The sequence below is a fragment of the Methanothermobacter sp. genome, assembly GCF_030055435.1.
In the GTDB taxonomy this organism is placed as follows: Archaea; Methanobacteriota; Methanobacteria; order Methanobacteriales; family Methanothermobacteraceae; genus Methanothermobacter.
The window spans coordinates 1-53,501 of sequence record NZ_JASFYG010000005.1 but is presented as its reverse complement, the minus strand read 5'-3'; the positions used below and the strand labels follow the sequence as shown (position 1 = coordinate 53,501).

Annotated in this window: 77 protein-coding genes, 2 tRNA genes and 2 rRNA genes (1 of these 81 running past the window's edge); 12 read left to right on the top strand and 69 right to left on the bottom strand. The window is 47.7% G+C overall.

Going from position 1 to position 53,501, the window contains the following annotated elements; all coding sequences use genetic code 11:
* The 49 genes from QFX30_RS06775 to QFX30_RS06535 all read right to left on the bottom strand — a co-directional run.
* On the bottom strand, window positions 1-376 hold the beginning of the coding sequence (locus QFX30_RS06775; RefSeq protein ID WP_300489984.1) for an isopentenyl phosphate kinase. 419 nt of this gene lie to the left of the window's left edge; the window shows 376 of its 795 coding nt (coding positions 1-376); its start codon is at window positions 374-376; the stop codon falls past the left edge of the window.
* A gap of 27 nt (window positions 377-403) precedes the next feature.
* A complete protein-coding gene (mvk, locus tag QFX30_RS06770; protein WP_300489981.1) occupies window positions 404-1,321 on the bottom strand; it encodes a mevalonate kinase in 918 nt (305 codons plus the stop codon).
* A 10-nt stretch (window positions 1,322-1,331) separates the two neighbouring features.
* Window positions 1,332-2,174, bottom strand: a complete 843-nt coding sequence (locus QFX30_RS06765) for an MEMO1 family protein (protein WP_300489979.1) — start codon at window positions 2,172-2,174, stop codon at window positions 1,332-1,334.
* Between the two features lie 9 nt (window positions 2,175-2,183).
* Entirely contained in the window at window positions 2,184-2,780 is a 597-nt protein-coding gene (gene rpsB / locus QFX30_RS06760) for a 30S ribosomal protein S2 (RefSeq protein ID WP_013295352.1), read from the bottom strand.
* Between the two features lie 24 nt (window positions 2,781-2,804).
* Window positions 2,805-4,055, bottom strand: a complete 1,251-nt coding sequence (eno, locus tag QFX30_RS06755; protein WP_300489977.1) for a phosphopyruvate hydratase — start codon at window positions 4,053-4,055, stop codon at window positions 2,805-2,807.
* A 51-nt stretch (window positions 4,056-4,106) separates the two neighbouring features.
* Window positions 4,107-4,286: a DNA-directed RNA polymerase subunit K gene (locus tag QFX30_RS06750; protein WP_300489974.1), complete on the bottom strand. Its 180-nt coding sequence runs from the start codon at window positions 4,284-4,286 to the stop codon at window positions 4,107-4,109.
* Window positions 4,287-4,336: 50 nt separating this feature from the next.
* Window positions 4,337-4,459: transfer RNA gene (locus tag QFX30_RS06745), tRNA-Pro, on the bottom strand.
* Window positions 4,460-4,627: a DNA-directed RNA polymerase subunit N gene (locus tag QFX30_RS06740; RefSeq protein WP_300489971.1), complete on the bottom strand. Its 168-nt coding sequence runs from the start codon at window positions 4,625-4,627 to the stop codon at window positions 4,460-4,462.
* A gap of 58 nt (window positions 4,628-4,685) precedes the next feature.
* Window positions 4,686-5,087, bottom strand: coding sequence for a 30S ribosomal protein S9 (locus tag QFX30_RS06735; protein WP_300489968.1), 402 nt, complete (start codon window positions 5,085-5,087; stop codon window positions 4,686-4,688).
* Between the two features lie 16 nt (window positions 5,088-5,103).
* A complete protein-coding gene (locus tag QFX30_RS06730; RefSeq protein ID WP_300489966.1) occupies window positions 5,104-5,526 on the bottom strand; it encodes a 50S ribosomal protein L13 in 423 nt (140 codons plus the stop codon).
* A 10-nt stretch (window positions 5,527-5,536) separates the two neighbouring features.
* A complete protein-coding gene (locus QFX30_RS06725; RefSeq protein ID WP_300489964.1) occupies window positions 5,537-5,902 on the bottom strand; it encodes a 50S ribosomal protein L18e in 366 nt (121 codons plus the stop codon).
* 3 nt (window positions 5,903-5,905) lie between these two features.
* A complete protein-coding gene (locus QFX30_RS06720) occupies window positions 5,906-6,700 on the bottom strand; it encodes a DNA-directed RNA polymerase subunit D (RefSeq protein WP_300489961.1) in 795 nt (264 codons plus the stop codon).
* Window position 6,701: 1 nt separating this feature from the next.
* Window positions 6,702-7,094: a 30S ribosomal protein S11 gene (locus QFX30_RS06715; protein ID WP_300489958.1), complete on the bottom strand. Its 393-nt coding sequence runs from the start codon at window positions 7,092-7,094 to the stop codon at window positions 6,702-6,704.
* Between the two features lie 18 nt (window positions 7,095-7,112).
* Window positions 7,113-7,628, bottom strand: coding sequence for a 30S ribosomal protein S4 (gene rpsD, locus QFX30_RS06710; RefSeq protein ID WP_300489955.1), 516 nt, complete (start codon window positions 7,626-7,628; stop codon window positions 7,113-7,115).
* 16 nt (window positions 7,629-7,644) lie between these two features.
* Window positions 7,645-8,094: a 30S ribosomal protein S13 gene (locus QFX30_RS06705; protein ID WP_300489952.1), complete on the bottom strand. Its 450-nt coding sequence runs from the start codon at window positions 8,092-8,094 to the stop codon at window positions 7,645-7,647.
* Window positions 8,095-8,182: 88 nt separating this feature from the next.
* Window positions 8,183-8,267 (bottom strand) — tRNA-Ser (locus QFX30_RS06700).
* A 109-nt stretch (window positions 8,268-8,376) separates the two neighbouring features.
* Window positions 8,377-9,345: an RNA-guided pseudouridylation complex pseudouridine synthase subunit Cbf5 gene (locus QFX30_RS06695; protein ID WP_300489949.1), complete on the bottom strand. Its 969-nt coding sequence runs from the start codon at window positions 9,343-9,345 to the stop codon at window positions 8,377-8,379.
* Window positions 9,346-9,375: 30 nt separating this feature from the next.
* Window positions 9,376-9,603 (bottom strand): 50S ribosomal protein L14e, encoded by a 228-nt coding sequence (locus tag QFX30_RS06690; protein WP_300489946.1) that lies wholly within the window; start codon window positions 9,601-9,603, stop codon window positions 9,376-9,378.
* On the bottom strand, window positions 9,603-10,121 hold the full coding sequence (cmk, locus tag QFX30_RS06685) for a (d)CMP kinase (RefSeq protein ID WP_300489943.1): 519 nt from the start codon (window positions 10,119-10,121) through the stop codon (window positions 9,603-9,605). The genes QFX30_RS06690 and cmk overlap by 1 nt, the downstream gene beginning before the upstream one ends.
* Window positions 10,121-10,387 carry a 50S ribosomal protein L34e gene (locus tag QFX30_RS06680; RefSeq protein WP_013295338.1) on the bottom strand — a complete coding sequence of 89 codons (267 nt, stop codon included), beginning with the start codon at window positions 10,385-10,387 and terminating at the stop codon, window positions 10,121-10,123. The genes cmk and QFX30_RS06680 overlap by 1 nt, the downstream gene beginning before the upstream one ends.
* An 18-nt stretch (window positions 10,388-10,405) precedes the next feature.
* Window positions 10,406-10,972, bottom strand: a complete 567-nt coding sequence (locus tag QFX30_RS06675) for an EMC3/TMCO1 family protein (RefSeq protein WP_300489940.1) — start codon at window positions 10,970-10,972, stop codon at window positions 10,406-10,408.
* A gap of 18 nt (window positions 10,973-10,990) precedes the next feature.
* The gene (locus QFX30_RS06670) at window positions 10,991-11,548 is read right to left on the bottom strand and encodes an adenylate kinase (protein ID WP_013295336.1); all 558 of its coding nucleotides are present in this window, start codon (window positions 11,546-11,548) and stop codon (window positions 10,991-10,993) included.
* Between the two features lie 28 nt (window positions 11,549-11,576).
* Entirely contained in the window at window positions 11,577-12,947 is a 1,371-nt protein-coding gene (gene secY / locus QFX30_RS06665; protein WP_300489938.1) for a preprotein translocase subunit SecY, read from the bottom strand.
* A 16-nt stretch (window positions 12,948-12,963) separates the two neighbouring features.
* The gene (locus QFX30_RS06660) at window positions 12,964-13,404 is read right to left on the bottom strand and encodes an uL15m family ribosomal protein (RefSeq protein WP_300489935.1); all 441 of its coding nucleotides are present in this window, start codon (window positions 13,402-13,404) and stop codon (window positions 12,964-12,966) included.
* Between the two features lie 15 nt (window positions 13,405-13,419).
* A complete protein-coding gene (gene rpmD / locus QFX30_RS06655) occupies window positions 13,420-13,878 on the bottom strand; it encodes a 50S ribosomal protein L30 (protein WP_300489933.1) in 459 nt (152 codons plus the stop codon).
* Between the two features lie 12 nt (window positions 13,879-13,890).
* Window positions 13,891-14,535: a 30S ribosomal protein S5 gene (rpsE, locus tag QFX30_RS06650; RefSeq protein WP_300489930.1), complete on the bottom strand. Its 645-nt coding sequence runs from the start codon at window positions 14,533-14,535 to the stop codon at window positions 13,891-13,893.
* Between the two features lie 2 nt (window positions 14,536-14,537).
* Window positions 14,538-15,116, bottom strand: coding sequence for a 50S ribosomal protein L18 (locus QFX30_RS06645; protein ID WP_300489927.1), 579 nt, complete (start codon window positions 15,114-15,116; stop codon window positions 14,538-14,540).
* An 11-nt stretch (window positions 15,117-15,127) separates the two neighbouring features.
* On the bottom strand, window positions 15,128-15,574 hold the full coding sequence (locus QFX30_RS06640; RefSeq protein WP_300489924.1) for a 50S ribosomal protein L19e: 447 nt from the start codon (window positions 15,572-15,574) through the stop codon (window positions 15,128-15,130).
* Between the two features lie 105 nt (window positions 15,575-15,679).
* Complete coding sequence (locus QFX30_RS06635; RefSeq protein WP_300489921.1) at window positions 15,680-16,006, bottom strand: 50S ribosomal protein L32e; 327 nt, start codon at window positions 16,004-16,006, stop codon at window positions 15,680-15,682.
* A 13-nt stretch (window positions 16,007-16,019) separates the two neighbouring features.
* Window positions 16,020-16,553: a 50S ribosomal protein L6 gene (locus QFX30_RS06630; protein WP_300489918.1), complete on the bottom strand. Its 534-nt coding sequence runs from the start codon at window positions 16,551-16,553 to the stop codon at window positions 16,020-16,022.
* An 8-nt stretch (window positions 16,554-16,561) separates the two neighbouring features.
* The gene (locus QFX30_RS06625; RefSeq protein ID WP_300489915.1) at window positions 16,562-16,954 is read right to left on the bottom strand and encodes a 30S ribosomal protein S8; all 393 of its coding nucleotides are present in this window, start codon (window positions 16,952-16,954) and stop codon (window positions 16,562-16,564) included.
* Window positions 16,955-16,968: 14 nt separating this feature from the next.
* Window positions 16,969-17,121 (bottom strand): 30S ribosomal protein S14, encoded by a 153-nt coding sequence (locus QFX30_RS06620; protein WP_010875659.1) that lies wholly within the window; start codon window positions 17,119-17,121, stop codon window positions 16,969-16,971.
* A gap of 2 nt (window positions 17,122-17,123) precedes the next feature.
* Window positions 17,124-17,630 (bottom strand): 50S ribosomal protein L5, encoded by a 507-nt coding sequence (locus QFX30_RS06615; RefSeq protein WP_300489912.1) that lies wholly within the window; start codon window positions 17,628-17,630, stop codon window positions 17,124-17,126.
* Window positions 17,631-18,359: a 30S ribosomal protein S4e gene (locus tag QFX30_RS06610; RefSeq protein WP_300489909.1), complete on the bottom strand. Its 729-nt coding sequence runs from the start codon at window positions 18,357-18,359 to the stop codon at window positions 17,631-17,633. It lies immediately after the preceding gene.
* Window position 18,360: 1 nt separating this feature from the next.
* Complete coding sequence (gene rplX, locus QFX30_RS06605; RefSeq protein WP_300489906.1) at window positions 18,361-18,714, bottom strand: 50S ribosomal protein L24; 354 nt, start codon at window positions 18,712-18,714, stop codon at window positions 18,361-18,363.
* A 10-nt stretch (window positions 18,715-18,724) separates the two neighbouring features.
* Complete coding sequence (locus QFX30_RS06600; RefSeq protein WP_013295322.1) at window positions 18,725-19,123, bottom strand: 50S ribosomal protein L14; 399 nt, start codon at window positions 19,121-19,123, stop codon at window positions 18,725-18,727.
* A gap of 1 nt (window position 19,124) precedes the next feature.
* A complete protein-coding gene (locus QFX30_RS06595; RefSeq protein ID WP_300489904.1) occupies window positions 19,125-19,445 on the bottom strand; it encodes a 30S ribosomal protein S17 in 321 nt (106 codons plus the stop codon).
* A gap of 10 nt (window positions 19,446-19,455) precedes the next feature.
* On the bottom strand, window positions 19,456-19,737 hold the full coding sequence (rnp1, locus tag QFX30_RS06590) for a ribonuclease P protein component 1 (RefSeq protein ID WP_300489901.1): 282 nt from the start codon (window positions 19,735-19,737) through the stop codon (window positions 19,456-19,458).
* A gap of 9 nt (window positions 19,738-19,746) precedes the next feature.
* A complete protein-coding gene (yciH, locus tag QFX30_RS06585; protein WP_300489899.1) occupies window positions 19,747-20,052 on the bottom strand; it encodes a stress response translation initiation inhibitor YciH in 306 nt (101 codons plus the stop codon).
* 12 nt (window positions 20,053-20,064) lie between these two features.
* Complete coding sequence (rpmC, locus tag QFX30_RS06580; RefSeq protein WP_300489896.1) at window positions 20,065-20,259, bottom strand: 50S ribosomal protein L29; 195 nt, start codon at window positions 20,257-20,259, stop codon at window positions 20,065-20,067.
* Between the two features lie 42 nt (window positions 20,260-20,301).
* The gene (locus QFX30_RS06575) at window positions 20,302-21,093 is read right to left on the bottom strand and encodes a 30S ribosomal protein S3 (protein WP_300489893.1); all 792 of its coding nucleotides are present in this window, start codon (window positions 21,091-21,093) and stop codon (window positions 20,302-20,304) included.
* A gap of 3 nt (window positions 21,094-21,096) precedes the next feature.
* Entirely contained in the window at window positions 21,097-21,558 is a 462-nt protein-coding gene (rplV, locus tag QFX30_RS06570) for a 50S ribosomal protein L22 (protein ID WP_300489890.1), read from the bottom strand.
* Window positions 21,559-21,570: 12 nt separating this feature from the next.
* Entirely contained in the window at window positions 21,571-21,981 is a 411-nt protein-coding gene (rpsS, locus tag QFX30_RS06565) for a 30S ribosomal protein S19 (RefSeq protein ID WP_300489887.1), read from the bottom strand.
* 17 nt (window positions 21,982-21,998) lie between these two features.
* Window positions 21,999-22,724 (bottom strand): 50S ribosomal protein L2, encoded by a 726-nt coding sequence (locus QFX30_RS06560; RefSeq protein WP_300489884.1) that lies wholly within the window; start codon window positions 22,722-22,724, stop codon window positions 21,999-22,001.
* Window positions 22,725-22,745: 21 nt separating this feature from the next.
* The gene (locus QFX30_RS06555) at window positions 22,746-23,006 is read right to left on the bottom strand and encodes a 50S ribosomal protein L23 (RefSeq protein ID WP_048060727.1); all 261 of its coding nucleotides are present in this window, start codon (window positions 23,004-23,006) and stop codon (window positions 22,746-22,748) included.
* Window positions 23,007-23,028: 22 nt separating this feature from the next.
* Entirely contained in the window at window positions 23,029-23,793 is a 765-nt protein-coding gene (gene rpl4p, locus QFX30_RS06550) for a 50S ribosomal protein L4 (protein WP_300489878.1), read from the bottom strand.
* A gap of 12 nt (window positions 23,794-23,805) precedes the next feature.
* Window positions 23,806-24,819, bottom strand: coding sequence for a 50S ribosomal protein L3 (gene rpl3p / locus QFX30_RS06545; RefSeq protein WP_300489875.1), 1,014 nt, complete (start codon window positions 24,817-24,819; stop codon window positions 23,806-23,808).
* Window positions 24,820-24,848: 29 nt separating this feature from the next.
* A complete protein-coding gene (locus QFX30_RS06540) occupies window positions 24,849-25,649 on the bottom strand; it encodes a putative RNA uridine N3 methyltransferase (RefSeq protein ID WP_300489873.1) in 801 nt (266 codons plus the stop codon).
* 309 nt (window positions 25,650-25,958) lie between these two features.
* Entirely contained in the window at window positions 25,959-26,591 is a 633-nt protein-coding gene (locus QFX30_RS06535) for an METTL5 family protein (RefSeq protein WP_300489871.1), read from the bottom strand.
* An 83-nt stretch (window positions 26,592-26,674) separates the two neighbouring features.
* Here QFX30_RS06535 and QFX30_RS06530 point away from each other — a divergent pair, with 83 nt between their 5' ends.
* Together QFX30_RS06530 and QFX30_RS06525 are read left to right on the top strand one after the other, a co-directional pair.
* Window positions 26,675-28,150, top strand: a complete 1,476-nt coding sequence (locus tag QFX30_RS06530; RefSeq protein ID WP_300489868.1) for an acetyl-CoA carboxylase biotin carboxylase subunit — start codon at window positions 26,675-26,677, stop codon at window positions 28,148-28,150.
* Window positions 28,151-28,154: 4 nt separating this feature from the next.
* Complete coding sequence (locus tag QFX30_RS06525) at window positions 28,155-28,940, top strand: biotin--[acetyl-CoA-carboxylase] ligase (RefSeq protein ID WP_300489865.1); 786 nt, start codon at window positions 28,155-28,157, stop codon at window positions 28,938-28,940.
* Between the two features lie 50 nt (window positions 28,941-28,990).
* Here the strand turns inward: QFX30_RS06525 and rtcA are convergent, their stop codons facing one another.
* From rtcA to QFX30_RS06495, 6 genes are all read right to left on the bottom strand, one after another.
* A complete protein-coding gene (gene rtcA / locus QFX30_RS06520) occupies window positions 28,991-29,995 on the bottom strand; it encodes an RNA 3'-terminal phosphate cyclase (protein WP_367186143.1) in 1,005 nt (334 codons plus the stop codon).
* A gap of 149 nt (window positions 29,996-30,144) precedes the next feature.
* A complete protein-coding gene (locus QFX30_RS06515; RefSeq protein ID WP_300489863.1) occupies window positions 30,145-31,284 on the bottom strand; it encodes a TIGR03576 family pyridoxal phosphate-dependent enzyme in 1,140 nt (379 codons plus the stop codon).
* A gap of 13 nt (window positions 31,285-31,297) precedes the next feature.
* The gene (locus QFX30_RS06510) at window positions 31,298-31,816 is read right to left on the bottom strand and encodes a TIGR00288 family NYN domain-containing protein (protein WP_300479310.1); all 519 of its coding nucleotides are present in this window, start codon (window positions 31,814-31,816) and stop codon (window positions 31,298-31,300) included.
* A gap of 109 nt (window positions 31,817-31,925) precedes the next feature.
* Complete coding sequence (locus QFX30_RS06505) at window positions 31,926-32,252, bottom strand: hypothetical protein (protein ID WP_048176449.1); 327 nt, start codon at window positions 32,250-32,252, stop codon at window positions 31,926-31,928.
* Window positions 32,253-32,362: 110 nt separating this feature from the next.
* A complete protein-coding gene (locus QFX30_RS06500) occupies window positions 32,363-33,181 on the bottom strand; it encodes a DUF6282 family protein (protein WP_300489858.1) in 819 nt (272 codons plus the stop codon).
* A complete protein-coding gene (locus QFX30_RS06495) occupies window positions 33,156-33,752 on the bottom strand; it encodes a FumA C-terminus/TtdB family hydratase beta subunit (protein ID WP_300489855.1) in 597 nt (198 codons plus the stop codon). The genes QFX30_RS06500 and QFX30_RS06495 overlap by 26 nt, the downstream gene beginning before the upstream one ends.
* A gap of 167 nt (window positions 33,753-33,919) precedes the next feature.
* On the opposite strand from QFX30_RS06495, the gene QFX30_RS06490 reads away from it, so the two are divergent.
* On the top strand, window positions 33,920-35,737 hold the full coding sequence (locus QFX30_RS06490; RefSeq protein ID WP_300489852.1) for a DUF2070 family protein: 1,818 nt from the start codon (window positions 33,920-33,922) through the stop codon (window positions 35,735-35,737).
* Window positions 35,738-35,749: 12 nt separating this feature from the next.
* Here QFX30_RS06490 and QFX30_RS06485 read toward each other — a convergent pair whose 3' ends face one another.
* Window positions 35,750-36,043, bottom strand: coding sequence for a hypothetical protein (locus tag QFX30_RS06485; protein WP_300489849.1), 294 nt, complete (start codon window positions 36,041-36,043; stop codon window positions 35,750-35,752).
* A gap of 133 nt (window positions 36,044-36,176) precedes the next feature.
* Between QFX30_RS06485 and rqcH the strand changes: the two genes are divergently transcribed.
* Entirely contained in the window at window positions 36,177-38,135 is a 1,959-nt protein-coding gene (rqcH, locus tag QFX30_RS06480; protein WP_300489846.1) for a ribosome rescue protein RqcH, read from the top strand.
* 1 nt (window position 38,136) lies between these two features.
* On the opposite strand, the gene QFX30_RS06475 is transcribed toward rqcH, so the two are convergent.
* The 5 genes from QFX30_RS06475 to QFX30_RS06455 are packed head-to-tail and all read right to left on the bottom strand — an operon-like array spanning window position 38,137 to window position 40,755.
* Window positions 38,137-38,424 carry a Zn-ribbon domain-containing protein gene (locus QFX30_RS06475; RefSeq protein WP_300489843.1) on the bottom strand — a complete coding sequence of 96 codons (288 nt, stop codon included), beginning with the start codon at window positions 38,422-38,424 and terminating at the stop codon, window positions 38,137-38,139.
* Window positions 38,408-38,776: a DUF2073 domain-containing protein gene (locus QFX30_RS06470; protein ID WP_013295298.1), complete on the bottom strand. Its 369-nt coding sequence runs from the start codon at window positions 38,774-38,776 to the stop codon at window positions 38,408-38,410. The genes QFX30_RS06475 and QFX30_RS06470 overlap by 17 nt, the downstream gene beginning before the upstream one ends.
* Before the next feature lie 9 nt (window positions 38,777-38,785).
* The gene (locus QFX30_RS06465; protein ID WP_300489837.1) at window positions 38,786-39,406 is read right to left on the bottom strand and encodes an Era-like GTP-binding protein; all 621 of its coding nucleotides are present in this window, start codon (window positions 39,404-39,406) and stop codon (window positions 38,786-38,788) included.
* 18 nt (window positions 39,407-39,424) lie between these two features.
* A complete protein-coding gene (locus QFX30_RS06460; RefSeq protein WP_300489834.1) occupies window positions 39,425-40,117 on the bottom strand; it encodes a metal-dependent hydrolase in 693 nt (230 codons plus the stop codon).
* Window positions 40,117-40,755, bottom strand: coding sequence for a hypothetical protein (locus tag QFX30_RS06455; RefSeq protein ID WP_300489831.1), 639 nt, complete (start codon window positions 40,753-40,755; stop codon window positions 40,117-40,119). Before QFX30_RS06455 ends, QFX30_RS06460 begins: the two co-directional genes overlap by 1 nt.
* 1 nt (window position 40,756) lies before the next feature.
* Here QFX30_RS06455 and QFX30_RS06450 point away from each other — a divergent pair, with 1 nt between their 5' ends.
* A complete protein-coding gene (locus QFX30_RS06450; protein ID WP_300489828.1) occupies window positions 40,757-41,494 on the top strand; it encodes a hypothetical protein in 738 nt (245 codons plus the stop codon).
* 196 nt (window positions 41,495-41,690) lie between these two features.
* Window positions 41,691-41,870, top strand: a complete 180-nt coding sequence (locus QFX30_RS06445; RefSeq protein ID WP_300489826.1) for a class III signal peptide-containing protein — start codon at window positions 41,691-41,693, stop codon at window positions 41,868-41,870.
* On the opposite strand, the gene QFX30_RS06440 is transcribed toward QFX30_RS06445, so the two are convergent.
* Window positions 41,871-42,419, bottom strand: coding sequence for a hypothetical protein (locus QFX30_RS06440; protein WP_300489823.1), 549 nt, complete (start codon window positions 42,417-42,419; stop codon window positions 41,871-41,873).
* Window positions 42,420-42,579: 160 nt separating this feature from the next.
* On the opposite strand from QFX30_RS06440, the gene QFX30_RS06435 reads away from it, so the two are divergent.
* From QFX30_RS06435 to QFX30_RS06425, 3 genes are all read left to right on the top strand, one after another.
* The gene (locus QFX30_RS06435; protein WP_192961038.1) at window positions 42,580-42,765 is read left to right on the top strand and encodes a class III signal peptide-containing protein; all 186 of its coding nucleotides are present in this window, start codon (window positions 42,580-42,582) and stop codon (window positions 42,763-42,765) included.
* Window positions 42,766-42,781: 16 nt separating this feature from the next.
* Complete coding sequence (locus tag QFX30_RS06430; protein ID WP_237780044.1) at window positions 42,782-42,952, top strand: class III signal peptide-containing protein; 171 nt, start codon at window positions 42,782-42,784, stop codon at window positions 42,950-42,952.
* 329 nt (window positions 42,953-43,281) lie between these two features.
* The gene (locus QFX30_RS06425; RefSeq protein WP_192961038.1) at window positions 43,282-43,467 is read left to right on the top strand and encodes a class III signal peptide-containing protein; all 186 of its coding nucleotides are present in this window, start codon (window positions 43,282-43,284) and stop codon (window positions 43,465-43,467) included.
* 102 nt (window positions 43,468-43,569) lie between these two features.
* Here QFX30_RS06425 and QFX30_RS06420 read toward each other — a convergent pair whose 3' ends face one another.
* Genes QFX30_RS06420 through QFX30_RS06405 form a run of 4 tightly spaced genes read right to left on the bottom strand, consistent with a single transcriptional unit; the run spans window position 43,570 to window position 48,752 of the window.
* Window positions 43,570-45,594, bottom strand: a complete 2,025-nt coding sequence (locus QFX30_RS06420) for an STT3 domain-containing protein (protein ID WP_300489817.1) — start codon at window positions 45,592-45,594, stop codon at window positions 43,570-43,572.
* Entirely contained in the window at window positions 45,594-47,705 is a 2,112-nt protein-coding gene (locus QFX30_RS06415) for an STT3 domain-containing protein (RefSeq protein ID WP_300489814.1), read from the bottom strand. Before QFX30_RS06415 ends, QFX30_RS06420 begins: the two co-directional genes overlap by 1 nt.
* Window positions 47,706-47,708: 3 nt before the next feature.
* Window positions 47,709-48,236: an inosine/xanthosine triphosphatase gene (gene yjjX, locus QFX30_RS06410; protein WP_300489811.1), complete on the bottom strand. Its 528-nt coding sequence runs from the start codon at window positions 48,234-48,236 to the stop codon at window positions 47,709-47,711.
* A 15-nt stretch (window positions 48,237-48,251) separates the two neighbouring features.
* Window positions 48,252-48,752 carry a phosphopantetheine adenylyltransferase gene (locus tag QFX30_RS06405; protein WP_300489807.1) on the bottom strand — a complete coding sequence of 167 codons (501 nt, stop codon included), beginning with the start codon at window positions 48,750-48,752 and terminating at the stop codon, window positions 48,252-48,254.
* A 112-nt stretch (window positions 48,753-48,864) separates the two neighbouring features.
* Between QFX30_RS06405 and QFX30_RS06400 the strand changes: the two genes are divergently transcribed.
* The 3 genes from QFX30_RS06400 to QFX30_RS06390 are packed head-to-tail and all read left to right on the top strand — an operon-like array spanning window position 48,865 to window position 52,443.
* Window positions 48,865-50,433: a radical SAM protein gene (locus QFX30_RS06400; RefSeq protein ID WP_300489804.1), complete on the top strand. Its 1,569-nt coding sequence runs from the start codon at window positions 48,865-48,867 to the stop codon at window positions 50,431-50,433.
* Window positions 50,430-51,548: a pyridoxal phosphate-dependent aminotransferase gene (locus QFX30_RS06395; protein WP_300490252.1), complete on the top strand. Its 1,119-nt coding sequence runs from the start codon at window positions 50,430-50,432 to the stop codon at window positions 51,546-51,548. Before QFX30_RS06400 ends, QFX30_RS06395 begins: the two co-directional genes overlap by 4 nt.
* Before the next feature lies 1 nt (window position 51,549).
* Window positions 51,550-52,443, top strand: a complete 894-nt coding sequence (locus QFX30_RS06390) for a cation diffusion facilitator family transporter (protein ID WP_300489801.1) — start codon at window positions 51,550-51,552, stop codon at window positions 52,441-52,443.
* A 145-nt stretch (window positions 52,444-52,588) separates the two neighbouring features.
* Here QFX30_RS06390 and QFX30_RS09070 read toward each other — a convergent pair whose 3' ends face one another.
* From QFX30_RS09070 to QFX30_RS06380, 3 genes are all read right to left on the bottom strand, one after another.
* Window positions 52,589-52,900, bottom strand: a complete 312-nt coding sequence (locus QFX30_RS09070; protein WP_367186142.1) for a DUF6790 family protein — start codon at window positions 52,898-52,900, stop codon at window positions 52,589-52,591.
* Between the two features lie 134 nt (window positions 52,901-53,034).
* Window positions 53,035-53,155: ribosomal RNA gene (rrf, locus tag QFX30_RS06385) — 5S ribosomal RNA — on the bottom strand.
* A gap of 107 nt (window positions 53,156-53,262) precedes the next feature.
* Window positions 53,263-53,501: ribosomal RNA gene (locus QFX30_RS06380) — 23S ribosomal RNA — on the bottom strand; the annotation flags it as partial.

Below are 53,501 nucleotides of genomic sequence, written 5' to 3'. Positions count from 1 at the left end.
TCATTGAAAGATCAGCACCCCTGATACGGCCATTCTCTGCCCTTATGAAAGCCGATGGCGGCATGGAGACCGCCGGTATTCCCTCATCAAGGAGTGCATCACAGATATGTGTATTGAGTTTCCTGACCCAGCTCTGTGTGACTGCGGATCCAAATCTCAGCTTTCTGAATTCCTCCTCATCCTTTATTTCAGATCCTATCCCGTATTTTCGTGCGAATGGATGGCCGAATGATCCAGCCCCATGTATTATAATGATTGATGATGGTGAAGCGTCTGCAATCTCTGAGGCTATCCTCTGAAGGTTTTCTGAATCTATTTCAGGTTCCTCAGAGTCCTTTCTGGTAATTACACTTCCACCTACTTTGAGAATGATCATAAGATGCCCCTTTAAGTGATAAGAGTTTTACCTGATCAGACCCTCTTCTGAGAACCTGGCCTTCATTGCATTCCAGTCCCTGTTAAGGGCCTCAGCAACATCTTCTGCACAGCCAGGGCAGTATGCTATTATGCTCCCTCCTCCCCCAGCACCTGTGATTTTGGAGCCGGCTGCTCCTGCCCTTCTGGCCTCATAGACCATCATTGAAAGTTCCAGTGTGGACACACCCATGGCGTCAAGGAGCCCCTGGTTTATGTTCATAAGGTCCCCTAGAGGTTCAGGGTTGTTACTCAGAAGTGCCCTGTAGGCCCTGAGGGTTATCATCTCAACCGTGTCCATGATTCCATCCACGACAGCCGGGAACCTGCTTCGAAGTTCTGCGACTCCTGCAACCATCTCTGCAGTGTCACCTGAATGGTCCATGTGTGCTATTACAAGATCATGAAGCCGTGCATCAAATTTTTCCACATTCCTCTGACTGTCAAGGTACACCAGACCGCCATATGTGCTCACTGTGGTGTCAAGGGGACTTGCAGCTCCCTGGACTTCAAGTTCAACCCTGTGGGCCCTCGCTGCGGTATCCCCGGGTTCTGATTCCCTTCCATGGTATCCGTCAAGAGCCCCTATAAGTGCAACTGTGAGTGCCGCTGATGAGCCAAGGCCTGACCCCACCGGTATCTCCATTTCGATCTGAATACTGAGTGGTGAGCCATCATGATATAGCTGGAGAGCTTTACTAACGTAGTCAAGAATACCCCCTTGAGGGTTGGATTCAGATCTGAAATCAACTCCCAGGGATGGTATGGTAACCCGATTTTCAGATGAATCCCCTAGGGTTACGGTCACCCTTCTATCTATTGCAGCTGCAATCGCCGGTTTCCCATATACAACTGCATGTTCACCAAAAAGAATGGCCTTGGCAGGTGCTGATGCCCGTGACTTCAAGGTTTCACCCTCAGCCTCTCAGGACAAGGGAGGCGTAGCCCACAACTGAACTCTGGTCCCCTGTTATATCACCACTTGTGGCATACTTCAGGAGCCTGCACTCACTGGCACCGAGCATCCTGGATGCTGTGATGTTGGCGGCCACTGGCCCGTAACCACACATGGTTGCATTTAGTTCCGTGATAACACTGTACATACCTGTATCGTCCATTTGAGTTATCCTCTCAATTATCCTGCTGTCAATGGATCTGGCAACGTCACTGGGAGTGTAATGGGTGAAGTCAGTGCTTGCAATGACCACCGCGTCCCTCTCTGTCCTCTCAATCGCTATAGCCACTGCATGTCCAATGTCTGTGGCTGTCTCCTGGTCCTGCATCCACATTGTGATGGGGACTATTCTGAATCTATCTGTGAAGTACTGGATGAATGGTACATGGACCTCACAGCTGTGCTCTCCGAGGTGGGCGGTCCCATCAATATCAATGATGCCTGATTCCCTTACAATGGCCTCTGCAAGTTCGCTGTCAATATCCACGACACCGAGGGGTGTTTCCCATGCTCCCCTCTGCATCAGTGAGACGCCTGACCCCATGCCTGTGTGGTTGGGGCAGATTATCACGAATGTTTCAGGTATACCATCTGATACCAGCTCATGGTATGCGTGGGCTGCCACAGGTCCTGAGTACATGTAACCTGCGTGGGGGGCGATCACCCCCTTTATTTTCCTGGCGGAACCCCTGACTGGGAGGCCTCCTGGCCCCAGTTCATGGTTGAAGCACCACTCAATTCGCCTTCTGAGCGCTGCAGGGTCCCGCTCATAGAAAGCTCCCGCCACTGCAGGTCTTCTTATCATAGAACCACTCTAAATTTTCAGTTCAAATTCAGTGGGAGGCACATCCAGGTCCTCATCCTCCTTGAGCACACCCTTCTCCCTGAGAAGCTGCCTTGCCAGGAGCCAGTAAACAAGGGCTATGGCCTTACGGCCCTTGTTGTTGACGGGTATTGCAATGTCAACATTTCCAAGGAGGTTCTCTGTGTCGCAGAGTGCCACAACAGGCAGGCCTATCTGTTTGGCCTCGACTATTGCCTGTGAATCTGATCTTGGATCAGTGGCAACCAGCACCTGTGGTTCAATGAACTTTGCATAGTTGGGGTTTGTCAGTGTCCCGGGGATGAACCTGCCTGGTATTGTCCTTGCACCTGTCACCTCACCGAATTTCCTGACAGGTTCCTGTCCATACTGCCTTGTGGATACGGCCAGTATATCGTCTGGTTCATACTTTGCAAGGAACTTTGAGGCCGCTATTATCCTGTCATTTGTTTTCCTTATATCAAGGACGTAGAGTCCATCTGATCTCACACGGTAGATGTATTTCTCCATATCAGCTGTCTTCTGCTGTGTTCCAATGTGCAGTCCTGCTGCAAGGTATTTGTCTAATGGTATCAGTAGTTCTGACAATATATCACCTCAGTAAGTTTGATGTTAAAATGGCAGTTCAGCCATGCTTGAATATGGAATCTCTTCCTGTATGCGTATGAGTTCATTCAGTTTGGCTATCCTCTCACCGCCTATAGCGCCTGTCTTGATGAGTGGTGCGCCGAATGCCACTGCAAGGTGGGCTATTGTATCATCTGTCGTCTCACCTGACCTGTGGGAGACCACAGGGGTGTAACGGTTCTCACGGGCAAGTTTGACTGTCAGGTAGGTGTCTGTGAGCGTACCTATCTGGTTTGGTTTAATTATTATACCATTGGCGGCACCCATCTCTATGCCCTCTCTGAGTATCTCCCTGTTGGTTACGAAGATGTCGTCACCGCAGATTATGCAGCGGTCCCCTACAAGTGATGTGAGTTCCGCAAATCCTTCGAAGTCGCCCTCATGGAATGGGTCCTCAACATAGTACATGTCGTAGGTCTCAATGATTTCCCTGACAAACTCTATCTGTTCACCGGTGTCCTTCTGGACCTTCTCCTGTTTGTAGACGTACTTCTCAATTTCAGGGTCCCAGAATTCACTTGCTGCAAGGTCCAGTGATGGTCTGACCTCAACGCCGAGTTCATCTGTGACCTCCTCACAGGCTGTTACCTGTATCTCAAGGGCATCATGGTTTGATAGGCTTGGCACCCATCCTCCCTCATCACCTTTACCTCCCGTGAAGGAGGGGTCCTTTTTCTGTATTAGTTCCCTTATCTTCTTATGGACTGCTGCATTTGCAAATACCGCCTCTGTTATGTCCTCTGCGCCCACAGGCACCACAAGGAACTCCTGTATGTCAGGTGCGTTCTCTCCAGCATGGGCTCCCCCGTTTATCATGTTGCCCAGAGGGTATGGTATGGCAGTTGCAAGGTTGCCACCCAGGAACCTGTAGAGGGGCATATTGTATGATGACGCGGCTGCCCTGGCGGTTGCCATTGAAACAGCCACCACAGTGTTTCCCCCCAGTGATGAGAGGTTCTCTGTTCCATCAATCTCCTTTAAAACGAGGTCTATGTCCTGCAGGTCCACGGCATCCATTCCTATGAGTTCTGATGAGATTATATCCTCGACCTCTGTTATGATCTCATCAACCCCACCTGATGGGAAGGCTGTGACCTCCCTGGAACCTGTACTTGCACCGCTGGGGGCTGCTGCCCTTCCAAAGCCGTTCCAGGTTATAACATCAACCTCAACCGTTGGGTTTCCCCTGCTATCAAGAATTTTTCTTACTCTAACATCTTCAATTATACTTTCCACAAAAACACCTCACAATAAACTCTACATGGAAAAATAGTGGTTTATTAGAGTTTATTTGTCTCTTCTAACATCCAGTGGCATTACCTTCTTTTCAAGTTCCTTCCTGGCTATATCAACGGGGTCCAGTGAATCCTCAATATCAACCTGGGGTCTTGCACCCATTGATATCTGGAGTGCCCTGGCACCTATCAACCTAGCCCTTTCAAAACGTGTGAGTTTTTTTGACGCCATTCCATTGCCTCCAAGAAAAACTTAAAATAGAGGTTCTTGGATTGTTTTGATGGGACCGCCGAGATTTGAACTCGGGTCTCCAGCGTTCCGGTGCTGACCATCCCCGTTCCAGTTGAAAAGCACTGAAACTTCTTCAATGGCTGGGAGGATGGACCAGGCTACCCTACGGTCCCCTACCATGTATCAACATGTGAAATTAGCATTCGTCTGCAGCAGTACCTCTTAAGACCCAGGTCATCAAGGACATCCTTTGGGTCCTCTCCATCAGCCACTCTTTTCTGATACTCATCGAAATAGGCTGATACCGGTTTTCCGCAGCTTAAACATCTTACTGGAATCATACTGAATCATTCTACTCTCTATTTTATAAAATAAAAATATATAAAGTTATCGCCTGATCTACCTGTAACTCTTCTGTCTCCTTGCACGGGCGCCGCGTCCACCGTACTTCTTGGGCTCTGAACGCCTGGGGTCCCCTACAAGCATTGTCCTGTCGTACCTGACAAACTTCTCTTTGAGGTCCATGTCACCTGTCCATTCCACAAGACCCCTGGCTATGACCATCCTTGCAGCCTCTGCCTGACCTACGACTCCTCCTCCAACGACCTTGATGTTTATGTCCACATCATTAACGATATCACCGGCCAGCTTCAGTGGTTCCATGATCTTGAGCCTTGCAAGTTCAGGTGTGTAGAGCTCCACAGGCACCTTATTGATTCTCACTCTACCCTTACCTTCACTGATGGTTCCCCTTGCAATGGCAGTCTTCCTTTTGCCACTTGTATGAACAACCTTCCTCATGATTACACTCCCTAAATTAGAATTTAGCACCCAGAAGTTCTGAGAGTTCTCCAAGCTCCATTCCCTTCTTTATGTTACCTGCCCTTGCTTCAGGTATTTCAATCATTTCTTCATCCTTGAATTCCCTTGGAACACCAACATATGCCTTAAGTCCCTTGAAAGCCTCTCTGCCCCTTGATTTCCTGTAGGGAAGCATTCCCCTCACGGTTCTTCTGAATATGTCATCGGGTCTTCTAGGGTACTTTGGACCCATTCTGCGGGGGTTTGATATGCTGGCCCTGTCAATCCTCTGCTTGTACTTTCTGTATGCCCACTGCTTTGAGCCTGTGATTATGATTTTCTCAGCATTGAGGACAACCACTTCCTCCCCTTCCAGGAGTTTCTGGCTGACCACACTTGCCAGTCTACCGAGAATATGTCCTTCTCCATTGATGATCATGAGCAACACCTTATTCTATTATCCTGATGTTCTTTATGGTAGGATTCTCTTCAACGATCTTTCCGAGTGTCAAGCACTCTCCACCAGCGCCCTCTATCTTATCCCTGGCTGTCTGTGAAAACGATAGGGCGACCACCTGAACCTTATGGTCAAGGCTACCGCTTCCAAGGACCTTTCCAGGTACGATTACAGTTTCATTTTCATCTGTGTACCTGTTTATCTTGGAAATGTTAACGGCGGCCCTGTTCCTTGTGGGTCTTTCGAGCCTCCTTGCAACGTCCTTCCAGATCGCCGCGCCCTCCTGGGATGATTTCTTTCTGAGGTTGCGTATGAGTTTTATGAGATTAGGATTTGTCTTGGTAATCTTCCTAGCCATGACTTAGCCTCCTTCACAAAATGTTATTACCCCTTCTGCCTTGTCTCTGAGGATGTCACATGCCTTAAGAAGGACATCCCTGGGGTCAACTGATCCGTCGGTCTCTATCCTGAATATGAACTTGCCTTCCTCATATCCCACAATTATTGCTCCTTTATCACATGCCCTCACACAGCTCTTGCACATTGAACAGTTTTCAACGTCAAGTACCTCAGGTTTCCCTGATTCTCCTCCAAGAACTCCCCTTGGACAAGCCTCCACACATTCCAGGCACTCATCGCATTCCTCTGTGAATGTTATCCTGGGGTAGTACTTGTATGCGCATGCTGCTGTGGGCTGCCACTTGGCATGCTCCATCCCCACCCCGAGCTGTGCCACAGCCTCCAGTTCAACCTCATCCTCATCCCCCAGCTTCACCAGGGGTATATCGGGATATACCGGTTTGACTGCAGGTGTCTCTGATAGAAGATCCCTGGAGTAGACGACACCGGGACCCTTCTTTTTGAGTGTGAATGATACACTGCATTCGGAGCAGTATTCCTCACAGTCACACTCCTCAGGCATTTGCAGGCCCTCAATGAATTCAGGGTCAGCTTTGAGGGGTACCAGTCCAAGCCTGTGGGCGAGTACCTCATCAAACATCCTGGCGTCGTTCCTGTACATGTTAACGTACTCGATCGCCAGTGTGGGGACCTCCATCATGCAGATCCTCCTTATGGCGTTTATGAATGGAACGGTTACGCCACTGACCACAAAGACCATTTCGGTATCAGTTTTTTCCTTAAGAGCAATATCCATTTTAGACCCTTCTTCCCCTCTTACCTCCAGGTCTTCCTGTGCCATCATGAGGTATGGGAGTTACATCCTCAATTTTGCCTATCTTCATTCCTGCCCTTGCAAGGGCCCTTATGGCTGCCTGTGCACCGGGTCCTGGTGTTCTCGGGCCGTTTCCACCTGGTGCCCTCACCCTAATGTGAAGACCGACGATACCCTTCTCCTTTGCATCATCAGCCGCCCTTGTTGCGGCTTCCATTGCAGCAAAGGGTGAGGACTCCTGACGGTCAGCCCTAACAACCTTACCGCCGGACCACTGTGTGATGGTCTCTGCGCCTGTTATGTCTGTAATGGTGATTATTGTGTTGTTGAATGATGAGTAAATATTTGCGATTCCCCATTTTTCCTTTTCAGCCATTTTTATCTCTCCCGGAATTTATTCAGCATCCTGGGTTGCTTCGATCTGTTTTTTCATTGGGGATGATGGGTAAAATCCTATTTTGTCCTCTTCTCCCCTTTTAACTATGTATCCTGGGGCATCTATTTTTCTGCCGTCGAGGGCTATGTGGCCGTGAACCACCATCTGTCTGGCTTCTTTCACTGTTCTCGCAAGTCCCTTTTTGTGAACCAGTGTCTGGAGTCTTCTCCTAAGCACATCTTCCACTGTGAGGTCAAGGACGTCCTCAAGGTTTGCGCCTTCGTTGAGTATCCCTGCCCTCACGAGGTGTCCCAGGAGCTGTTCCCTCTCTCTCTTTGTGTGTTCACCTGATATACCCAGGAGGTACCTTGCATCCCTCCTGTATCTCCTCACCATTGTTTCTGCTTTCCAGACTTCCTTCTTGTTCTTGAGGCCGTACTTTGCCACAAGCCTGTTTTCTTCCTTTATTCTTTCAGCGTTCCATGGGTGAGGTGGAGTATCATACTTTTTTCTTGCCTTACGTGGGTGTCCCATTTTAACCTCTCCTTATCTACCTTTTCTTCCTTCTCACACCAACTGAGGAGCCCTTCCTGAACGTGGACTTTGTCCTCTGTCCCCTGACAGGTAATCCAAGTTCGTGTCTTCTTCCCTTGTAGCTTCTTGTTTTCTTCATACGGTTGAGGTCCTCTCTGAGGCACATGTCAAGGTCTGATTCTATGAGGTGCTTGTCCTCACCGGTCTCATAATCGTTACGCCTGTTTAGCATCCATGATGGGATATTGTACTTTGCAGGGTTCTTTATGGCCTCTTCAAGCCTCTCTATTTCCTCATCTGAAAGGTAACCTATCCTCTGGTTAAGATCATATCCTGCTGACATGATTATTGCCCTTGAAAGAGCCTTTCCAACGCCCTTTATACTTGTAAGAGCATTTTCCAGGGTCTTATTACCATCAATGTCCTTTCTGGCAATACGAACCATATGTTTGAATTCTTCTTCCATTCATTAACCTCCAGTAAGAGTGAATTCGCGGGACGGGGTTGCGAATTCCAGATAACAGTCGTAGGTGCAACATTGTTGCTTTAACCGACGCCGGGACTGGGATTTGAACCCAGGAGGAGCAAAGCTCCACAAGATTTCCAGTCTTGCGCCTTACCTGGCTAGGCTATCCCGGCATATGATGTATCATTTTAAGTGTATGGATTGAAGCCTATTTAAGTATTGCTATGTGTGGAATAACACCACATCCAGAGTACTCCAGGAGACTGTACCAAATCCATATCTCTAGGGGGACCGGCGCCACATCCGGGGATAGGTTCCAGGCTTCATGAAAACCTTATGTGTTTCAATAACAAGGCCGCTCTCTGCGGCCACAATGTCAAGGGATGGCAGCAGTGCCTCACCAACAGCCACAAGTTCCCCCTTAAGGGTCATCACCGCAACTGTGTCGCCCTTCTTTATGTTATCATCCAGCCCTGCTATGCCCCCACGTGCAAGGTCAGCACCATGGCATATTGCATCAACTGCAGAGTCAAGGATGACGGCACGGGGGAGATGGGATACTGCAAATTCCATTGGTAGAATGCATTCCCTCAGGAATCTTTCATCCCCATCCTCAACCCAGAACTGGTAGGCGTCCTTGAGGTCATGGAGTGTTACCAGGCCCTCCTCTGTGAAGGGACCCACACGTGTCCGTCTGAGTTCAGCCATATGGGCCCCTGTACCAAGGGCCTCTCCCACATCATGACAGTACTTCCTTACGTAGGTCCCTGCCTCACAAGCTATCCTGAAGAGAACATCCTGGCCATCAATCTCAAGTATATTAACATCATAGATGGTCCTTACACGGAGCTCCCTTTTAACAGCTGACTTGAGGGGGGGTATCTGGAAGATCTTTCCCTGAAACTCCCCAAGTACCTCCTTTATCCTGTCCTCATCCACCTCCCTGTGAACCCTCATGAGGCATACGTATTCCTTGGGGGCCTCAAGGAGGAGCTGCATGACCCTTGTTGCCCTGTTTATGCCCAGGGGAAGAACACCTGTAACCTTGGGGTCCAGTGTGCCCCCATGCCCCACCTTCTCTGCGTGGAGAATGTCCCGGACCCATACATCCACCTGATGGGAGGTGGGACCAGATGGTTTATCAAGGTTAACAACGCCATAGGATATATGGGTTTCAATGTCCCTCTCATGGGGCGGGCACCCATATGCAGGGTCTGTACTTGACTCCTTTAACTCTATGAATTCTGCCATGAGGGATACCTGCAAAAATAAGAGGTGGGTTTATTCAAGGGCTTCAAGTTCCTTCTTTATTTCATCGATATCATCGGATTTGATCTCTATTTTTTTCTCTGTTGGTTCAAGGTGTCCTATGTTACACCTCCTGTTCTTAACATTGACACCCACAACTTCAACGAAGTTTTTGTCGATGATATCAAGTATCACGCATTTTTCACCGGCTTCTCTACCTGCGGTTTTCACACATACTCTTCCAACTTCTATTGCTGCCATTAAATCACCTCGGTAACTTTTAGTATGATTTCAGCCACGCCTTCAGCGTCAAAATGGCTGGTGTTTATCACAATGTCGTATACCTCAAGGTCATCCACATCTATACCGTGAATCTCCCTGTACCTGTGGGCTTCACTGGCCTCACGTATCCGGATCTCATTCTTGACCGTCTCCAGGTCCTTGGATTCCCGGATACTTATTCGCTGTGCCCTCACATCAAAGGGTGCCATCAGCAGGACCTTCAGATCCGCCCTTGCAAAGTGTGCAGAGAGTCTTCCCTCAAGTATGAGGTCCTCATGTTCATCTGCAAGTCTGGCCTGTCTCCTGTCGATCTCTATGTCTATCTCTGGATTCTCCTCTGCGAGTTTGCTGAACTCCAGTATGTCAAGTTTCCTCTCAGCAGCCATCTGCCTGAAGACATCACCTGCAGATACACAGGGTATCCCGGTCCTCTCAGACAGAATCCTGGCAACGGTTGTTGTGCCAGTGCCGGCCAGACCACCGATGGTTATGATCATTATGACCTTGCCTCTTTCTTAAAGACTTTGCGTGCGCAGCTTGAACAGTAGTAACCACCGTATGGTCTGTTGGGTCTCTTCTTGGATTTTGAGAGTTTTCTTATCTCGTAGGGTCTTCCTCTTGGAACACCATGGAGTGGCTTTCCGCAGCCAGCACATACATGCTTTGATGGTTTCTTTCTGCGGTAATGTATAACCGTCCTTCCTCCAGGAGTTCTCTTGAAGATTCTCTTATATGATCTGGATCTGTATCTTAACTCTGGCATTTCAATCTCTCCATAACGTTACATTCCACCTTTAAGTCCCATGAACTTTCTGAATATCTGGGACATTGCAAAGGAGCATAAGATGTACCAGCCAAGCCATCCTATGGCATAGGATGGGGCGTTTGGTGGCATGCCATAGAACATGTGCCACAGGGGGACAAGGAGGACATAGTATGCAACCTGGGGCAATATCACCAGTGTATTGACTATGTGCGGTTCCTGTCCCATCCAGTAGAAGACAAGGATTATGGGTACGAATGTGACTATCATTGGCTTGAATGACATGGTCATCATTTCGCGCTGTTTGTCCATGAACTCCATCTGTTTTTTCTGGATCTCCTCAAGCGCCTGCATGTCATTCTTCTTTCTTGCCTCCATCATCTCCTGCTGGAACTCCTGCATTTCAGCTTTAAGTTCTTCGAGCCTTTCCTGGTCCACAAGCAATTTGTTTGCCAGTGTTATGATAAAGGCCACTATTGCTGATATCAGGAATACCGTGAGGATGGGGTTCTGTGGATTCGGGTCCATTGCAATAAATGGACCGAATACAGCGTTCAGTGCCCCGTATACGACTTCAAGCACCATTTTTGTTTCCTCTTTATCTTACTCCAGAATGTTCTTCATCTCACTGACTGCAGACTCAAGCTGGTTGTTGTGGTTCTTAACAATCTTAACAGTTGCGCCTGTGAGTGTGGCGTAGGCCATTGCAGCTGCCCTGTTCATCTGCTGATGGAGGTCGATCTCCTGCAGGGATTCCATATCCCTGTTTCTGGAAGTATCACTAATCCTTCTTGTGAAGATCTCCTCTGGATCAGCCTCCACAAGCACAAACATGTCAGGTTCCAGTTCCTCAAGAACCCATACTGGAAGACCTGGCAGAAAACCAGCAGGCGTCTTTATGGTGCAGTGTGTGTCGACGATTATATTATTTTCCAGTGACCTTTCTCTTATACTTTTCGCAGCCGCCCTCTGTATCTCCTTCTGGACTCCAGGTTCAAGGGTTCTCATCTGGTCCCTGTTTTCAACAAGTCCCTTTTCACGGGCTATTTCAAGCATGACATCGCCGTAATTCACATTGAGGTAGTCAAGCTCCCTGAGGGTGTTCTCAAGGACCGTCGTGCTTCCTGAACCAGGTATACCTGCAACTACAACAACCTTCATTGTACCACTCCCATGGATTAAAATTATCCTAATCTCCCAGGAAGCTTCTGAGTATGGGGTGCATATCCATCAGCTGCTCCTGGGCAATCTCCTCATAGAGCCTGTAAACTATACCCACCGTTAGAAGGACACCTGTACCTCCACCAAGAGAACCCGTCAGGTCAGCCACAAATGCGAGGAGCCCGACAAATGCCCCTCCCAGGATCGTTATTGTGGGTATGTAGCGTTTCAGTATCTTCTCGAACTGCCCCCTGCTGCTCCTGAAACCAGGAATCTGCATACCCATCTGGTAAAGCTGTTTTGCAACATGCTTTGGACCTATGTTACTTATCTCAACCCATAGCCAGGCAAAGAGGACGCAGAGCCCTATGAATACAACCGCATAGAACAGTACCTTGAATGGGTCCAGTATGAGGGCGTCGATTGAGCGTGGAGCTGTGAGAAGATATGCGAGCCCATCAACCGCCTGCCCATTGCTTACAGTACCGAGTATGGGGTATCCAAGTTTCTGGAACACGTTTGCCATTAGCTGAACATTCAGGAGGAGCGCGCTTGTCAATATAACGGGCATGTTACTGGCGTATATGAAACGCAGGGGGTACTTTCCAACAGCACCCCTTGAGAGCCTTTTACCCCCTCCCATGGATATGGGTATTTCCACCCTCATACTCTCAGCATAGACCACGACGAGGAAAACCCCAATGAGGGCCAGTACAGGGAGGACGTAGTACTGGAAGTCAGGGCTCTGCCCTGTGAAGAGGAGGTAGAGGAAACCTGTTATTCTACCGGCGGGTACCCCTGGCTGGGTGGGTGCAGAGAGGGGGTTGAAGGCACCTACAATTATCTCCTGTGATACGCCTGCTGCAATGAAAAGTCCAACACCGCTACCAAAACCCCATTTGGATACAACCTCATCGAGGAATATTATGAGTATTCCTCCAATGGTGAGCTGCAGTATGAGTATCCAGACAAACTGGGGGGCTGAGGGTGCCAGTGACCCTGTCAGTACAAAGATCAGTGCCTCAAAGAATGTGAATACTATGGCAAGGAGCTTCTGCAGTCCCTGGAAAAAGGCCCTATCCTCATGCTTCGAGAGGTCCAGTTTCAGTATCTTACCTCCAACCAGGAGCTGAAGTATGATTGATGCTGACACAATGGGTCCTATACCCAGTGTGAGTATTGAACCAAAGTTTCCTGCAAGAACAGCCCTCAGCTGGGCAAACTGATCCACAGCCCTCGGACTTAAACCGTAGAGTGGTATCTGGGCGAGGAAGAAGTATAGGACAAGGATTATGCCTGTCCATTTGAGTTTTTCCCTGAAGGGTACCCTGTAGTCAGGTGATTTTACCTGTGGCAGGACTGAGAATATGGGCTCAAATTTTTCCTTCAACTGCTCCACTCCTTGTCAATGCTGTTTACTCTATCACTTCAGCCTTTCCCCCGGCCTCTGTGATCTTCTCAACGGCATTCTCAGAGAACTCAAGGGCCTTGATATGGACGGGTCGTGTGATCCTTCCGCTTCCAAGGACCTTTTCAAATCCAAGGTCCCTTACATCCAGCACCACCATCCCGTCCTCTTCAGATGCGATTCCCTTCTCAAGGAGGTCAGGAATCCTTTCGTCTATGTAGGCAAGGTTGACTGTTTCCAGCCTCTTTATGAGTTTCTGGGGCCTTTTGAAGCCGTACTTTCCAAAGTGTTTCGGGTCGTACTTGACGATCCATGTCCAGTGGTGTTTGTGTCCACCTGCCTGTCCTCTGCCTCCGCGGTGACCTGCTCCCCTTCTCTTCTTGGAGCATCCTCCACCCACGGTGCGTGAGCCCCTCATCCTTGTGATCTTTCGTCTTTTTCGGATCATGAGTAATTCCTCCGCTTAGATCATCCTCTTCAAGAGGTCATTTATCTTCTCTCCACGGTATCCGAGGCTTCCGCCCTCATTGAAGGACTTTTTTATGGCCTCATATCCCTTTCGTGGTGGGTGTAACCTGAACACAGGTTTTATTCCTGCATCCTCAAGTTTAACCTCACCCCTGAATACAGCCCCTGCAAATTCTTCCACTGAATCATACTCTGTTTTTTCCTTTATGTATTCATCGGTTAACCTTTCCCCTCCGATGATTCTTGCCCTCTTGGCTATCATGGCTGTCAGGGTTTCCTGGTCAATTTCACCCCAGGTTATGTAGTCCTTGGCCTTCTGGAGCATGCCAAGGTAGCTGGGTGTGTCCTCAACCAGTACTGCGTGGTTTATCCTGTTGAGTCTTAACATCTCCATGGTGTCAGCTATGTCCCTTCGGACACCCGCTGATCCCCTTACCCTTACTACTGCTAACATCTGGAATCACCTTCAGGTACTGCAAACACCCAGATTTTTAAGGTCCTTTTCGCTTGCCTTTACCTTGCTCAGCTGTTTGAGGGCATCGAAGGTTGCCCTGGCAAAGTTGACTGTGGTCTGTGTCTGTCCACGTGTATGTGACCAGACATCATCTATACCTGCAAGCCTCATTATGGTCTTGCCAACGTCACCTATTGCAAGTCCAACGCCACCCGGTGCTGGTATGAGGGTTACGCGGACACTTCCACTCTTACCTGAGACCTTGAAGGGTACCGTGTGTTCCCTTCCGCAGACACATCCCCAGTCACCGCAGCCTCTTCTGACCTTTATAAGGTTGAATTTTGCATCGTCAACTGCCTTCCTGATTGCAGGTCCAACCTCTCTGGCCTTGCCCTGTCCGAGTCCAACGTATCCATCCCTGTTGCCCACTGCAACTATGACCCTGAAGTTGACCTTCCTTCCTGATTTGTGCATCCTCTGGACAAGGTTAACGTCAATGACCTCCTCCTCGAGGTCAGGAAGCAGTGCATCGATTATCTCAAGTTCCATTATTGGGTGTCCCTCTTCAAAGATCTCATCGATACTTGTTATGACACCCTCCTTCACAAGGCGTCCAAGGTTGGTCCTTGGCTCCCATTCCTCCATGTTGAAGTTCATAATCATACCTCTTCATCTATCCTGTTTTTTATTTCTTCAAAGTGTTCAGGCAGGTCCTCAGGGGAAAGACCCCTTTCAAGGTACCTTGAAAACCTCTTCTTGCGTTCTTCCTCGTCAAGGGATTCTGCATATTCCTTTATGTGTTCGCCCCTTATCCTTGATTCGTCGGGAATTACTGATTCACCGTGTGGTACTTTGAGTCCTGCGTCAACAGCCCCTTTAAGTGCTGCGAATACCTTTGAGCCCCTTATGGCAGGTCTGAGTCCTATGTCAAGGACTGCTTCCTCTATACCTGCTTTCAGAGCCCTTTTACCGCAGAGGTATCCTGTCAGGTATGCTGCTGCTGTATTGCTTGTGCCTCCAAGCCATCCCATTTTCTGGAGCTGCTTTGAGTGGGCTGAGACCAGTGTTTCGTCTCCATTCATTCCCACATTGATTATCTGTGCAATAACATGATATGTGGTTATTCTGACAACAAGCCGGGATTTGCCTCTTTCCACCATCTTATAGCGGGCCCGGTAATCAGTTTTACCTTCCCTTCGTCTTCTAAATGCCATCTTGTATCTTGGTCCATGTGCCAATCAGATCCCTCCTATCTTAGCATGTCGTGGTCCCGGGCATAGGTTTTCATGTAAGATTTGCTCTTGAAGGCTCCGCCCTTTGCCATCTTGTAGAGTTTACGATAGGTGCTCTTGTTTATTTCACGGTTGTCCCTCATCTTCCGTAGGTCCTTCCTTAGAGCCCTTATTGTGGTCATCCATTCCTCTTTCCTTGGTTTTCTGGCGCCCTTAGCACCTTTTATGCTTCCAGGCCCTCTTCTTCTTCCTTTCTTTTTCTGTTGGGCTATCTTTTTTGACCTGTAACTGCTTATGCCCTTTTTTGGTTTAGCCTTTATTGCGCCGTCCTTTATTAGCTGCTTTACACCGTCCCTGGTTATTGCCCTTGAGACCTCGTCGATCCTCTCAGGGTCAATCCATATCCTGTTAACCCCTACTTTCAGTATGTCTGCAGCTAATCTTTTCTGAGTAGTAAGATTCATTCAAGAAACCTCCTTGTGTCCAGCAATTGCTGATAGACCCGAAAAATCGGGCATCCCCTTAAAATGTTTTCCTGGACTGGAAAATAAGACCCCTTCCAGTCCATATTATGGATTCAGAACCTTTATGCCAAGTTCCTTTGCCTTTTCAAGCATGAGCGTCTTCTTCCTGGCACCCACAGTTGATGCTATCCTTGCAGCCTGTGTTTCAGGGTCCAGGTCCTCAAGTTCCCTCATATTGGAAACAAGTATGTCCTCATATCCTGATGGGTGGAGACCCCTCTGGTCCCTTGGCTTCCTGTAGCCAATCGCAGGCATTGCAGGTTTGCCCTTTTCGTATCTTCTCATTTTACTTGTTCTACCCCTGGGCCTCCTCCACTTTTCTCCCAGTTTTTTATATCGGGCGTATTCCTGTCGCTTAAATTTTTTCCTCATCGAATCACCATCCCTACTCCTTGCTCACAAGGTATATGCCGTCCTGGAAAACCCTTGGGTCCCTTCCCTTAATCTTGGTGGCCTGTTCAAGATTCGCCATTGTCTGTCCCACGTGTTCCTTGTTGATACCTGTTACTTCAACCTCGTCGCCCTTTACCTGAACCTTTGTATCTCCAACGATCTTTGCGGTCCTTGGGTGGCGTTCCCCGAGGAAGTTCTCTATTAAAACCTTATCCCCTGCCACCTTCACACTCATCGGAAAGTGGGCATACACTATCTTCATGCGGTAAGTGAAGCCCTCGGTGACGCCCCTTATCATGTTGTTTATATGGGCCTTAACTGTCCCTATCATTGCCTTGTCCTTTTTCTTTGGGAATTTGACCTCAAGGACCACCTTATCGTCTTCAACGTCCATTGATATCTCTGAGTGATTAAATTTTCGGGAGAGTTCACCCTTTGGACCCTTAACCTTAACTTCACCATCGATGGTGACGTTAACATCCTCAGGGATGGGTATTTCTTCCCGGATAATAGCTGCTAGAACCATTTTATCACCTAGTAGACGTAAGCCAGCAGTCTACCGCCGATACCCCTGTCCTTGGCCTCTTTATGGGTCATTATTCCCTCAGGGGTTGACACGATTATTATCCCAAAGTTCTTAGCTGGCAGATATCTTTTCTCAAATTTCTCGAATTCGTCCTTTTTAACAGCGTGTCTGGGTTTTATAACCCCGCACTGGTTTATGTTTCCCTCTAGTTCAACGATGAATTTTCCAGCCCTGCCGTCGTCAACGTATTCGAATTCCCCGATATAGCCTTCCTTTTGCATTGTTCTCAGCACACGCCCTATGAGTTTTGATGCAGGACTTATCCTGCACTTTACATTACCCCTTATCTCATTGTTCCTTATGTTGGTCAGGGCGTTTGCGAGAGGATCCATAAGAGTCACAGTAAACACCTCTTTCAGTTGTACTTTTTAAACCCGATTTTAGGTGCAAGTTCCCTGAAGCACTGTCTGCAGAGCATTAATCCATATCTTCTGACAAGTGCAGAGTGATCCCCGCATCTTGAGCATTTCCTTGATGCCTTTCCATATTTCCTTGGCAAAACAATCACCTTCAGACTATTTTAACCTGGAATTTTTCCTTCATAAAGTCGATTGCCTCTTCACGGCTGACCCTGTGCTTTTCAGGAACCTTTTTGCGCTGTATCCTTCGTCTGCTTATCCTGTGACCTGGTTTCTCAAAGGTTACAGAAAGGTTCATGCCGAATATCCCTATCTCAGGGTCGTACTTCATTCCAGGTATGTCGATGTGTTCCTCTATACCCATTGAAACATTACCATATTCATCGAACTGGCTGGCCTTCAACCTGTTCCCTATTCCCTCAAGGAACATTCTGAGTACCTTTTCGGCCCTTTCACCGCGAAGGGTTACCTTGCATGCTATGGGCTGCTTCTTCCTTATACCAAACTCAGGGTTTGTGACCTTTGAGTGGGTCCTCACAGGCTTCTGGCCTGTCATCTCCTTAAGAAGCCTTTCAGCCCTCGCAAGCCTTTCACCCCCTTCACCGACACCTATGTTAAGGGTGACCTTGAATATCCTTACTTCCTCCATGGGGTTCATCTATTTACCTCCCGGAAGTGATATCACTGACTCGTCCTTTCCAATGACAAACACGTAATCCTTGAGTGTTAGGAATGTCTTCCTTGCCTCGGTCTCAATGACTGCCGTGTTTGGCATTGATGACCTGGTTATGTTTATCTTCTTGATTCTTCCAATCTCACCTGTATGACGGCCCCCTGTTACAAGGCCAAGGCTGCCCTTCTCAAAGGGTATTCTCTCAAGGATTTCCTGTTCAGGCACAGCCAGCTTTACAACATCTCCCACACGGAACTCGTCCTCTGAGAGGTAGTTGCGGCCGTCGTGGAGGTTGAGCTGGGTTTTTCCACCCCTAATGGTTGTCTTGTTAACTATCTTGCAGAGCTTGAAGCCCGCATTCTCCTCACCAATGGGATGTAAGACCAGCCTTCCCCTCTCATCAGGGAGCACCCTGTAGACCTCACCTGTGCGGGGTATGCTCACAACGTCCATGAACCCCACAGGGAATTTGTAGTTCTTCCTTGGCCTTCCGTCCACCAGGATCTCACCACTATTTATGATTCTCCTGGCTTCCCTTGCATTATCTGCAACACCGAGGATGTCCCTCACAATGATCATCAGGGGCAATGATGCCTCAATTGGGTGGGGACCTGGGGATGGTTTTACAGTCCACTTGTATTCCTTGGGATGAATGGGCCAGTGACTTGGTGATTTGAAACGTTTAAGGTGCTTTCTTGATGCCATTATCGCCATGTTATCCCTTCCGTTCTAATATTTTCATTCTCTTCTCATCGTCAAGGTTTAGGTCAATTATTCTGAGGTTTGAGGGGTGTATTGGAAAGTAAACTGAGGTTCCATCCACCTTCTGTATTGTGGCGCCCTCAACGTAGACCCTGTACCTTTTGAGGTCCACCTTCTCCACCTTACCCTCGTGTCCCTTGAAGTCCCCGCGGAGAACTTCAACCTTATCTCCCTTTCTCACTGGGAGGGACCTTCTACCGTACTCCTCCCTGAGTTCCCTGCTTAGAGGTGCGCTCATCATTTTGCGACGAACGTGTAATGGTGCTTCATAAATGTATTTCCTCTGCTTTCTGGGTTGTTTTGACATTCTATCACCCTTATACTATTATGCTGGCTGCACTTCCCACGCTGGGCCACCTGTCAGCTGCTTCCTTTGCAACAGGACCCCTTATCTCTGAACCCTTGAGGACTCCCTCTGGGCTCACTATAACTGCAGCGTTGTCCTCGAATTTCACCCTCAATCCGTCAGGTCTTCTGTATTCCTTTTTCTGTCTCACAACAACAGCGTTGAGGACTTCCCTCCTCATGTCAACTGTTCCCTTCTTCACAGAGACCACTACCATGTCGCCAACACCGGCTGCTGCGAGTCTCCTTCGAACACCCTTGTATCCTCTGACAGAGATTATCTCAACTTCCCTTGCGCCTGTGTTGTCAACACACTGGAGTCTGGCCCCTACAGGTAAAGCCCTTGTAACCTTGGATGCTATTGCTTTCATCTTAGTCTTCCCCCTTCACCTCGACAACTACAAAGTTCTTAGTCTTGCTGAGGGGTCTGCATTCAGCAATTTTCACTGTGTCCCCTACCCTGACATCTATGCAGTCAGGTTTGTGAGCCTTTATCTTGGATTTTCTCTTTTCGTATCTCTCATATTTGCGTATAAATTTGTAGAAACTCCTTTCAACGGTTACTGTCCTTTCTGCCTTGTCACTGACGACAGTTCCTTCCAGTATCTGACCCCTCAATGGGAGGTTCCCGTGGAAAGGACAGTTAGGATCACTACATTTAGATTTAGGTTCTGGAACATCAATGCCGACCATTCTATCACCACTATGGTTTTCTAAATTTCTTCTTTATTCTCTCCTCAGGACGAGCTATCAGAGCTCCACCATCAATCTCAACCACTTCACCCTCTGGTGTTCTGAAATGGAAGACGGCTATTTCCTTTGGGATCATTACTTCCCTGCCATCCTCCAGTTCAATTTTAAGGGTGTTCCTGGTTTCATCCACGACTCTTCCCGCTAACCCCTGAATGTCCCTGTGAACACTCCTGGCTATTCTCACAGAAAGGCCAATAAGCTCATGTCTGAAAATGTTATGGGGGGTTATCAATACAAACCCCTACCTTATCTCTATTGTGTCTGATGAAAAGCCCATATCCGCTAGAACTTCCTTGACCTTCTTCTTATGGTCCCCCTGAAGTTCTATCTGGCCTTTCTTGGCAGTACCTCCACAGGCACATTTTGCCTTCAGTATCTTTGTGAGCTCCTTTATGTCTATATCGTGTTCATCGATGCCCTCTATGATGGTCATCACTTTACCAAATCTTCGCCTCACTGTGTATACCTTTAATGTCTGAACTTCGCGTGCTATTTCCTCGCAGACGCAAAGTTCCTCCGGAAGACCGCAAACATCGCAGATTTTCATTTATTTCTCCTTCTATTTTTCATTCATGATGGTGAGAACACGGGCTATTGTTCTTCGGATTTCTCTCATCTTTCCGGGATTTTCATGGATCCCGGCAGCAGCGCTCTTGGAAACATATCTGGCGTATTCTGCCTTGAGCTCATCCAGCTTCTTCTGGAGTTCCTCCCTATCCATTTCCCTTATCTCTTCGCTCCTAAGTATCGCCATTTCGATCCCTTCTATTCACTGATATAAATCTGTCCATATATATTACTTTTCAGATTCTTCACCATCTGTGTCCTCTTTTCCCGCTTCTTCCGCTGCTTCAAGGCCTTCCTCGAGATCCTCAATCTCTTCAAGATCCTCGATCTCTTCTATTTCCTCGAGATCCTCAATCTCTTCAAGATCCTCGATCTCCTCCACGGCTTCAACCTGTTCTTCAGCTTCTTCTGAGGGAGTTTCAGTTATTTTAGGAGCCTCTATTTCAACCTTGTCTGGAAGTACAACCTCGGGAGGCATTATGCGGACGTACACTCCAAGAACACCTGGCTTGAGCTGCACTGTTGCGAAGCCTTCCTTAACGTATTTGGTTGAGGGTTCACCGCACTTCTTTATGTAACCGTCTGTGAATTTGGCTGTGGCTGAACGGGCACCCCTTATCTTACCTGAGATGGTAACTTCAACACCCTGGGCACCTGCAGCCATGATCCTCCTCATGGTGGTGTATGCAACCCTTCTGAAGTGCATTCCCCTCTGTAGCATTGCAGCTATTTTGTGGGCCATTATGCGGGGGTTGAGTTCAGGCACATCGACCTCCTTGACCTCAACCTGGGGGTTTTCAAGGTTGAACTTGGTTTTGAGTTTCTGGGTAATGGCCCTCACCGTCTTACCGCCACGTCCAATTACCATACCTGGCCTTTCAGCGTAGACGACAACCATTGTACCCATAGGTGTGACCTGAACGTCCATGCCACCGTAGCCTGCCCTTTCAAGTTCCTTTTCAAGGTATTCGTCTATCCTCGTCCTTCTGAGCCCTTCAATGACAAAATCTTTCTCTATCAAGATTTATGCCTCCCCCAGAACTATCTGAACGTGTGTTGTTGGTGTGTTGAATGGTGTAGCCCTTCCAAAGGCCCTGGGAATCCAGCCCCTTATAACTGGACCTCGGTGACTGGATATGTGGATTATCCTGAGTTTCTCGGTGTCGAGTCCCTTGTACTCTGCATTGGCCTCGGCATTTTCAAGTACCTTCAGTATCTGACTTGCTGCCTTCACAGGGTAACGGCCGCTGGCCCATCCATTGAGGCCTCTCCTGTGAGCGACCTTCCGGTTGTATCTCTTGAATGCCACCGGCCTCTCCATCCTGCTAACCTCTTTAAGGTATCTTTTGGCCTTCTCCAGTTCCATTCCCCTGATCTCCCTGCATATCTCCACAGCGTGCTTTGGTGAAATTTTGAGGTGAGTCCCTGAAGCCCTAGCTGTTTTTGACCTATCTTCCTCTTTATAAGCGTATTTAACCTTAGCCATTGTCTAGTCTCCTTATTTAAGAGGCACGAACATTGAGGATCTTGTAGCTCCCATACCGGGATCTCCGTGCTCAACCTTCTTCCTTGTAGGTGCAAATTCACCGAAGTAGCAGCCGATCATTTCTGGCTGGATTGTGACCTCCACAAATTCGTTTCCGTTGTGGATGCCGAAGGTCATCCCAACCATCTCAGGCAGCACTATCATGTCCCTGCAGTGTGTCCTGATTACCGGTGGTTTTCCCTCAGTCTTTCCCTCTTTTTTTATCTTTCTTATCTTCTCAAGTACCTTCTTCTGCCTTGGTAGGAATCCCCTCTTGAGGGATCTTCTCTGCCTTGATGGGAACAACTTGATTACATCGTCAAGTGGCATCTTCTGCAGTTCTTCCAAGGTGTAGCCGCGATACCTAAATTCTTTACGTGCCAATAGGTCACCTCCTTTTTTTATCTCCTTTTCCCTGTTCTTCTGGCGGCTATTGAACCAACCTTCCTTCCTGGAGGAGCATGCCTTGAGACAGTTGTTGGTCTGCCTGGGTGCTGTCTGTTTCCACCACCATGTGGGTGGTCGACTGCATTCATTGCAACACCCCTAACTTTAACTGACTTCTTACCCTTGGCCCTGAGGGCATGGTACTTCTTACCTGCCTTGAGGAATGGTTTCTCCCTTCTTCCTCCTCCAGCAACGACACCAACGGTTGCCCGGCACTGTGGGTTGAGTGCCTTGAGTTCACCTGATGGGAGTTCAACAACCGCCTTGTCAGCATCATGGGTGATCAGAGAAGCATAGGTACCGGAGGACCTCACCAGTTTGCCCCCGTCTCCGGGTCTGTTTTCAATATTGTATATGGGTGTCCCCTCTGGGATTTCACTGAGTGGGAGTGAGTTTCCGGGTTTGACCTTTGCCTTTGCCCCGCACTCGATCTCTTCGTCAAGCATTAAAGACTCAGGTGCGAGGATGAGGTTCTTTTCACCGTTTTCAAATTTCACGAGGGCCACAGGGGCTGTCCTTCCAGGGTCGTGCATTATGTCAACGACCTTTCCCCTGAGACATCCGTCACTTTCAAGGGAGTCGTATGCACGGTATTTTATTTTGCCCTTGAAACGGTGGGACGCACTTCTGTAAGTGGGAGTTCCCCTTCCTCTCCTCTGTGATATTAACCTTTTTCCCATCTGAATATCCTCCTCATTATTCTAGAATACTCCCAGTTTAACAGCTATATCCTCTGCACTGTGTTCCTTTGCCAGTTTTATGTAGGCAATCTTCTGGCCCCTTGGGGTTACCTGGGTGTTAACCCTTTCAACCTTAACTGCAAAGAGTTCCTCGAATGCCCTTCTAACATCCTTCTTTGTGCTTTTTCTCATAACCACAAATGCCAGCTCGTTGTTCTGGTCTATAAGGTTCATGCTCTTTTCTGTGACATGTGGTTTCATGATAACAGCATATGGATCCATAATTACACCGTCACCTTAATTTTTACTGGAAGAGTCCCTCAAGTTTTTCTATTGCTGATCTTGTAAAGACGGTCAGTCTTCCCGGGTGGGTTCCAGGTGCGAGGAGTTCCGCGTTTAGGTTTTCCACTGTAACAACATCCACACCAGGGTGGTTTCTTGCACCCAGCGCAATACCTTTATCCTCGCCCACAACTATGAGCGGACCTTTGGGTGTCCTGTACTTCCTCCCCCTCATCTTTCCCTTTCCAGCTCTTATCTTTTTGCCTTCCTTTGCCCTCACAATGTCTTCCATGATTCCAAGTTTCCTGAAGACTTCCCTTGTATCCGCTGTCCTTTTGATTGTGGAGAGTTCGTCGTCAACCACAAGGGGCACCTGGGGTACATTCTCTATCCGGTGACCCCTTGCCTCCACAAGGTCCCTCCGGGCTGTTGCTGCAATGGCGGACCTTATTGCGAGCCTCCTTTCCTTTCTGTTTATCCTTTCATGGTAGTTCTTCTGTGGCCTCGGTGGATGTGCCCTTCTACCGCCAACTGCCTGGGGAACGAAGGCTGCCCTTGAACCATTCTTTATACGTGGAACCATTGCAACACCGCGCCCGGCACCATAGGACTTGGCAGAGGTCCTTTTACCTGCCATTGGGTCTGGACCCCATGGCTGTACCCTTGCGGTCTGTGCTGATAGAACAGCTCTTTTTATCACATCGGGCCTGAACTCCTCATTGAAAATTTCAGGAAGTTCCATTTCATCTATAGCTTCACCTTCTAGGGAATAAACTTTGATCTTCATTTTGAACCACTCTTATACTCCTTGTTTTGATGATGTGCTGATGTAGGTTATCTGGGGTGCCTCTTCCTGTTTACCCACAGCCCTTATGGCCTTCCTGAGCACCACAAGCCTCTTTGTTGGGCCTGGAACTGACCCTTTAACCATTACATAATCGTTCCTGATAAGACCATACCTTACGAATCCACCGCGGGGGTTTACCTGGTCTGCCTCGCTGGCGTCACCGATCTTGAGTATCTGCTTGTTGTACTCGGTCCTCCTGTGGTAACCCATCTGCCCTGCCTGTGGGACTGTCCACATGGTCCTTGATGGTGTCCATGGACCCAGTGACCCTATGTGTCTTCCCTTACTGCTTCTCGCAGCCTTACCGTACTGTATCCTTATACCCCATCTCTTAACGGGACCCTGGAATCCCTTACCCTTAGTGACGGCTATGGCATCAACGAAGGCCCCCTCGGAGAATATCTCTGATGCCCTCACATCCTTGCCGAGGATTCCCAGTGCGTATTCGAATTTCTCCTCGGGGTTCTTACCTCCAAGGCCGCACTCAAAGACCTCAGGTTTCTTTTTGGGTACGCTTGCAAGTCTGGGGTTTGTGTGTACAATAACCCTGACATCTGCAACGTATTCCATGTTTGACCTTATCTTTTCTATTGCAGCCTCCTGGTCGTAGTCCTCTGCAGGTGGGGTGAGCTTCCTTCTGAGGTCCTCCTTTGTCTCGGTGGCCAGGACCTCTCCAAGGGTCTTAAGGCCCCTGCTTGTCTTTTCATAGGCCCTGACAGCCATCACGGTTAGGGGTGGGACCTCAAGTATTGTGACTGGAGTTGAAACCTCCATCCCCTCTGTAGGGGAATTTTTCTGATTATCAACCATCATTACATGGGTCATCCCTGCCTTGTAACCTGCCAGGGCAAGAAGTCCCGGTTCATCCACCTGGGGCCATGACTTGACCCTGGGGGTTTCCCTTGCCGCCCTTTTCCTTGGACTGAATGCAACTGATCCTTTTCTTGGTTGATGATGTCTAGCCATTTAAGTTTACCTCCTTACATCATTCATATTCATTTTTCATCAATCTGAGTTAGCATGTTGAATACTGAGAGAGTAGCTAAAACAGCCTCTTCGGTCCTTACAGTTTCTGTACACTGTCCAGGAATGGTGTTAACCCACACATCTGCCTCGATTTCTGGTAATCCCTTGTAAGGACCTCCAAACAGGATGGCCACCCTGGAGGCGCCCTCCACCTTTGACTTTACTTCATTCAGAATAGAAGTAATGGGCGAAGCATACCTTGATGTTGCCACCACAACATCGGCATCCACTATTTTCAGGCTCTTTGAGAGGCCCTGTTCGGTGCTCAGAACCTCATATCCCCAGTATCTATCCTCTGGTTCATCTGGCTCTATCAGTATTTCCTTACCCAGCCGGATAACCCTGAAACTCATTACCCTATTTACAGTGAGTTTTTCCCTGCACAGTGCAAGTTTATCTGCGCCAATATCCACAAGAGTTCCTTTTTTTACCCTTTTGACTGTTAATCCCTGTCTGTATTCTCCAGCCACGGGTTTTCCAGTTGGGTGATGAGGAGTTCTCAGAGGTGGGAGTATACCCACATGTTTAAACTCCTTCATTATCGGGAAAACCTTCCTGCGAAGGTACTGCGGGGTATCCATATACTTCAGGATATCCCTGATAAATCTTGCCTCTCCGTCTGCATCATCGTGATAGATCACTATGCGTTTAACCCCAAATATCGCTGCAGCCCTTCCAATAAGACCCACCTTGTAGGTCTTTATTTTAAGATCCATTGTCTCTGCCGTCAGCGAATCCGGGATAAATATGGACAAATCTACTCTATTCATTTATTATTCTTTGTCCTACTCTTTTATAAATATTTCCACAATGCAGACTGGGCAATTAAAACCACAGGCCACATCGTATATCCCGTTATACAATGTGAGCGGATCCCCCGCAGATTGCAATAGGTACTAAAAATTGTACAGTAACCATATTTAAAGTTTCCGCTGGAGGTCCGCGGGTGAGCAAGATAAACCCTGAAGGAATCTCCAGGGTCACTCCATCAGTCAGCAATTCATGGAAATCAAAGTATCATCTGAAAAAGCCTACTCATCACAACATCCCAACATCAACCACCAAACCCCACGAGGAGATCACCCAAAAACAACCCTCACTATAACAACATCCACACTGAAGACCTCCATTCTGTGGAAACTGTAGGTTCGACGTATCGGGAATTCAGCCATCATTCTGTGGGTCACCCTACCCCCCAGGCCCTCATAGTAGCGCCTCACAAAGTCCTCAGAGCCTGCCATGTGGAATGAGTACACAACCCTCCCCATGGCTGATGCCGCCTCCATGAAAACTCTGTCGGCGCCCCTATCAGCCCTTTCCTGTGAACCAAAGGGGGGGTTCTGGATTACAGTATCAACCCCACCTGTGACCTTAACCAGATCCCCATGATCACAGATATCGGCCTCAATGAAGTGGATGTTTCTCAGTCCCAGATCCTCTGCAGCACCCTCTGCAACTTCAAGTGCCCCTTTATCAACGTCCACACAGTAAACCCTCTCTGCGCCAAGAAGCGCCGCCCCAATACCCAGGATACCCGTACCGCATCCAAGGTCCGCGACGGTTCTTCCCTCAATATCCCCTAGGGACCTGGCTACCCAGAGGACCTCCGCGGCCACATGTGCCGGGGTGAGGTACTGTTCAAGGCCAGGGTCAGGGTGGGGATGGGGAGGGATGCGCTCAAGAAGCATCTCAAGGTGTCTCTTTCTCCTCATGGTACCATAACTGAAGGTGGTAGACTTAAAAAGAGTTGCCCCAATATAATATATATATGTTATAAATTTCAGGGTGCAGTCAGATGTTCAGCAAAATCCTCGTTGCAAACCGTGGTGAAATAGCAATAAGAGTTATGCGCGCATGCAGAGAGCTCGGGATAAAAAGCGTGGCTGTTTACTCCGAAGCCGATAAGAATGCGCTCTTTACAAGGTACGCCGATGAGGCATACGAAATAGGTAAACCATCCCCATCCCAGAGCTACCTGAGAATAGACAGGATAATCGATGTGGCTGAGAAAAGCGGTGCCGAGGCCATCCATCCAGGCTACGGTTTCCTAGCAGAGAACCCTAAGCTTGGGGAGGAGTGTGAGAAACACGGAATCAAACTTATAGGTCCCAAAAGTTCAGTCATCGAGGCCATGGGGGATAAAATAAGATCAAAGAAGCTCATGAAGAAGGCCGGGGTCCCTGTCATCCCTGGAACCGATAAGGGTGTGAGTGACCCCGACGAGGCCGCTGAGATAGCTGACTCGATAGGCTACCCTGTCATCATAAAGGCGTCAGCAGGTGGCGGTGGAATAGGCATGAGGACCGTCTACGAGGAGGACGAACTCATAAGGGCCATGGAATCCACCCAGTCTGTGGCGGCATCAGCATTCGGGGACCCAACGGTGTATATAGAGAAGTACCTTGAAAAGCCCCGTCACATTGAATTCCAGGTGATGGCAGATGAACATGGAAACATCATACACCTTGCAGACAGGGAATGCTCAATACAGAGGCGGCACCAGAAACTGGTAGAGGAGGCGCCATCACCCATCATGACCCCAGAACTGAGGGAAAGAATGGGTTCCGCCGCAGTTAAGGCCGCCGAATATATAGGTTATGAGAACGCAGGTACTGTTGAGTTCCTCTATTCAAACGGGGACTTCTACTTCCTCGAGATGAACACCAGGATACAGGTTGAACACCCAATAACCGAGGTGATCACCGGCGTGGACCTTGTTAAGGAACAGATAAGGGTCGCCTCAGGGGAGGAACTCTCCTGCAGACAGGAGGACATAACAATAAGGGGCCATGCAATTGAGTGCAGGATAAACGCAGAGGACCCACTATCAGATTTCGCCCCAAACCCGGGTAAGATCACAGGTTACAGGTCCCCCGGTGGAATAGGTGTCAGGGTTGACAGCGGGGTTTACATGAACTATGAGATACCACCATTCTATGACTCCATGATATCCAAACTCATAGTATGGGGAATGGACCGTCAAGAGGCAATAAGCAGGATGCAACGTGCCCTCAGTGAGTACATTATACTGGGCGTCAGAACCACAATACCCTTCCACAAGGCAATAATGAAAAATGAGGCATTCCAGAGGGGGGAACTTCACACACACTTCGTGGATGAATACAGGCGGGGTATAGATGCTGAGATGCAGAAGATCGTCAAAGAGGACCATGAGATGGTTGAACGCCTCCACTCAACATTTCTACCATCAAAGAAGGTTGCAGCAATATCTGCAGCCATAGGAGCATACATGCACTCAAGAAGGGGGTGATGGTATGGAAGATTATAATGATCCATGCGAAGTTGAGGTAAAAACCAGGTACATAGGGCATGAAGTGAAATGCTTCGATGAGGTGGACTCCACCAACAACGTGGCCAAGAGGATGGCAGAGGATGGCGCCCCGGAGGGTACAGTTGTTATTGCAAGGACCCAGTCCCGTGGAAGGGGTAGGAGGGGTAAACCCTGGATATCACCCCAGGGCGGCATATGGATGTCCATAATACTCAGACCAGAGGTTCACCCATCAACGGCTCCACTCCTAACACTGGTAACCGGTGTTGCAGTTGCCAGGACACTGAAGGAAGAATGTGGCCTGGACGTGGGAATAAAGTGGCCCAATGACATACTCATCGGAGATAAAAAGGTATGCGGAATACTAACAGAGGCCCACGCAAGGTTCAACAACCTTGAATATGTGATTGTAGGTGTTGGAATCGACACCAACGTGGACATCAGCCGTTTCCCAGAGGACCTCAGGAAGGGGGCAACCTCCATTAAGAATGAACTCCAGAGGGACATAAAATCCAGTGAACTGATATCAAGATTCCTTAAAAAGTTTGAGGAAGTCTATGATTCCTTCAAGGAGGGTAGAATGGATGAAATTCTAAGAGAATGGAGGAGGATGTCAAAGACCATCGGCAGACGTGTTGAAATAAGGAAGCAACTTGGTGAAGTTGTCCATGGTGAGGCCATCGGCATCAACAGTGAGGGTGCCCTCATACTGGAACTGGATGATGGAACTCTCCGCAAAATAATATCCGGTGAGTGCATACACCTCTGATAGTGGTGGCCCTTCAGCTGCCACTGTTAACCTCATTTTTTGAATACCCATCAGAGGGCCTCGATTACGGCTGGCCCCCCGCGTTCACCATCAACCCTGAATTTCCTTCCTGTTATCTTTTCTGCAAGCATTATATTGGTCTCCGCATGCAGTGTAAGTTCAGAGGTGGCCACTCTCGAATTTCCTGTGATGGCCATGTAGGGGATGATCTGATCGCCCATGTACCTGTCAAGGGGTCTGCCAGATTCTATGAAACCCAGGAGTTCCTCTGCAGCCTCTGAACCAACCAGTTCTGCCCTTTTACCTGGTTTCCCCAGTGAAGTGGCACCTAGCCTTGTGTTGCCCTCAGCCCAGAGTGTGATACCCGAGCCCCTCCCCAGTGAACCGGAGGCGTCCTCAACACGTATATCAACATCCAGGCCGGTTCTCTTGAGGGTCCTCCTTGCTGATTCAGCCTGTCTCTCAGCAACATGTATCGGAAGGTTCCTGGAGTGGGAAACACCCCTTATACAGTGAATTTCCGCCTTTTCAAGTACGAGGGGTCTGAGGGTGGATGGCTCCATGGTTGCATGGACCACACCCCCACCCTCAGGATAGTAGCCTCTCTCAATTAACTCAAGTTTTGCGGTGTAACCCATCATACCAAGGATGGGGAGCGTCACCTCCCTGAGGTAGTCTGCTGTGGGTGCCCAGAGGACATCGGTGCCACCCCTCACGGTTACATCCAGTTCACCAGTGGAGGCTGTGGAGGCTATCATTATGGCCTGGAGGACAAGTCCCGTGCTTCCAGCGGTTTTTATGTCAAATTCAAATTTCCCGCCACTAACACGTCCCGGTGAAAATTCAAGCTCCATTGACCCGAGCTCATCCCCCCTCAGTCTGCCATTGCTTATCTCTGCAATTGCCCTCACAGCAGTGAGGTGCTGGTGTGAGAGTCCCTTCCTTGGCCTGCGGGCCCTGATATTGTATATCCTTATTCTGCGTGATTTTAGGACTGCAAGGGCCGTGGAAGCCCTTACAACGGCTCCCCCACCTTCGCCCTCTGATCCATCAATAACTATCAGCCTGACACCTCCATAATAAACTCAGAATCGTTCAGATGTGACCATTTTCAGTTTTTGTGCTACTGTAAGAATTTCATTTGAATAAAAAATTTATTCCTGGCATTGAGAAACCATTCAGCGCATGAAGTCCCGCAAAAACCTCATGAACCGAAGATAAGTTTTTCCATCATTTTTCTGTCCCTGATGATGCCTGAAAGTTTATCCACTGCGTCCTCAATTGCCTCCCTCAGAAGTTCAGGTTCAAGCCTCTCTGCGTCCCTTGATGCCAGGTCAAACCTCAGTGTCTTTGATGCCCCTGGCATACCCACAGCGGGTATGGTTATTATTCCATGGTCAGAGAGGAGCAGCATTGAAAGGGCCACGCCAATTTCATCACCAGTGTATGTGGAATCATAGAGTTTCTCCAGTGAATCCTGTTTTATCATTATCCCTGTGGGTGTCTCCTCCACCTTAAGGTCCTTCAGAGCCTCAAGAAGGTATCCCTTCTTTTCAAGGGCGTTGAGAATTTCAGATGGGTCAAAGCTCTCCAGTGCCCTCACCATTGCAGCGATGACTGGGGGCTGGGCCTCAAGTCCGAACCGGTAGGCCCTTGATTTAACCCTCTCCACAAGGTCGGATCTTCCTGCGAGAAGACCCCCCCTTGGCCCGTGCATCAGTTTATCTGTGCTTGTAACTGCAAGGTCTGCTCCCAGGTCACATGCCCTCTTCTGGTTAAATAGAACCGTCCTCAGCCTGGCGCCTGATGCATCATCCACAAGTACCGGGACCCCAACAAAGTGGGCCCTTTCAATTACCTGCTGGAGTTCAGATTCATCAACAACCCTGTGGTCCATTGTCGAACCTGTTACGACCACGAGAGATGTGTTTTCTGGTATATCCTCAGTGAAGTCATCTGTCTCATGGTACCTGGCTGCTGCAAGTTCGGTGCTTGCCGGGATGGATGGGTGGGATGGGAGCTCCGGGAGGTAGTGCACAACCATTGAATCAGGCTCTGCAAGTTCCAGTATGGATGCAAGTATTGCGCTGCTTGTCCTGTTAAAGGCAGCCACCATCTCACCGCCCATGTGCTCTCTGCCAGCTATCTGGAGTCTCTCCTCGAATACCGCCGGCCCCACGTACGTCTCAAGGAGACCAATATCCTCTACCTCAAGGGGAAAGCCCCCTGAAAGACCCGTGAGGTCATATATTCCCTCACGGCCCTCGCTGGAAATACGCTCCCCTATCATCTGGAGGGCGTGTTCCCTGCGCTTAACCTCATTGAGGTGATCCTGGAACATCAAATCACCAATTCAATCAGTTTTCCCCTGCAACATGCCCCTTCCTTGGCCTGCCATTCTCTGGTTTAAGGATTATGGCATGGTCCGCAGAATTCTGAAGTGCAGCACTGAAACCTGGCTCGGCACCTATCACAATTGTATCCTTACCATTTTCCTTTGCCTTGTTTATTATTGGTAGAAAATCAGCGTCGCGTGTCATAAGGGCTATTATATCAATATTAGGGTTGTATATCAGTTCCATGGCCTCAACAGCCATGTAGACATCTGTATCTCCAGCCACGACAATTGGTGTAAAGCCCTGGTTCACAATGGCCTCTATCAGTTTATCAGAGGCGTACTGGTTCAGAAGAACCTTTCCAACACGCATATTCCCGTATTCAGACATTATCTTTCTTACAAGGTCCAGGTTCAGACTGAATTCCTTTCTGAGCATGTTCGGCCCATCCACAAGAAGGCCAATGTTCTTTTCACCGCCCTCCTTTTTCTTGATGGGAATGTATTCCTTAAGGGAAGTCAGTTTTTCAAAACTTCGCATGGTATTGAATCCTCCACTAAAAAAATTTAATCATAATAGTTATTGATGTTATTATAAATAAAGTTAAAGTTTCTTAAGTCTGGTGTAGTCCCCCAAAAAAATCCCAGGATCATTCGATCTCAAGGGATAGCTCATCCTCAAAGAGTTCCCTTACAACCTCAAGGGATTTATCGTCGAGCTGTGTGATGGCACCCTCACCGCCCTCATTGTAGTAGTACTCTGCGTTCACTATTCTGCCCTCATCATTGAGGTAAAGGAAAAGCCCGTCATAGTACCTTTCAGGGTTGCCTGATGGGAGAAATATCTCAATCCTCACAAGGATTTCGGAACCACATATGTTGTTATAGAAGTTCTCACGTTCATCATCATTCTTCAAAAGTTTTTTAAATTGATTTATTCTCTTTTTAAGCTCCTTTTCAATCTTTTTATCAGACATCATATCACTCGCGCAGTTATAAAGGTTGATTTCACCCTTAATCCAATTTCTCATATATAATTTTTGATAGCAGAAAGATAACGTTAATAAAGCTGATTTTCTTAAAAACGTCAGGATATCAGTTCAAGGGGGTTATCCCGGCACATCATCGTTATATCTGAGTGAGAAAATCCATGTTTCTTCATCAGGTATATGAACTGCTTCATGCCTGCAATGGGGGATGGATTGTGGCCCTGCCCGAAGTCCGTTGCCATTATGCACCTTTCCGCGCCAACATACCTCACAGATTCAACTATGCGTTCAAAGTCAAGCCCATCATGGCGGGGCATGCAGGCCACAAGGCAGTGCTCAAGGTAAGCCCGCCTTGACATCTCCCTCTGCTCCTCCAGGGTGGCACCCACAACACCCGTCAGTGGATGGTTGATGATAATTTTACCGGCCCCATAATCTGCAGCAAGGTCGAGCACATGGAATATCTCAGGGGGCTTCAGGTGCCCAGTTCCCAGGACCATGTCATGTTCAGCAACAGCAGAAATAACACCATCAAGGTCACCCGCAGCCCTCCCCACCGAGACCGTGGGTAACCAGACGAACCTTCCGCCCATCATGGCGGCGGCATGGACCGCATCCGGGTTGAGACCCCCCACCGACGTGTTCAGTGTAACGCCCCCAATGACCCTCATCCCTGTAACCTCAGAGGCCAGTGCAGCCCTCCCTGAGGTGGGTTCAGTGTGGCTCTTTATCACAACAGCCTCCATACCCTCCCTGAGTGCGGCGGAAGCAAGTTCAATGTCATTCATGAATCTATCCCTCACATCGGGGGCTGTGTGGATATGGGTGTCCACAAGTCCCTCAAGTTTAATGTGCTCCGAGAGGCTGAAGTCAAACATTCCGCTCACACACTCAGTCGAGTATCCTCTGGACCTCAAGGTCGTATTCATCATCTGAGGTTTCATAGAGGCTTCTGCCAGCGGAGTCCATGGCAACTATGAGGGGTCCGAAGTCCTCGACCTCAAGCTCCCATACAGCCTCAGGCACACCCAGGTCCAGCCAGTGCACCGCCGCTATACCCTTAACTGCCGAGCCATAGAGTGCCGCGCAGCCCCCCACGGCTGCAAGGTAAACAGCGCCTTTTTTTCTCAGGGCATTCCTGGTTCTATCATCCATTCCACCCTTACCTATAACCGCCCTCACACCCATCTCTATAACCTCCGGCTGGAAGGGGTTCATTCTCCCGCTTGTGGTGGGCCCCACGACCACAAGCCGCGCTGGGGGTTTAGTTATTGACTCACTGCTGGTATCAGGTTCCCCTTCAAATCTTATTATGGGTCCCGCATGGAATATCACAGAGCCCTCAATATCAAAGGGGGCTCCCCTTTCAATTATCCTTCTATGGGCCCTGTCACGGGCCGTGAATATTTTTCCTGTAATGTAAACGATGTCACCAGCTTTAAGTTGGGTTACCTCATCTGAAAGTGGTGTTTTAAGTTTTATCTCCATGTTCTCCCTTCCTGTATAGAGTTAAATGTGTACTGAAGAATGACACTGGTTATCAGTTAGATTTAAACTCCAGAGCATCCAAGAGTGATGCTGCTGAATAAATTTAATATGGATCAAATTTTTAAATATCTTTCTCCAGTGGATCCCAGAACTAGTTGAGGTAGAATATGTCAAGCACAAAGAATGTGACTGATCTTTCAAAGTACATCATGACCCTCCCGAAAACCGAAATATCACTCCTATCAATGATATTTATAAGCTTCGTTGTGGGTGCTGTGGGGTTTATCATCGATACGGTCCCAGGGATAAGTGTTCTCCATGACATACTCTATGGGGGAACCAATGGTGTGCTTGTCCTTGGATTTTCATCAATAATGGCCGGTGCCATCACCCAGCCCTGGGTCAACTCGCTGGGTGGTAGAAGGATGAAGATGAAACAGTCAATGTTCCTGGCATTCTTCTCCATGATGATCTTCTCCCTCATCTACCTGGGGGGGTGCCTGGCATCATCCATACTGCAGAGCGACCTCATACTCAACTCCATAATACTCGCCTCCGCTGTTATATTCGCCTTCCGTCTGCTGGTGATCTGGGGAACCTCAAACATAAGCTTCACAAATTCAACCCTGATATCCTCTGTGCAACCAGTTCTAATAGTGAGCATGAACATCGTTGTGGCATTTCTGAGTCTAGCCACAAACATTGGCTACTTCAGTGTGATAGGATTTTTACTGAAGATACTTGTCGCCTCAGCAATGCTCATACTCGCCATCTACTCATTTGTCATGGTGGTCGAGTCACCAATGAGAAAGAACCTGGGGGTCGGCTCACTGGAATTCCTGAGCCTCTTTCTCTCACATATAACCGAGGATTCCCCTGAACTTGAAAGCATCTTCAGTGAGATCGGTGAACCCGTAGATACACTTGCAGGTGTGGTGGCATTCCAGAGGGGCTCCAATATAAAGGCCCTCTTCATAAGCCCCTCGGTACACCCGGGTCCAATAGGTACCATAGGCGGTGCCAACATGCCCACCATACTCTCTGAGAGATTTGACACATTCACCATGGTGGCCCATGGCCCCTCAACCCATGACTTCAACCCGGTATCAGTGAGGGAACTGGAAAAGGTTGAGGATGCCGTCAGGGAGGCGCTTGATGGTATTGAGTACCATGAGGGCGCCAGTAAATTCAGGAGATACACCAGAAACAGCGCCACCATCGGAGTCCAGTTCTTTGGCGATGGCATGCTGATCCTTGCAACAATGGCCCCTAATGGATTCGATGACATAGAATTTGGTGTAGGGCTTTCAATGATGAACCTTGCAGGGGGCCGCTGCGGATTAAAAAATGTGGTTGTTGTGGACTGTCACAACTCCTTCCAGGGTGAAACAGGCCGGATACTTGCGGGTAACCCTGAAATGTTCGACCTTCTTGATGCTGTGGACTCCATCGAGTGCCCTCCACGCCTCCATAAACTTAGAGTTGGCTGTGCCCAGAGGAAAATGGATGGACTCTCAAAGGAGAACGGTATTGGCCAGAGCGGAGTTATGGTCATGGTGGTTGAGGCCGGAGAACAGAGGACAGCCTATGTACTCCTTGACGCCAATAACATGGTCATGGGCTTCAGGGATGAGATACTGGAGGAACTCTTGAAGCTGGACATAGATGAAGCCGAAGTGATGACAACCGACACCCACTTTGTGAACACCCTTTCAGGGGGCCACAATCCCATCGGGAAACACAAAAGGGAGGAGATCATAGAAGAGATCAGAAAGGCGGTTTCAGAGGCGGTTGATGATCTTGAGGAGGTAAAGGCAGGGTGCCGGGTCGTTAGAATAAGGGGTCTGCATACCCTCGGCCCCACCAATTCAACGGAACTCGTATCAACCATAAGTTCAATCGTTGCTGTGAGCCGTGTGATAGCCCCCCTCATATTCGTACTTGCACTTATATTCGTCTTTGCCTGGATATTCTACTGGGCCTGAAAAAAGAGGAATCTATGGGGTTATTGTGGTTGAAGTTATGAGTATTGCCCATACAACGAACCAGATAAAGATAAATGGCACTATACCACTCCAGAGCCACCCCCTGAATCCCCCAACTTCTTCCTTACTGAATAACCTTTCCGCAATATTTCCGACAATCAATAATATCACGAGGCCCGCGAAGGTGCCGAGCGCCTGATTTTTTCCAATAACTGGTATTGAACCATTTGAAAGGTAAAATGACACCACAGCAGCCACTATACCTGCAGGAACGTGAAGAGCAGTCATTTTAGCATCAGTATCCATATTAAAACCTCCAGAGAGTTTTTAGTATATTGATGGTCTTAAAACTTTTCCATCGAACCATGGAAAGATATTATTATACCATCATTAAATACTTAAAGCCGTCGGACTTCTGTTTCTTGCGAGGTGTTAAATTATGAAGACAATGTCAAACGTTGATATTTTTGCAGTTACCAGGGAACTCAATGAGATTCTAAGGGGTGCTAGGGTGGATAAGGCCTATCAACCCCTCAGGGACACTGTGATAATCAGATTCCATGTACCAGGAGAGGGGAGGGTGGATGTGGTTATGCAGGCAGGTGTAAGGATACATAGAACAGAGTATCCCCCTGAAAATCCAAAGATCCCCCCATCATTCCCCATGCTCCTCCGAAAGCACCTCAGGGGTGGAATCGTAAGGGAGGTCCGGCAGCACAGCTTTGACAGGATAGTGGAGATAGAAATCGAGAAGGAGCAGAAATACACCCTCGTAGTGGAACTATTCTCAAAGGGGAACATAATACTCCTGAACCAGGAGGGTGAGATAATACTGCCTCTTAAACAGAAAACCTGGAGTGACCGTCGAATAGCGCCCCGTGAAAGGTATGAGTACCCCCCATCAAGGGGCCTCCACCCCCTCAGATATGAGATGGGTGAGCTTGAGGAGATGCTGAAAAACTCAGACACTGACCTCATAAGGACCCTTGCAAGAAACGGCTTTGGGGGCCTCTATGCAGAGGAAATCGTTCTGAGGTCCGGTATCGACAAGAACAGAGCAGCCAGCACCCTGAGCAGAGATGAGATAGAAAAAATTGACTCTGCAATAAATGAACTCTTCAAGCCTCTCAAGGACCTCAAATTCAAACCCCACATCATAAAGAATGGTGAGGGTGACGTGCTTCCCATTGAGCTCATGGTGTATCGTGATAGGGAGAGGGAGTACTTTGAAACCTTCAACGAGGCGGCAGACGAGTTCTTCAGTTCAATATTCAGGGAGGAACTCAGGAAGGTCCATGAGGCCGAGTGGGAGAAAGAGGTCGAGAAATTCAGGAAAAGACTCAGGATACAGAGGGAGACCCTCCAGAAATTCCAGGACACAATAGATACCTCAACAAGAAAGGGTGACCTCCTCTATGCGCACTACTCAGCCGTTGAGGATGTCCTTAGAACAATAAGGGATGCCCGTGAAAAATACTCCTGGAAGGAAATACGGAAAATAATATCTGACGCCCGCAGTAAGGGAATGGTGGAGGCCCAGATGATCCAGGAAATTGATGGGATGGGAAACATGACCCTCCTTATTGACGGTGAAAGGATAAGAATTGATCCGAAGCTGGGGGTTCCAGAGAACGCAGAGGTCTACTATGAAAAGGCCAAGAAAGCCAAGAGGAAAATAAAGGGTGTGCTCCAGGCGATCGAGAAAACAGAGAAAGAAATTGAGAGGGTTAAGAAGAGAAGGGACGATGCCCTCAGAAACATCATGGTCCCCCAGAAAAGGGTTAGGAGAAAACTCCGCTGGTTTGAAAAATTCCGCTGGTTCATCTCATCAGACGACTTCCTTGTGATTGGTGGAAGGGACGCCGGCACAAATGAGATGGTGGTGAAGAGGCACATGGAGCCAAGGGACATATACCTCCACTCAGATATTCATGGGGCTCCATCGGTGGTTATAAAAAGTGAGGGCCGGGAGGTACCAGAAACAACCATTCAGGAAGCCGCGGTTTTTGCAGCGTCATTTTCAAGTGCATGGAGCAGGGGTTTCACGTCCCTGGATGTCTACTGGGTTCACCCGGAGCAGGTTTCGAAGACTCCCAGGGCTGGAGAATTTGTTGCTAGGGGTGCCTTCATCATAAGGGGTCCCAGAAATTACATGAGGGGTGTTCCCCTCAAGGTGGCTGTTGGTGTGGTGGACCAGGATGGGGAGAGGGTGATGTGCGGTCCCCCATCGGCGGTGAAAAAAAGAACAGATAATTTTGTCGTGGTAAAACCAGGTTACACCAAAAAAGAGGCCCTTGCAAAGTCAATAAAGGCGAAAGTTGATCCTGAGAATCTATTCCCCCTTGAAGACTTTATAAGAATCCTTCCACCTGGAAAGGGCGACATTGTTACAGGATAGATTATTTAACCCTTCTCTTAAGATTCTTCTTGAGCAAGAAGTTCAGGTCAATGAAGTATTTGCCCTCCTCATCAGATACGATTATTGAGTCATCCTCAAGCAGGGATGTCAGGTTAACCTCATATATGCCGTTCTTCCTGACCATTATGGTCTCAATGGGATCTCCGGCCGGTTCAGGGTCCCTTCTGTCGGCCACATACCTAAAGTACCTGCTTCCACATTTTGGACATCCACTCTTAAGTTCATCTGAAGACCTGAACTTCTCCCCGCACTTAATGCACTGATGCACCTGAATCACCGATCTCTGCAATCATTGAGAGGAAGTTCGACTTCCTCTTGACTGTTCGCATGACATTGGCAGGTCCTATTATGGTGAGTCCAACTGTCCTTCTCTTTGAGAGTCCCAGAAATGCCTTCTCATCCTTTTCAAGTGTATATATGTCTATTCCCACAAAGTTTTCAATGTCAATCTCTCTCATGGTGGTTTCTATGAGTTCAGCCTCCTCTGAGGGTGAAAGACTTCCCTCCAGGACCAGTATATCCCCATCCTTTACACGGTCTATGATCATTGAGATCTTTTCCATGCTGCTTTTATCCTCAAGAGCCTCTGATGAAAGAAAATCCATTTTCAAGCCATCCATTTTAACCCCTCACCTGAATTTTTTAACCATCTGCATGTAAAGGTCCTCTGTGTTTTCACCGTGCAATGCTGAGATAGGGACGACCGTGTGCTGGGGGAAAACCGATATGATCCTCTCCGGAGATGACTCAGGGAGGTCTATCTTGTTTGCAACTATGAGGAAGGGTATCTTCCTCGCCTCAAGGTTCCCTATTATTGTTATATTAGCCTGTGTCAGAGGGTCCTGTGATGAATCCATGACAAGAAGTACGCCGGTAACATCATCAAGCCATTTTATTGCCTCAATTATCCCCTTGGTGGCCTCCTTGGCTCGTTCCTTGGCCTCCTGCTCGGACAAGCCAAATTCAAGGAAGTTCTTGTAGTCAACCTTTGTTGCTATTCCCGGTGTGTCAATGATGTCAAAGTCAAGTTCCACTCCATCTTTCTTTATGGTGATTTTCTCCTGTTTATACACAGTTCTCGTTTCGTGTGGTATCTCTGAGGTCAACCCCAGGGGTTTTCCAAGCCAGTCCTCACACATCCTGTTCGCAAGAGTTGTTTTACCGGAATTTGGGTGACCGTAGAGTCCTATCTTCAGTTTCTTGTTTCTTCCGCGCAGTTTATCAAGGAAATTGGTGAAAAAATTTGCCATCCTTATCACTTCTTATGATTAATCTTCATAGACTCCCCCAACATCAAGGACAACGACCTCTGTGTCGGGGGAGGTTCTCCCTACCATTTCAGCAAAGATCTCCGGGTCCTGTTCAATTACTGGAAAGGTGTTGTAGTGCATGGGAAACACCCTTTCTGGTTTTATCCATTCCACGGCGATGGACGCGTCCTCTGGCCCCATTGTGTAGCGGTCCCCTATGGGTAGAAGTGCAATTTCGGGGCGATAAATGGCACCTATAACATCCCTCATATCCGCGAACAGTCCTGTGTCACCTGCATGGTACACCTTCCCCTCAGGGGTTTCAATGATGTAACCGCATGCGCTTCCCCCTGATGTGACCTCCTCTGTGAAATCTATATCTGAGGAGTGCTTGGCATCCACCATCCTTATGGTGATTCCATCAACAGAAACAGTTCCGCCAATGTTCATACCGTTACTTTCAAGCCCCTGCCTTCCAAAGAAAACCGAGAGCTCGTGGTTAGCTATCAAGATGGCCCCTGACCTGTCGGCTATTTCCATGGCATCGCCCAGGTGATCTGCATGGCCATGGGTTACACAGATGATGTCAGGGTCAAATTCCTCCACTGCAGTATTGCAGAGAGGGTTGTTGCTTATGAACGGATCTATGAGTATTTTTGTATCATCTGATGTTATCTCAAATGCAGAGTGTCCAAACCACTGAATTTTCACTAAACTCCCTCCAACTTGATTTCATCTGAAAGATTCCATGCTTCCTCAAAGAGTTTTTTAATTTCAGATATAGATTTCTTGTCCTTGTAGATAACACCAACCTCAAAACTCTCATATATAGGGTCAGTCGATATTATGAGGCCATTCTTATCATCTGCAACCGCTGCAACGGTATGTATATGGGGCATGGTCCTTATCTCAACATTATTGTCCATTAAGACCTTTATGAGTTCCACTGAGGCCTCATCATCCAGACTGGCCTCCTGTATTATGAGACGGCTCTTTGTATCCATGAATTTCTTGAGCACCGAGACATCTATATTCCTTATCCATGGGTACATGAGGACAACGCTTTCTTCAGCAGTTGTTATGGTCTCCCGCATTGCATCCTGCACATCTGATGCATCGAATGACCATATTATGCTTGGCTCCCTTGTTTCGGCCCTTATTCTGTTTATGGCCCCCTTGAATGAATCCAGCCTCTCCTCTAGAAGGTCCTCAACATCATCCACATTCTCGATGTACTCCTGTTTGAGCTTCTTTAGCCTCTCTGTCACGTAACTGTTGTCTGTCCTTGGTAGTGTTCTTCTGACGGGGGCGGATTTCACTGGTTTCTCTGTTTTCTTTTTAGGGGACACCTTGTCCTTTTCAGATGCATCCTCTTTACCCTTTCTGAGTTTTGGAAGGCTAAACAGTCTTTTAAGGGTAGACTCAGTGGTTTCAGTTTTAGAAGCTCCTTTTAGAGCCATATCAGGAGATTTATTTTTGAAAGCGGGTTTTATAGCTTTTTCAGGAGTGATTTTCCTGATAGGGGTCATTCTGGATGGCTCTGCAGCATTAGATTCTGATGCCAATACCTCCTCAGTAGAGGATTTTATATCCTTTAATTCCTTCGTGGGAGTTTTGGGTTTGACCTTTTTGGCTTCAGTTGACTCGGAAATGCCTTCTTTCAGACCTTCAGATCCTTTTCCTGGTTTTCCTTTAAGTACAGAAGGAACCCTCCTCTTAGGAGCCCCCTCAACAGCCTCAGGAGCCTTCAAAGCCGACCGCCCAGCACCACCAACACTCTTTTCAGAAGCCCCCTCAACAGCCTCAGGAGCCTTCAAAGCCGACCGCCCAGCACCACCAACACTCTTTTCAGAAGCCCCCTCAACAGCCTCAGGAGCCTTAAATGTAGGCTGTTTTTTAACAGGAGCCCTTTTAGCAGGTTTAACCTTCTTTTTAGGGGTTTTTTTCTCTGCTACAGATTTAATGGATTCCAGATCTATTCTTCCTGCAAATAGAAGGGTGATTATGAGACCAGGTACAAAGAGAATGAGTCCCAGAAAGAACATGAAAATATCCGGTGGTGTCGCAAAACCAAGTGACATGAAATAAAGGCCAGCAATTATCATTAAAATTCCAGCAAATGTAACCAGCAAGTATATCATTGAATGCCTCCCGCTCCCGGAACTACTAGGGTTTAAATTAATATTTTATTATCTGCATTCATTTATAAAAGGTTTTTTAGGGTGAAAATTTATATAATTTGGTTTTTATAAAATGCCGTATAAATTAATTGGGGTGTATTTCAGTGATAATAGTTTTAGATGAATGTGGCCAAGGAGCCGCTGAGTATATACTTCTTTTTGGTGGAGTAATTTTTATTGCTATAGCAACCCTTTTGATCTATACAGAGTACATAAAAACAACGAATCCTCTTAATGTAGCCACAGACCTCAACAGTGTAAGGGAAAGCGTAAAAAGCGGGTAATCACATGTTCCCTGCTCTGATCTCAAAGTATGTTATAAGGTGTCTAAGCTGCTCAGGGGCATCATCCTCGTCACTCAGGGCATAGGCAAGTTTCTGTGTCATGATGCGCTTCTGGTCAGGGTCCAGGGACAGTATTTCATTTACTATCATTCCAAATATGTCCTCAGCGTCAACTCCAATCTCGGCCGTTTTAGCCCTGAAGATCTTTCTGAGTTTATTAAGAGCCGATTCTGACTCATGCAGGTTTTCAGATTCAAGTTTTCTTATTAAGAGGTTCATCTCAAGGGGATCCCTCTGTACAAGACCAAATATTATGCCGTCAGGTTTAAGGGACTGCACCCTATCAACGCCATTGTATATGCCAAGGTCATAGCCCGTGACAGTTATTCTGCTGGACTTTAGAAGCTTGAAGATGGCCTCATTTATTGTCTTATCGGTAACGCTGAACTTGATCCTGGACCTTATTCTATCACCCAGCTCTGCCCTGCTCAGATCACCCTCCTGCAGAATTTCAAGTATTACTCTGTCAATGTTGTACTTCCGCGGCATCACATCACCTTTGTGATATTATGAACAAAACCATTTAAATATATTTATATCGATGTGAAATGAATGGTTAAACTGGAAATGTTATCCGCTAAATTTATAAGTGGTTAACAACATAAGATGAAACAAGCCAGAACTGGTGAATTAATGGAGGTGTGAAGTTATGAAGTTCCTGAAAGATGAAGCCGGACAGGGCGCAGCTGAATACATACTGCTCTTCGGTGGTGTAATCGTAATAGCAATCGTCGCACTACTAATCTACAGAGCATACTTCAGCAAATCAAACCTCAACGCAGCACAGGACATAAACAACGTAAGGACAAACGTCAACACAGGCGCAGGAATCTAAGAGCAGGATTAAATTGTTGATCGAGGAAGAGGCCCAGATAAGCGCTGAAATGATACTGATCGTAGGAGCACTGCTGGTAATAGTCATAGCCGTAGGCTCCTACATTTTTAACATCTCCGGCTCAATAGCCGGAAACATCAGCGAAGTAATCAACACCGCCCGTGACACCACGATCAACAAACTCTAATTAGATGATGTTTTTTTAGGTTCTACTTATTTTCGCATTATTATATCTTTTTGGTCTCTCACTTGACCGATAAGATGAACTATCTACATCTCGATTTTTGTAGTTAGGAATACTGATTCGGTCTGACAGGTAAAAAGCAAGAACTACAAAAAGTATTCCTTAAAAGCGCGATCCAGCGGATAAATACATCTTTACTCAGGTGCGAACGGTGCAGCTGATTTATGATTGAAGATGCTTGTATATGAGTACATCCATAGCAACTATTATTAATACTAAAGTACATAATAGAAAATAGTTGCATTAAAATGCGCATATGGATGTGTGAAGTTATGAAGTTCCTGAAAGATGAAGCCGGACAGGGCGCAGCTGAATACATACTGCTCTTCGGTGGTGTAATCGTAATAGCAATCGTCGCACTACTAATCTACAGAGCATACTTCAGCAAATCAAACCTCAACGCAGCACAGGACATAAACAACGTAAGGACAAACGTCAACACAGGCGCAGGAATCTAAGAGCAGGATTAAATTGTTGATCGAGGAAGAGGCCCAGATAAGCGCTGAAATTGATATTCAATAAACACCGCCTGTGAAACCACGATCAACTGATTAACTTTTTCAAAAATTCTGAAGTATATAAACCTTTATCTCTGGATTTTCATAAACCAGCAGAAACCGATCATCAGGAACTCCCAGCAAAAGTCTTAAGAGCAGTGAGTTCCTGTATTTTTTGTTCATGAGGTACATTCTACCATCCATCTCCACCAGTGAACTCTTTCCTGAAGGATCGATGACCTCCTCCTCAATGTGGTTTCCTCTAACCCATATCCTGGAGTATATATCCTCTGAAACAGTGTAATTTCTATCCACTCTGACAGCCATGCTGCTGATCATCTGATCCGGAATCACAATGACTACTTCGCGTGAATTGAGGGGGTGGGTTCTGCTGATTACCCTGAGTGCATCTTCATCACGAAAACCGTATTTTTTCGCCAGTACCTCCCTAGCCTGAGATTTATTTAGGGAAAGGATCTCCTCCATTATTCTGAGGGATCTGACACTGTCGCCTGTATAATTTTCAAGGAAAAGGTATGCCTCATCACCTGAGCTGGAGAGCATCCTCAGAACATTTACAGATAGTGTGGTGTCGTTAGAGGAGAGGGCCCTGCTGATCCAGTAGTCCCTAGCAGTTGATGGTATTCTCGGGTCAATGGATGGTCCATACCAGAGTATCCTGGCGGGTAAGGTCTCAATGTAGGCCAGTCTGCCGTCATAGAGAACAGGCCTATCTGCTTGAGAAGTGTAGAAGTGGCCATAGCTCCATTCAGTTACTATAACTGAATCAGTGGAAGTATTTTCAGCTATCCACTTTGCCGATTCCTCAAAGTAGTCATCATAGCCAGGTTTCAGATCTCCAAGCATACCCCATGATACGAAAACCTGAACCAGAACCAGCGCTATGATGATAGAAGAGGCAACCATTTTAATCTTTTTAAAAGTAGTGGAGGAATATTCTGTCACAATACCCGTTAGTATCCCTGCGGATATCGAAAGTGGTGGTATAAGGAACATGATGAACCTTACGCCCTTCATGAGCATCAGAACACCTGTGAAGACCCAGAGAGAAATTATGATAATCAGAATTTCCGGTGCACTGTCACGTCCACGAATAAAGTAAAGCGGAATTCCCAAGCCGCCCATAATAATCAGCAACGGGGATATGTACCTCAGGATTTTATCAGGAGATGCTGGCTGAAGCTCCGCAACAGTGGCATAGGAATCAGGCCATGGGTACCATAATGAGTGATTCATGAGGTCAGGTAATCTTAGAGGTCCCACGAAAAGCTTAATGAGTTCAAGCCGATTCAGAACTATCAGAAGAACAAAAAGAACAGCAAATGCTGGAATGAAGACCTCCAACATATCCTTCATGTTTTCACTGTTTCTAAACACTACCATACAAACTAAAAATGATGCAAAAAGTATGTAAAACATTATCTGCCAGCCGCTCCATGTGATTGAGAAGAGAAAAAGGAATAATCCCGCACATGATGATACTAGAATCCTGTTTTTTTCACTGCAATCTGCCCCAACAAGAAATAGGAGTGCGGTTAGGGGGATTGTGATAATAAGCATGTCAGTATCATAGAACCCATAAACGGTTTTAATAAGATAGAAGGGGGCTGAAACAACGAGAATACCTGCCACGAATCCAGGGAAATTCCCATAAAATTTTCTCACAATGATAAAACATACTACTCCCGCTAGTGGAGCTGTAAAGGCCGGCATAAGAAGGCAGATCCCACGGAGGCTCACCGGTGCAACTGCGCTGATCAGCGCATATAAAGTTGAGGCCATGATGGGGAGTAGTGGGGGGTAGTCCAGAGGAACACCTGGAGGATAATATGAGTGGAGATCCCATGGCATCCCATCAATCACAGCATCACCCATGTGTCCCCCGGATACGATGTTCTCTGTGAGGCGGTAATTGTAATAGGAGTCACTCTCCTGAAAATACTGCAGTCCGTTTTCATCGGTATAGAGTGGATCATCAAAGAAAGCATTTTCCATCCTCAGAAAGAATCCCAGAAAGAATATAACCGCAATGAGGATAATGGAAATCCTCAGATCCCTCCCACACATCACCTCAACCCCCAGATGGTTACCTGACCATTTCTGTATATCCTTCTGAAGTGTTCGCTTTCCTCCCCAAGGAGCACCAGTCTTACGAAGAGGGAATCATCAAATCTTCTATCTATAATTATGGTCTCCCGTTCATCTGGGAGGAGTATAACAGAAAAATTGCTGGATTCATTCACTTCGACGCTTTTCACAGAGTTTTCGTCTTTTATTATGAAACGGTAGGGTCTCCTACCTCTCCATGAGCCCTCATCAACCGATTTCAGCATTTCAGACCTCCCGGTATCCACAACCTCATAGAGGGGTCTGGGGGTGGGTGAGGTAAAGTTCCATGATCCATAGTAAAGGTACCAGTACCCTATATACCGCATACCCTCCGTTGTTAGAATAACATAGTTCCTCCTCTCTGGATGGGTGTATCCAAGGAGTTTATTTACAAAATCCCTGTCAAGGCCATACTTTGTGGTGAGGATCTCCTCTGCAGATCCTCTGTTAACGCCAAGGATATCGTTGAGTATCTGAACCGTTATTGACGTGTTTCCTGTCCTGTTCTCTAGAAGTGAAACTGCTGAGTCCCCCGAAGATGTGAGCATCGTTAATATCCCTGCTGATAAACTTTCATTGTCTGTCTCGAATGCCCTGAAAATCCAGTAGGCCCGGGGGGTATTCTGTGATCCCCCATCAAAAAGAACTGGGCGTTCCGCGGCGGCTGTGATGTAGTGGCCATAGCTCCATTCAGTCACAACAACGGTGCCCTCTTTTGTTCCATCCTTCAGGAAATTCGCTGCATCCGAGAAATCATCATTTATAAAGGGAACCCTGCCAATCTCAGCAGCCTCGATGGTGGCCACTGAGATTATGAGGGCCAGTAGGAGAACCACAGGAATATCCGCCCTGAAGTCCCATCTACCGCTGATGGCCCGCATATATGAGAAGACAACGCCAAGGAATATGCCAGATATGAATGTGAGGGGGGTTATTGCGAGAATACCGAAACGAACACTGATATAATATGCGGTAAGCCCTGCAAGCATCCATACCAGTGAAATGGTGAGGATGAAGGGGTTGAATGATGGGAGATGTTTCCTCCTCATATCTCCCCTTATGAAGATACTGATAATCACAAGAGCCCCGAAGACACCGAATCCCAGGTTGAGGGGTCCTGCAGCAGAGAAGAACACCTCGACTGAGGGGTGGTCAAGTTCTGAGACCGACTCATAAATATCTGGCCATGATCCCGTCGATGATTTTGACTGAAGGATGGAGAGAGGGTTGATCCCTGAAAGCTGTTGGGGGCCATTGAATAATCCTATCAGAAGAATTGCCAGTAAAACTGGAATGAAGAGCCTCTTGATGCACGATAAATCAGGCGTTTCCATTCTCCATGATATGATCGAATAAATAAAGGCAGATGCAAGGGTAACATAGAGCATGAACGGCCATCCTGTCCATGAAAGGGAGAAAAACAGCATGGAAACTGCAAAGAGTATTCCAGAAGTGATGTATCCATATTTATCCCTGGATTCCACCACACCCGTGTAGAAAAGCACAATTAAAGCTGGCATCAGACAGTTGAACATGTCTGTATCAAAAAAGCCAGGGATGGTTCTTGCAAAGTAGAGGGGTGCTGTGACCATCAGGATGCCCCCGGCGAACCCTCCAGCGGCACCGGCATACTTTCTGATGAGGAAGAACATCACGGTACCAGCAAAGGGTGCCACAATAGCCGGCAACCAGAAACAGAGCTCGTAGAGGCTCATATCTGTGAAGGGGTCAAGAAGCCTGTAGAGAATTATCGAAACCCATGATATTACTGGTGGATAGACAGCGGGTCTTCCAGGGGGGTAATAAGAATAGGAGTCCCATGGAATCCCTGATTTCAGTGTATCCCCCGGATGACCGTTTTTCAGGTAGTTCTCTGTGATGCGGTAGTTGTAGTAGGAGTCCAGTTCGTACATGTAGGGGAGGCCCTGATCATCTATGAGATATGCCCTCTCGGTCCCATTGACGTCTCCAAGATGAACCGTTTCAGCTCTAAGGATGAAGCCCGTGAAGAATATGAGTACCATCAGAAGGAAGATCTTCACATTTTCATTGACTTCCAGGAAAAACACCACCTATTCAAGATCATAGAGTGAGGGGTTCATGCGGGGTATCATGGCCATGAGGACGCACTGCTCTGTATTTCCAACACGATCAAGCATTCCATGGGAGAGGAAACTCACAGCACCCCTCTTCCTGCCCAGTTCATCCACACCTGTGAGCTCATCCATGACTTCCCCCACCTCCCTTCCTGAGAGGACCTCCTCAACCACCAGGGGAGGGTATTCAAAGCCTGCGCTCACACCAAGTGTTACATGATCACCATCATATATGGCGCACCACTGGAGGTCCACAAATCCCGTGATCGTCCCCGGCACCCTGTGGAGACCTGACTCGATGCCAACACTCAGTTCACAGTTGCTGAAAGCCCCCCTTGCACGGTTGATGGCCCCCTTAACAGTCTCCTCAAGACCTACCGGCTGATCAGATACTCCTGAGTCAACCTCAACACCCCTGACCTCAATTTCATCGAATATCTTCCCAAGGACATTCGCTGTGGCCTTAACCTTAACCGGATTTGTTGATCCCACATTAACCCTCATGGAAGCACCTTCGTTTCACCGATTTCTCTTTCTTTTTATTGTATGGCGTATCCTATCAAGCAGATGTCCCATCCTGTCTATTTCTCCCCTTCTTATCCTTGTGGACGAGATGGGGATACCATCATCTGCGGGCACCATGTCAATGGTTATGATATCAAGTTCCCTGAACCCCTTTCTTTTTCTTATTTTATTTATCTCATGGGCAACAGGCTCGGTCTCCCTGCTCACCACTATGGCATCGAAACGTTCATCTGTAACCGTGGTGCCGTAGGGGTCCTCCAGCCTCATTATATGGTACTCTGTATCCTTATCTGAAAGATACTCCTCAAGGTTCTTCATTCTGACACTGCAGGGCTCTATATCGTCTCCCTTTGCAGATGCAAATTCATCTGATGTTACACCAATCATCACAGTATTCCCGACACGGAATGCCTCATCAAGGAGTTTTCTATGGCCCTTATGAAATCTGTCAAAGGTGCCTCCAACAGCAACAAGTGAGTACTTCTTTACCTTCATCCTATCATCTTCAGAAGCCAATACCCTAATTATGTTGGAGTTAAATTTATATTATGTGGAAAGCCTCTCCTTATGGCCACTTTAAGTGCGATGACTTTATAAATTATAGATCATGCAGCTTCGGGAATACAATGTCATCATCAAGAACCCCCGGATGGTTGATGTCAGAGTTGCATCCTGTTACCCGGGGCCCTACAGGACCGCCATGTCCTCACTCGGTTACCATATAATCTACCATCTTATAAATTCAAGGGATGATGCATGGTGTGAGCGGGTGATACACCCCTACAAACGAAGCCTTGAATCTGGAAGTCCGCTGAGGGACTTTGATATAATCAGCTTCACGGTGCACTACGAGGAGGACTATTTCAGGATTCCCCAGATGCTAAGGGATGGTGGTGTTTCGCCGAGGAGGGATGAACGTGACGGTCCCCTTGTAATCGCAGGGGGGCCCTGCATAACATCCAATCCCCTTCCACTCTCAGATTTCATTGACCTCTTCATAATAGGTGAGGCTGAACCTGTGCTCAACAGGTTAATCGATCGGTACCTTGAGCTGGACGATCCCCGCCGTGAGATTGATGAATTCATGGACATAAAGGGTGTTTACATTCCAGACAACCCTGCAGAGAGGATGATTGTTGAGGATATGGACGGGGCATGTCATCCTGTAAGACAGATAGTTCCAGTCACCGAGGATAAAAAGATGGTCCCCTCACTGGGGAGGTCATTCCTTCTGGGTGTTTCAAGGGGCTGTTCACGGGGCTGCCGTTTCTGCATGTCCGGCTACCTATACCGCCCCAAACGTGAGACATCACTCCCCAAGCTCCTTGATGTTGCAGAGAGGGGCCGTCATGCCACAGGTTACAGTAAGGTCTCACTTATAGGTGCTGCTGCCTCTGACTATTCACGTATAGATGAACTCTCCTCCAGACTCGTGGATATGGACTTCATGGTTTCAATGCCGTCACTCAGAATAGAATCACTGTCAGCCCACCTCATGAATACACTGCTTGGAGGGGGACTTAAAACAGTTACAGTGGCACCAGAATCAACCCTTAAATTGCGAAGAAAACTTAACAAGCCCATAAGCGATAGCATGGTGTTTAAAAAAACAGAGGAGGCTATAAAAAGGGGTTTTCGTGTTAAAATGTACTTCCTTACAGGAGTCCCCGGGGAGTCTGATGAAGACTTAAAGGACCTGGCACGCCTCATGCATGAACTCCATGAAATAAGAAGGGGAATGGTGAGCTTCAGCATCAACCCCCTCATTCCCAAGCCACACACACCCCTCCAGTGGATGGAATATGACATGAGGGAAATGAAAAGGAAGATCAAACTTCTGAGGAAACTCACAGGGGGGATTCCTGTTAAATTTGGAAGTCCCCGCGGTGGACTCATACAGTATGTGCTCTCCACAGGTGGACCCGAAACTGGAGAACTCATTGAGAGGGCCTCATTCTCAAAGGTACCCCTCAGGGAATGGGAGCTCCACTGCAGCAGGAGAAACCCCGGCGATGATCTCCCATGGGATAACATCAACGTTGGACTAAGGGAGGACTTCCTCATGAAAGAATACATTAGGATGGAGGAGGAGAAACTAACACCATGGTGTGAGGAGTCAGGATGCCATGGATGCATGGATCACTGTTCATGGCAGGAGGAAGGGCGATTAAGATGACAGAATTTGCTTCAAGAATAAGGGACATAAGGCTCTCAGAGATAAGGAAAATGTTTGAAGTGGCCGGTGAGGACACAATAAACCTCGGGATAGGTGAACCTGATTTCAATGTACCTGAACATGTGGGGGAAGCCATCAAGAAAGCTGTGGAGGAGGGAATGACACACTACACATCAAACAGGGGTATGGATGAACTCAGGGAGGCCATCTCAGAGAAACTCAGAACAGAGAATCGGGTTCATGTGGAGCCTGAGTCAATAATAGTAACCGTTGGTGCCAGTGAAGCTATATTCATGTGCACACAGGCCCTTCTTGACAGGGGGGACCATGCACTTATACCCGACCCGGGTTTCCTATCATACGATGCATGTGTGAAGCTTGCAGAGGCCATAAGTGTCCCTGTACCCCTCAGTATGGAGGACGGATTCTCCATGACCCCTGAAAGGGTTGAATCACTGATCACAGACGATACAAGGGTCATAATAATGAATTCACCATCCAATCCAACAGGTAGCGTCATGGGTAAGGATGACATTAAGGGGGTCGCTGAAATAGCAGAGGACAGGGATCTAATCATAATCTCAGATGAAATCTATGAAAAGATCATATATGATGGAAAACATTACAGCCCCGCCCGTTTCACAGATAACGCCCTGGTCATCAACGGGTTCTCAAAGACCTATGCCATGACCGGACTCAGGATAGGTTACGTTGCCGGCCGTGAGGATATAATTGAGGAGCTTCTCAAGGTTCACCAGTACAATACCGCCTGCGCACCATCTGTGTCTCAGGTTGCTGCCCTTGCAGCCCTCAGGGGTCCCCAGGACTGTGTGAAAGAGATGTTAGATGAGTTCAAAAGAAGGCGTGACCTCATGTTCAGGTCCCTCACTGAGATGGGGCTCGAGTGTACTCTTCCAGGCGGTGCATTCTACATGTTCCCCTACGTGGGTGACTCCAGGGGTTTTACAGAAAGGGCACTGGATGCCGGTGTTGCAGTTGTCCCGGGAACTGCATTTGGAGAGGCAGGTTCATATTATGTTAGAATGTCATATGCAACATCCTATGAGCTTATAGAGGAAGCCATGGAACGCTTGAAAGGCATGTGTGGTGTTTGATGTGGATGATGTTGAGAGGGTACGCCTCGGAAGGCGTGCAGCACTTGCAGGTATAGGTGGTAACATACTTTTAACGACCCTGAATTTCATTGTGGGGGTGTCCTCTGGTAGTGTTGCCCTTGTTGCTGAAGCCGCCCACACCCTATCAGACGTTATGACATCAATAATCACATACATAGGATTCAGAATAGGGCAACGGCCACCTGACAGGGAGCATCCCTACGGACATGGACGGGCGGAGGCTCTTGTTGGCCTTCTTGTTGTTTTATTCCTTGGTATCATATCCTATGAGATAGTTTCTGAGGCATACCGTAAACTTTTCATTGAAGTGGCCCCTCCAGATTACACCGCCGCCCTTATGGCTGCTGGGGGTATAGTCGCAAACATTTCCATGACGCTATATATAAGGAGAATTGGGGAGAGGATAAACAGCCCCGCAATAATGGCGGATGCCCAGCACCAGCAGGTTGACATCTTCTCATGTATAGCCATAATAGTGGGTGTTGCAGGGTCTAACCTGGGTTTCAAGTTCCTCGATCCCCTGGTTGCCGTGATAATAGCCATGCTTGTTCTTAAAACAGCCTTTGATGTTGGCCGTGAGAATGTCAACAATATACTTGGAGCGGTCCCATCACCCTCCCTCATGAGGGACATTGAGACAGCAGCCCTATCTGTTGAGGGGGTTAAGGGCATACATGATGTCCGTATAAACTATTTTGGACCCTATGCTGCAGCTGATATCCACATCGAGGTTGATGGGGACCTGGTACTCCGTGAAGCCCATAGAATAGCACACGATGTTGAGGGAAAAATCATAGCTGACGTTGATATGATAAAAATTGTCAATGTCCATGTATGCCCTGTAGGTGAGAAAACAAGATGCACCGACTGGTGAAATATTAATTTTTAGATCTTTTCTGGCAAATCAAAAACCAGTATAATTTCATTAATTCTCTAAAAGAGTTCTCTTCCACTAAATCAGAGAGTCAGTATCAGAGGTATAATGGTATCAATGTAAGTGGTTCGCCGTTGGCTGGAGATTAGTTTCCTTTCATAAGCGCAGCGATGATGTGTCCATAAGCAGCTCCAAGGTATGCTAAAAACCTTCTAGTTGCAGTCCAGAATTCACCGCGAAATTTCCAGAATAAGAGACCAAGTACACCAAATGATAGGTTCGCAAATGCCATCCATCGAAATGGGTTTCCAGTTGGCCATTCCATGTCGATTGTATGATATGAATGTGTGTCCAGCGAATGCTCAGATAGAACCCGCACCACTTGTAATCTGAGGATTGAAAGGAGAAGTATTTCAACAAAATTTTCAGAATCAAGTGCTGACCGACGATAGAACAGAAAAGGAATCGTGAGAATGGTTAATAAAGGCCATATAATAATACAGTTCCATTTTTCACAGCTGCATTTAGTTTAATAAATCATATGCAGCTTAAATGGATAAATTCCTGTTAAGAGAATGAGTATGATGTGTGGTCTGGCAGTGAAGTGGGCTTCCCACAGCAAACACCGCAGTACACACCCACCACGCAGCAGGACTTAACTACTGAGATCGAAACGAGATCAGGTATAAACCCCTGCGCCATGACCGCCAAAACCACAAAACAGATAAAAACCACACATAAAAGAGGAAACCCCCACAGGAAAACCCAAAAAACCACTAACACCCAACCAGAAAACAGCCACAAAACACAACCAAACCCCAAAAGGGACAAAAAACCTTGGAAGCGGCAGGCTAAACAACTCGACCCAAAAACAGGCCTCGAAGCTCACACCTCCGCCCCAACAAACAGGTCTTCTACCCGCAGTCCACAAGCCGCCTATTTTCAGGGAAAACCTCAGGCTTAGATGCTTTCAGCCTTTATAATCATAGCGCGTAGCTGCCCGGCAATACCCACTCGGATAACCGGTAAACCAGAGGCGCCGACGGTTCGTTCCTCTC

What these genes read in the sequence shown, in the direction of transcription:
- QFX30_RS06510 (WP_300479310.1), bottom strand. Translation starts at nt 31,816, where the DNA reads ATGCGAAGTTTTGAAAAACTGACTTCCCTTAAGGAATACATTCCCATC.
- rplV (WP_300489890.1), bottom strand. Translation starts at nt 21,558, where the DNA reads ATGGCTAAGGTTAAATACGCTTATAAAGAGGAAGATAGGTCAAAAACA.
- QFX30_RS06405 (WP_300489807.1), bottom strand. Translation starts at nt 48,752, where the DNA reads ATGAAGGTAAAGAAGTACTCACTTGTTGCTGTTGGAGGCACCTTTGAC.
- cmk (WP_300489943.1), bottom strand. Translation starts at nt 10,121, where the DNA reads ATGATCATAACCATCGGTGGTCTGGCCGGCACTGGCACAACAACCGTT.
- QFX30_RS06555 (WP_048060727.1), bottom strand. Translation starts at nt 23,006, where the DNA reads ATGGATCCATATGCTGTTATCATGAAACCACATGTCACAGAAAAGAGC.
- QFX30_RS06695 (WP_300489949.1), bottom strand. Translation starts at nt 9,345, where the DNA reads ATGGCAGAATTCATAGAGTTAAAGGAGTCAAGTACAGACCCTGCATAT.
- QFX30_RS06635 (WP_300489921.1), bottom strand. Translation starts at nt 16,006, where the DNA reads ATGAGGAAAAAATTTAAGCGACAGGAATACGCCCGATATAAAAAACTG.
- QFX30_RS06490 (WP_300489852.1), top strand. Translation starts at nt 33,920, where the DNA reads ATGTCAAGCACAAAGAATGTGACTGATCTTTCAAAGTACATCATGACC.
- QFX30_RS06615 (WP_300489912.1), bottom strand. Translation starts at nt 17,630, where the DNA reads ATGAACCCCATGGAGGAAGTAAGGATATTCAAGGTCACCCTTAACATA.
- QFX30_RS06675 (WP_300489940.1), bottom strand. Translation starts at nt 10,972, where the DNA reads ATGGTGCTTGAAGTCGTATACGGGGCACTGAACGCTGTATTCGGTCCA.
- QFX30_RS06600 (WP_013295322.1), bottom strand. Translation starts at nt 19,123, where the DNA reads ATGAAAGCAATAGCATCCAAGGTTACAAGGGCTTTACCTGTAGGGGCC.
- QFX30_RS06505 (WP_048176449.1), bottom strand. Translation starts at nt 32,252, where the DNA reads ATGTCTGATAAAAAGATTGAAAAGGAGCTTAAAAAGAGAATAAATCAA.
- QFX30_RS06660 (WP_300489935.1), bottom strand. Translation starts at nt 13,404, where the DNA reads ATGATCCGAAAAAGACGAAAGATCACAAGGATGAGGGGCTCACGCACC.
- QFX30_RS06470 (WP_013295298.1), bottom strand. Translation starts at nt 38,776, where the DNA reads ATGGATGGCTTGAAAATGGATTTTCTTTCATCAGAGGCTCTTGAGGAT.
- rplX (WP_300489906.1), bottom strand. Translation starts at nt 18,714, where the DNA reads ATGTCAAAACAACCCAGAAAGCAGAGGAAATACATTTATGAAGCACCA.
- QFX30_RS06420 (WP_300489817.1), bottom strand. Translation starts at nt 45,594, where the DNA reads ATGTGTGGGAGGGATCTGAGGATTTCCATTATCCTCATTGCGGTTATA.
- rqcH (WP_300489846.1), top strand. Translation starts at nt 36,177, where the DNA reads ATGAAGACAATGTCAAACGTTGATATTTTTGCAGTTACCAGGGAACTC.
- QFX30_RS06630 (WP_300489918.1), bottom strand. Translation starts at nt 16,553, where the DNA reads ATGGTTCTAGCAGCTATTATCCGGGAAGAAATACCCATCCCTGAGGAT.
- rpmC (WP_300489896.1), bottom strand. Translation starts at nt 20,259, where the DNA reads ATGGCGATACTTAGGAGCGAAGAGATAAGGGAAATGGATAGGGAGGAA.
- QFX30_RS06735 (WP_300489968.1), bottom strand. Translation starts at nt 5,087, where the DNA reads ATGAGGAAGGTTGTTCATACAAGTGGCAAAAGGAAGACTGCCATTGCA.
- rpmD (WP_300489933.1), bottom strand. Translation starts at nt 13,878, where the DNA reads ATGTTAGCAGTAGTAAGGGTAAGGGGATCAGCGGGTGTCCGAAGGGAC.
- QFX30_RS06560 (WP_300489884.1), bottom strand. Translation starts at nt 22,724, where the DNA reads ATGGGAAAAAGGTTAATATCACAGAGGAGAGGAAGGGGAACTCCCACT.
- QFX30_RS06705 (WP_300489952.1), bottom strand. Translation starts at nt 8,094, where the DNA reads ATGGAAGAAGAATTCAAACATATGGTTCGTATTGCCAGAAAGGACATT.
- QFX30_RS06595 (WP_300489904.1), bottom strand. Translation starts at nt 19,445, where the DNA reads ATGGTCGGCATTGATGTTCCAGAACCTAAATCTAAATGTAGTGATCCT.
- QFX30_RS06435 (WP_192961038.1), top strand. Translation starts at nt 42,580, where the DNA reads ATGAAGTTCCTGAAAGATGAAGCCGGACAGGGCGCAGCTGAATACATA.
- QFX30_RS06400 (WP_300489804.1), top strand. Translation starts at nt 48,865, where the DNA reads ATGCAGCTTCGGGAATACAATGTCATCATCAAGAACCCCCGGATGGTT.
- QFX30_RS06730 (WP_300489966.1), bottom strand. Translation starts at nt 5,526, where the DNA reads ATGATCATCAATGGAGAAGGACATATTCTCGGTAGACTGGCAAGTGTG.
- QFX30_RS06395 (WP_300490252.1), top strand. Translation starts at nt 50,430, where the DNA reads ATGACAGAATTTGCTTCAAGAATAAGGGACATAAGGCTCTCAGAGATA.
- QFX30_RS06725 (WP_300489964.1), bottom strand. Translation starts at nt 5,902, where the DNA reads ATGGCTAGGAAGATTACCAAGACAAATCCTAATCTCATAAAACTCATA.
- yjjX (WP_300489811.1), bottom strand. Translation starts at nt 48,236, where the DNA reads ATGAGGGTTAATGTGGGATCAACAAATCCGGTTAAGGTTAAGGCCACA.
- QFX30_RS06425 (WP_192961038.1), top strand. Translation starts at nt 43,282, where the DNA reads ATGAAGTTCCTGAAAGATGAAGCCGGACAGGGCGCAGCTGAATACATA.
- QFX30_RS06680 (WP_013295338.1), bottom strand. Translation starts at nt 10,387, where the DNA reads ATGCCAGAGTTAAGATACAGATCCAGATCATATAAGAGAATCTTCAAG.
- rpsE (WP_300489930.1), bottom strand. Translation starts at nt 14,535, where the DNA reads ATGAACTTCAACATGGAGGAATGGGAGCCAAGGACCAACCTTGGACGC.
- QFX30_RS06540 (WP_300489873.1), bottom strand. Translation starts at nt 25,649, where the DNA reads ATGAATAGAGTAGATTTGTCCATATTTATCCCGGATTCGCTGACGGCA.
- rpl3p (WP_300489875.1), bottom strand. Translation starts at nt 24,819, where the DNA reads ATGGCTAGACATCATCAACCAAGAAAAGGATCAGTTGCATTCAGTCCA.
- QFX30_RS06525 (WP_300489865.1), top strand. Translation starts at nt 28,155, where the DNA reads ATGGAAGATTATAATGATCCATGCGAAGTTGAGGTAAAAACCAGGTAC.
- QFX30_RS06465 (WP_300489837.1), bottom strand. Translation starts at nt 39,406, where the DNA reads ATGGCAAATTTTTTCACCAATTTCCTTGATAAACTGCGCGGAAGAAAC.
- yciH (WP_300489899.1), bottom strand. Translation starts at nt 20,052, where the DNA reads ATGAAAATCTGCGATGTTTGCGGTCTTCCGGAGGAACTTTGCGTCTGC.
- QFX30_RS06485 (WP_300489849.1), bottom strand. Translation starts at nt 36,043, where the DNA reads ATGGATACTGATGCTAAAATGACTGCTCTTCACGTTCCTGCAGGTATA.
- QFX30_RS06530 (WP_300489868.1), top strand. Translation starts at nt 26,675, where the DNA reads ATGTTCAGCAAAATCCTCGTTGCAAACCGTGGTGAAATAGCAATAAGA.
- QFX30_RS06740 (WP_300489971.1), bottom strand. Translation starts at nt 4,627, where the DNA reads ATGATTCCAGTAAGATGTTTAAGCTGCGGAAAACCGGTATCAGCCTAT.
- QFX30_RS06720 (WP_300489961.1), bottom strand. Translation starts at nt 6,700, where the DNA reads ATGGATATTGCTCTTAAGGAAAAAACTGATACCGAAATGGTCTTTGTG.
- QFX30_RS06750 (WP_300489974.1), bottom strand. Translation starts at nt 4,286, where the DNA reads ATGGCGTCAAAAAAACTCACACGTTTTGAAAGGGCTAGGTTGATAGGT.
- rpsD (WP_300489955.1), bottom strand. Translation starts at nt 7,628, where the DNA reads ATGGGACACCCACGTAAGGCAAGAAAAAAGTATGATACTCCACCTCAC.
- QFX30_RS06690 (WP_300489946.1), bottom strand. Translation starts at nt 9,603, where the DNA reads ATGGCAGCAATAGAAGTTGGAAGAGTATGTGTGAAAACCGCAGGTAGA.
- QFX30_RS06670 (WP_013295336.1), bottom strand. Translation starts at nt 11,548, where the DNA reads ATGAAGGTTGTTGTAGTTGCAGGTATACCTGGTTCAGGAAGCACGACG.
- QFX30_RS06535 (WP_300489871.1), bottom strand. Translation starts at nt 26,591, where the DNA reads ATGAGGAGAAAGAGACACCTTGAGATGCTTCTTGAGCGCATCCCTCCC.
- rpl4p (WP_300489878.1), bottom strand. Translation starts at nt 23,793, where the DNA reads ATGAAGATCAAAGTTTATTCCCTAGAAGGTGAAGCTATAGATGAAATG.
- QFX30_RS06715 (WP_300489958.1), bottom strand. Translation starts at nt 7,094, where the DNA reads ATGGCTGAAAAGGAAAAATGGGGAATCGCAAATATTTACTCATCATTC.
- QFX30_RS06610 (WP_300489909.1), bottom strand. Translation starts at nt 18,359, where the DNA reads ATGGCGATAATGGCATCAAGAAAGCACCTTAAACGTTTCAAATCACCA.
- QFX30_RS06495 (WP_300489855.1), bottom strand. Translation starts at nt 33,752, where the DNA reads ATGGAGATAAAACTTAAAACACCACTTTCAGATGAGGTAACCCAACTT.
- QFX30_RS06440 (WP_300489823.1), bottom strand. Translation starts at nt 42,419, where the DNA reads ATGCCGCGGAAGTACAACATTGACAGAGTAATACTTGAAATTCTGCAG.
- QFX30_RS06765 (WP_300489979.1), bottom strand. Translation starts at nt 2,174, where the DNA reads ATGATAAGAAGACCTGCAGTGGCGGGAGCTTTCTATGAGCGGGACCCT.
- QFX30_RS06640 (WP_300489924.1), bottom strand. Translation starts at nt 15,574, where the DNA reads ATGAATCTTACTACTCAGAAAAGATTAGCTGCAGACATACTGAAAGTA.